General features: G+C 63.8%; 52 protein-coding genes and 1 tRNA gene (2 of these 53 only partly in view). 37 read left to right on the top strand and 16 right to left on the bottom strand.

The window, feature by feature from the left end; translation table 11 throughout:
- The 5 genes from L0V05_RS10565 to L0V05_RS10545 form a co-directional block, all read left to right on the top strand.
- Positions 1–428 carry the end of an NAD(P)/FAD-dependent oxidoreductase gene (locus tag L0V05_RS10565; protein ID WP_234870214.1) on the top strand. Its footprint begins 856 nt before the window's first position, so the window shows 428 of its 1284 coding nt (coding positions 857–1284); the start codon falls outside the window, past its left edge; its stop codon occupies positions 426–428.
- A 16-nt stretch (positions 429–444) separates the two neighbouring features.
- Entirely contained in the window at positions 445–645 is a 201-nt protein-coding gene (locus L0V05_RS10560) for a YgaP family membrane protein (protein ID WP_234870212.1), read from the top strand.
- A gap of 64 nt (positions 646–709) precedes the next feature.
- Positions 710–1690, top strand: coding sequence for an efflux RND transporter periplasmic adaptor subunit (locus L0V05_RS10555; protein WP_234870210.1), 981 nt, complete (start codon positions 710–712; stop codon positions 1688–1690).
- A complete protein-coding gene (locus tag L0V05_RS10550) occupies positions 1687–4917 on the top strand; it encodes an efflux RND transporter permease subunit (RefSeq protein ID WP_234870209.1) in 3231 nt (1076 codons plus the stop codon). Before L0V05_RS10555 ends, L0V05_RS10550 begins: the two co-directional genes overlap by 4 nt.
- Positions 4914–5240, top strand: coding sequence for an ArsR/SmtB family transcription factor (locus tag L0V05_RS10545; RefSeq protein WP_234870207.1), 327 nt, complete (start codon positions 4914–4916; stop codon positions 5238–5240). The genes L0V05_RS10550 and L0V05_RS10545 overlap by 4 nt, the downstream gene beginning before the upstream one ends.
- Before the next feature lie 6 nt (positions 5241–5246).
- Here the strand turns inward: L0V05_RS10545 and L0V05_RS10540 are convergent, their stop codons facing one another.
- From L0V05_RS10540 to L0V05_RS10530, 3 genes are read right to left on the bottom strand one after another with little or no spacing between them, the layout of a single operon-like run.
- Positions 5247–8531 (bottom strand): error-prone DNA polymerase, encoded by a 3285-nt coding sequence (locus tag L0V05_RS10540; protein WP_234870205.1) that lies wholly within the window; start codon positions 8529–8531, stop codon positions 5247–5249.
- The gene (locus L0V05_RS10535; protein WP_234870203.1) at positions 8531–10060 is read right to left on the bottom strand and encodes a Y-family DNA polymerase; all 1530 of its coding nucleotides are present in this window, start codon (positions 10058–10060) and stop codon (positions 8531–8533) included. The genes L0V05_RS10540 and L0V05_RS10535 overlap by 1 nt, the downstream gene beginning before the upstream one ends.
- A complete protein-coding gene (locus tag L0V05_RS10530; protein ID WP_234870201.1) occupies positions 9963–10649 on the bottom strand; it encodes an ImuA family protein in 687 nt (228 codons plus the stop codon). Before L0V05_RS10530 ends, L0V05_RS10535 begins: the two co-directional genes overlap by 98 nt.
- A gap of 239 nt (positions 10650–10888) precedes the next feature.
- Between L0V05_RS10530 and L0V05_RS10525 the strand changes: the two genes are divergently transcribed.
- Together L0V05_RS10525 and L0V05_RS10520 are read left to right on the top strand one after the other, a co-directional pair.
- Positions 10889–11155 (top strand): helix-turn-helix domain-containing protein, encoded by a 267-nt coding sequence (locus L0V05_RS10525; RefSeq protein ID WP_234870200.1) that lies wholly within the window; start codon positions 10889–10891, stop codon positions 11153–11155.
- Positions 11156–11189: 34 nt separating this feature from the next.
- Positions 11190–12890 carry a SulP family inorganic anion transporter gene (locus L0V05_RS10520; protein ID WP_234870198.1) on the top strand — a complete coding sequence of 567 codons (1701 nt, stop codon included), beginning with the start codon at positions 11190–11192 and terminating at the stop codon, positions 12888–12890.
- Here the strand turns inward: L0V05_RS10520 and L0V05_RS10515 are convergent.
- Together L0V05_RS10515 and L0V05_RS10510 are read right to left on the bottom strand one after the other, a co-directional pair.
- A complete protein-coding gene (locus L0V05_RS10515) occupies positions 12887–13513 on the bottom strand; it encodes a TetR/AcrR family transcriptional regulator (RefSeq protein ID WP_234870197.1) in 627 nt (208 codons plus the stop codon). The genes L0V05_RS10520 and L0V05_RS10515 overlap by 4 nt on opposite strands.
- Positions 13506–15521 carry a CocE/NonD family hydrolase gene (locus tag L0V05_RS10510; RefSeq protein ID WP_234870195.1) on the bottom strand — a complete coding sequence of 672 codons (2016 nt, stop codon included), beginning with the start codon at positions 15519–15521 and terminating at the stop codon, positions 13506–13508. Before L0V05_RS10510 ends, L0V05_RS10515 begins: the two co-directional genes overlap by 8 nt.
- Before the next feature lie 123 nt (positions 15522–15644).
- On the opposite strand from L0V05_RS10510, the gene L0V05_RS10505 reads away from it, so the two are divergent.
- The 20 genes from L0V05_RS10505 to urtE all read left to right on the top strand — a co-directional run bounded on the left by L0V05_RS10505 (position 15645) and on the right by urtE (position 39758).
- A complete protein-coding gene (locus L0V05_RS10505; protein ID WP_234870193.1) occupies positions 15645–17723 on the top strand; it encodes an oxidoreductase in 2079 nt (692 codons plus the stop codon).
- A complete protein-coding gene (locus tag L0V05_RS10500) occupies positions 17720–19243 on the top strand; it encodes a trimethylamine methyltransferase family protein (protein WP_234870191.1) in 1524 nt (507 codons plus the stop codon). Before L0V05_RS10505 ends, L0V05_RS10500 begins: the two co-directional genes overlap by 4 nt.
- 78 nt (positions 19244–19321) lie before the next feature.
- Positions 19322–19987, top strand: coding sequence for a TerC family protein (locus L0V05_RS10495; protein WP_234870189.1), 666 nt, complete (start codon positions 19322–19324; stop codon positions 19985–19987).
- Between the two features lie 47 nt (positions 19988–20034).
- On the top strand, positions 20035–20730 hold the full coding sequence (locus L0V05_RS10490; RefSeq protein ID WP_234870187.1) for an HAD family hydrolase: 696 nt from the start codon (positions 20035–20037) through the stop codon (positions 20728–20730).
- Positions 20730–21689 (top strand): sugar-binding transcriptional regulator, encoded by a 960-nt coding sequence (locus L0V05_RS10485; RefSeq protein ID WP_234870185.1) that lies wholly within the window; start codon positions 20730–20732, stop codon positions 21687–21689. Before L0V05_RS10490 ends, L0V05_RS10485 begins: the two co-directional genes overlap by 1 nt.
- A gap of 121 nt (positions 21690–21810) precedes the next feature.
- The gene (locus tag L0V05_RS10480; RefSeq protein ID WP_234870183.1) at positions 21811–23118 is read left to right on the top strand and encodes an ABC transporter substrate-binding protein; all 1308 of its coding nucleotides are present in this window, start codon (positions 21811–21813) and stop codon (positions 23116–23118) included.
- Between the two features lie 181 nt (positions 23119–23299).
- Complete coding sequence (locus L0V05_RS10475; RefSeq protein ID WP_234870182.1) at positions 23300–24172, top strand: carbohydrate ABC transporter permease; 873 nt, start codon at positions 23300–23302, stop codon at positions 24170–24172.
- Between the two features lie 14 nt (positions 24173–24186).
- On the top strand, positions 24187–25017 hold the full coding sequence (locus tag L0V05_RS10470; RefSeq protein WP_234870180.1) for a carbohydrate ABC transporter permease: 831 nt from the start codon (positions 24187–24189) through the stop codon (positions 25015–25017).
- Positions 25018–25027: 10 nt separating this feature from the next.
- Complete coding sequence (locus L0V05_RS10465; RefSeq protein WP_234870178.1) at positions 25028–26029, top strand: ABC transporter ATP-binding protein; 1002 nt, start codon at positions 25028–25030, stop codon at positions 26027–26029.
- Positions 26026–26796: an L-iditol 2-dehydrogenase gene (locus L0V05_RS10460; RefSeq protein ID WP_234870176.1), complete on the top strand. Its 771-nt coding sequence runs from the start codon at positions 26026–26028 to the stop codon at positions 26794–26796. Before L0V05_RS10465 ends, L0V05_RS10460 begins: the two co-directional genes overlap by 4 nt.
- 69 nt (positions 26797–26865) lie before the next feature.
- Entirely contained in the window at positions 26866–28302 is a 1437-nt protein-coding gene (locus tag L0V05_RS10455) for a mannitol dehydrogenase family protein (protein WP_234870174.1), read from the top strand.
- Positions 28303–28660: 358 nt separating this feature from the next.
- Positions 28661–30262 carry an OpgD/OpgG family glucan biosynthesis protein gene (locus L0V05_RS10450; RefSeq protein WP_234870172.1) on the top strand — a complete coding sequence of 534 codons (1602 nt, stop codon included), beginning with the start codon at positions 28661–28663 and terminating at the stop codon, positions 30260–30262.
- Positions 30262–30462 (top strand): hypothetical protein, encoded by a 201-nt coding sequence (locus tag L0V05_RS10445; RefSeq protein WP_234870170.1) that lies wholly within the window; start codon positions 30262–30264, stop codon positions 30460–30462. Before L0V05_RS10450 ends, L0V05_RS10445 begins: the two co-directional genes overlap by 1 nt.
- A 3-nt stretch (positions 30463–30465) precedes the next feature.
- The gene (mdoH, locus tag L0V05_RS10440) at positions 30466–32280 is read left to right on the top strand and encodes a glucans biosynthesis glucosyltransferase MdoH (RefSeq protein WP_234870168.1); all 1815 of its coding nucleotides are present in this window, start codon (positions 30466–30468) and stop codon (positions 32278–32280) included.
- A complete protein-coding gene (locus tag L0V05_RS10435) occupies positions 32273–33451 on the top strand; it encodes an OpgC family protein (protein ID WP_234870166.1) in 1179 nt (392 codons plus the stop codon). Before mdoH ends, L0V05_RS10435 begins: the two co-directional genes overlap by 8 nt.
- A gap of 322 nt (positions 33452–33773) precedes the next feature.
- Positions 33774–35060 (top strand): urea ABC transporter substrate-binding protein, encoded by a 1287-nt coding sequence (gene urtA / locus L0V05_RS10430; RefSeq protein ID WP_234870164.1) that lies wholly within the window; start codon positions 33774–33776, stop codon positions 35058–35060.
- A gap of 57 nt (positions 35061–35117) precedes the next feature.
- Positions 35118–37073, top strand: a complete 1956-nt coding sequence (gene urtB, locus L0V05_RS10425; RefSeq protein WP_234870162.1) for an urea ABC transporter permease subunit UrtB — start codon at positions 35118–35120, stop codon at positions 37071–37073.
- Position 37074: 1 nt separating this feature from the next.
- Complete coding sequence (gene urtC, locus L0V05_RS10420; protein ID WP_234870160.1) at positions 37075–38322, top strand: urea ABC transporter permease subunit UrtC; 1248 nt, start codon at positions 37075–37077, stop codon at positions 38320–38322.
- Positions 38319–39059 (top strand): urea ABC transporter ATP-binding protein UrtD, encoded by a 741-nt coding sequence (gene urtD, locus L0V05_RS10415; protein ID WP_234870158.1) that lies wholly within the window; start codon positions 38319–38321, stop codon positions 39057–39059. Before urtC ends, urtD begins: the two co-directional genes overlap by 4 nt.
- Positions 39060–39062: 3 nt before the next feature.
- Complete coding sequence (urtE, locus tag L0V05_RS10410) at positions 39063–39758, top strand: urea ABC transporter ATP-binding subunit UrtE (protein ID WP_234870156.1); 696 nt, start codon at positions 39063–39065, stop codon at positions 39756–39758.
- Between the two features lie 26 nt (positions 39759–39784).
- On the opposite strand, the gene L0V05_RS10405 is transcribed toward urtE, so the two are convergent.
- Entirely contained in the window at positions 39785–40909 is a 1125-nt protein-coding gene (locus tag L0V05_RS10405; protein ID WP_234870599.1) for an ROK family transcriptional regulator, read from the bottom strand.
- Positions 40910–41202: 293 nt separating this feature from the next.
- Here L0V05_RS10405 and L0V05_RS10400 point away from each other — a divergent pair, with 293 nt between their 5' ends.
- The 5 genes from L0V05_RS10400 (at position 41203) to L0V05_RS10380 (ending at position 45051) form a co-directional block, all read left to right on the top strand.
- On the top strand, positions 41203–42231 hold the full coding sequence (locus L0V05_RS10400; protein ID WP_234870154.1) for a sugar ABC transporter substrate-binding protein: 1029 nt from the start codon (positions 41203–41205) through the stop codon (positions 42229–42231).
- A gap of 137 nt (positions 42232–42368) precedes the next feature.
- Positions 42369–43430: an ABC transporter permease gene (locus L0V05_RS10395; protein WP_234870153.1), complete on the top strand. Its 1062-nt coding sequence runs from the start codon at positions 42369–42371 to the stop codon at positions 43428–43430.
- Between the two features lie 12 nt (positions 43431–43442).
- A complete protein-coding gene (locus L0V05_RS10390) occupies positions 43443–44222 on the top strand; it encodes an ATP-binding cassette domain-containing protein (protein ID WP_234870151.1) in 780 nt (259 codons plus the stop codon).
- Between the two features lie 94 nt (positions 44223–44316).
- The gene (locus tag L0V05_RS10385; RefSeq protein ID WP_234870149.1) at positions 44317–44493 is read left to right on the top strand and encodes a hypothetical protein; all 177 of its coding nucleotides are present in this window, start codon (positions 44317–44319) and stop codon (positions 44491–44493) included.
- A gap of 72 nt (positions 44494–44565) precedes the next feature.
- The gene (locus tag L0V05_RS10380; protein WP_234870147.1) at positions 44566–45051 is read left to right on the top strand and encodes a cytochrome b; all 486 of its coding nucleotides are present in this window, start codon (positions 44566–44568) and stop codon (positions 45049–45051) included.
- Here the strand turns inward: L0V05_RS10380 and L0V05_RS10375 are convergent, their stop codons facing one another.
- A complete protein-coding gene (locus tag L0V05_RS10375) occupies positions 45052–45822 on the bottom strand; it encodes an alpha/beta fold hydrolase (protein ID WP_234870145.1) in 771 nt (256 codons plus the stop codon). It lies immediately after the preceding gene.
- Positions 45823–45914: 92 nt separating this feature from the next.
- Here L0V05_RS10375 and L0V05_RS10370 point away from each other — a divergent pair, with 92 nt between their 5' ends.
- Positions 45915–46286 carry a hypothetical protein gene (locus tag L0V05_RS10370; RefSeq protein WP_234870143.1) on the top strand — a complete coding sequence of 124 codons (372 nt, stop codon included), beginning with the start codon at positions 45915–45917 and terminating at the stop codon, positions 46284–46286.
- Between the two features lie 21 nt (positions 46287–46307).
- Here the strand turns inward: L0V05_RS10370 and glyA are convergent, their stop codons facing one another.
- Complete coding sequence (gene glyA, locus L0V05_RS10365; RefSeq protein WP_234870141.1) at positions 46308–47603, bottom strand: serine hydroxymethyltransferase; 1296 nt, start codon at positions 47601–47603, stop codon at positions 46308–46310.
- A gap of 239 nt (positions 47604–47842) precedes the next feature.
- On the opposite strand from glyA, the gene L0V05_RS10360 reads away from it, so the two are divergent.
- The gene (locus L0V05_RS10360) at positions 47843–48601 is read left to right on the top strand and encodes an NAD kinase (RefSeq protein WP_234870597.1); all 759 of its coding nucleotides are present in this window, start codon (positions 47843–47845) and stop codon (positions 48599–48601) included.
- Here the strand turns inward: L0V05_RS10360 and L0V05_RS10355 are convergent, their stop codons facing one another.
- Positions 48602–49879, bottom strand: a complete 1278-nt coding sequence (locus tag L0V05_RS10355) for an AGE family epimerase/isomerase (protein WP_234870139.1) — start codon at positions 49877–49879, stop codon at positions 48602–48604. It lies immediately after the preceding gene.
- Positions 49880–50411: 532 nt separating this feature from the next.
- Here L0V05_RS10355 and L0V05_RS10350 point away from each other — a divergent pair.
- Positions 50412–50606, top strand: a complete 195-nt coding sequence (locus L0V05_RS10350) for a hypothetical protein (protein WP_234870137.1) — start codon at positions 50412–50414, stop codon at positions 50604–50606.
- 128 nt (positions 50607–50734) lie between these two features.
- Here the strand turns inward: L0V05_RS10350 and L0V05_RS10345 are convergent.
- A tRNA-Ala gene (locus L0V05_RS10345) sits at positions 50735–50810 on the bottom strand.
- Between the two features lie 94 nt (positions 50811–50904).
- Complete coding sequence (locus L0V05_RS10340) at positions 50905–51240, bottom strand: TIGR02300 family protein (protein WP_234870135.1); 336 nt, start codon at positions 51238–51240, stop codon at positions 50905–50907.
- A 168-nt stretch (positions 51241–51408) separates the two neighbouring features.
- Here L0V05_RS10340 and L0V05_RS10335 point away from each other — a divergent pair, with 168 nt between their 5' ends.
- Both L0V05_RS10335 and L0V05_RS10330 read left to right on the top strand, forming a co-directional pair.
- Positions 51409–52104 (top strand): M48 family metallopeptidase, encoded by a 696-nt coding sequence (locus tag L0V05_RS10335; RefSeq protein WP_234870133.1) that lies wholly within the window; start codon positions 51409–51411, stop codon positions 52102–52104.
- A 32-nt stretch (positions 52105–52136) separates the two neighbouring features.
- Complete coding sequence (locus L0V05_RS10330; RefSeq protein ID WP_234870131.1) at positions 52137–52787, top strand: GntR family transcriptional regulator; 651 nt, start codon at positions 52137–52139, stop codon at positions 52785–52787.
- Between the two features lie 108 nt (positions 52788–52895).
- Here L0V05_RS10330 and lpdA read toward each other — a convergent pair whose 3' ends face one another.
- From lpdA to odhB, 5 genes are all read right to left on the bottom strand, one after another.
- Entirely contained in the window at positions 52896–54302 is a 1407-nt protein-coding gene (gene lpdA / locus L0V05_RS10325; RefSeq protein ID WP_255683694.1) for a dihydrolipoyl dehydrogenase, read from the bottom strand.
- 90 nt (positions 54303–54392) lie between these two features.
- Complete coding sequence (locus L0V05_RS10320) at positions 54393–54791, bottom strand: MAPEG family protein (RefSeq protein WP_234870128.1); 399 nt, start codon at positions 54789–54791, stop codon at positions 54393–54395.
- Complete coding sequence (locus tag L0V05_RS10315; protein WP_234870126.1) at positions 54788–55027, bottom strand: hypothetical protein; 240 nt, start codon at positions 55025–55027, stop codon at positions 54788–54790. The genes L0V05_RS10320 and L0V05_RS10315 overlap by 4 nt, the downstream gene beginning before the upstream one ends.
- A gap of 61 nt (positions 55028–55088) precedes the next feature.
- Complete coding sequence (locus tag L0V05_RS10310) at positions 55089–55502, bottom strand: hypothetical protein (RefSeq protein ID WP_234870124.1); 414 nt, start codon at positions 55500–55502, stop codon at positions 55089–55091.
- 1 nt (position 55503) lies between these two features.
- Positions 55504–56127, bottom strand: partial view of a 2-oxoglutarate dehydrogenase complex dihydrolipoyllysine-residue succinyltransferase gene (odhB, locus tag L0V05_RS10305; RefSeq protein ID WP_234870122.1) — the final stretch only. The gene runs 897 nt beyond the window's last position; the window shows 624 of its 1521 coding nt (coding positions 898–1521); the start codon falls outside the window, past its right edge; the stop codon is at positions 55504–55506.

Raw genomic sequence — 56127 nt, 5'->3', positions numbered from 1 at the left:
ATCAGCGCAACCCGACGTTCCGGAATGTCTTTGCCGTGGGCGTGGGCGTTGCGATCCCACCGATGGGGCCGACGCCAGTGCCTGTGGGTGTGCCGAAGACCGGCTTCATGATCGAAAGCATGGTGACTGCGACCGCCCACAACATCGCGTCGCTGCTCAAGGGGCAGGAGCCGAACGAGGTCGGAAGCTGGAATGCCGTCTGTCTTGCCGACTTTGGCGACTCGGGCGTGGCCTTTGTGGCCCAGCCACAGATTCCGCCGCGCAACGTCAACTGGTCGGCCGAGGGCAAATGGGTGCACTACGCCAAGATCGGCTTCGAGAAGTACTTCCTGCGCAAGATCCGCATCGGCAAGTCCGAGCCCTTCTACGAGCGCCTCGCGCTTCAGGCGCTTGGCATCGACAAGTTGAAACAGACTCACATCGAATGATTGAAAGGAAAGAAAAATGAACGTCTCTAAAGCAGTTCAGGCTTTTGCAGGATTCATGGTCCTCCTCTCGCTTTTCCTCACCTGGGAAGTCTCGCCCTGGTTTATGCTTCTGACGGCCTTCGTCGGCTTGAACCTTCTTCAGTCCGCCTTCACTGGCTTCTGCCCGGCGGCCATGGTCTTTCGTCGCATGGGACTGCCGAGCGGTTCGACCTTCTGATCGCGGGAAATGACATTCCGGCCCGCTGTCTTGCCGTGGGCCGGCCAGCAAGGATTACCTCATCATGCCGATGCGCCTTCGCGCCGCCGCACTTGCGCTAGCGGTCCTCACGGTCACCCCTCTGGCTTCGATTGCGGCCGACCTCATGCTGAAACCGGTCGACGTTGTCGAAACCAAGGCGCTGTTCGGCAAGATCGAAAGTCGCTTCGTGGTGCCGTCGCGGTCACGTATTGGCGGCACGCTGGTGCAGCTTGACGTGAGCGAAGGAAGCTTGGTGACCGAGGGGCAGGCGATTGGCAAGATCACCGACGAGAAGCTGGAACTGCAGCTCGAGGCAGCCAGTGCGCGCATCCGTGCCGCACAGTCGCAATTGAACAATGCCCAGACGGAACTGACGCGGAATGAGGAACTCCTGTCGCGGGGGGCTACGACCTCGCAGCGCGTCGATCAGGCCCGCACAGCCGTCGAAGTGGCAAGGAACGCGGTGAGCGAACTGCAGTCTACGCAACAGGTCATCCAGCAGCAGATGGACGAAGGGGCGCTGATCGCGCCAACGACAGGGCGGGTCCTGTCCGTGCCGATCCGTCTGGGTGAGGTGGTAATGCCAGGCGAGCCGGTGGCAACCATTGCCGGAGGCAGCGTTTTCCTGCGGCTCGACGTGCCGGAGCGCCACGCCCTTGGCCTGGTAGAGGGGGCAGCTGTCGCCATCGCCGAGGGCGAAGGCGAGACGCAGGGCAAGATCGAGAAGATTTACCCGCTGATCGAAAACGGCCGGGTGACCGTCGATGTGGCCGTGGAAGGACTGTCCGACGCCTTCATCGGCAAGCGCGTTCTCGTGCGCGTCCCGGTTGGCACACGTCCGGCGATCGTGGTTCCAAAAGAGGCGATCCAGCGCAGCGCCGGTCTTGATCTGGTTTCGATCAAGGTCCCGGAAGGGGAGCGGTCTGTCACCGTCGTCCCCGGTCCGATGGTTGAGACGGATGACGGACAGATGCGCGAAATCCTGTCGGGGCTGCGTGCCGGTGACACGGTGATCCTGCCATGACCGCCAATTCCCCCGACAAGGTCCGGGCCGGTATCGCCGGATCGCTGACGCGCGCCTTCATTACCTCTCCGCTGACACCCTTGCTGCTTTTCGCTGCCATCGTTCTGGGCGTAGTCGCGCTCATCACCTTGCCGCGAGAGGAAGAGCCACAGATCTCGGTCCCGATGGTCGACATCCATGTCGAGGCCAACGGCCTGCGCGCCGAGGATGCCGTCAAGCTGGTGACCGAGCCGCTCGAGACGATCGTCAAGTCGATCCCCGGTGTCGAGCATGTGTATTCCCAGACCCGCGATGACGCGGTGATGGTCACGGCCCGGTTCGAGGTGGGCACCTCGTCGGATGCTGCGATCCTGCGCGTGCATGAGAAGGTCCGTGCCAATTTGGACCGGATTCCGAAGGGTATCCCGGAGCCGCTAATTGTCGGCCGCGGCATCGATGACGTGGCGATCATGGTCGTCACCCTGGCGCCTGAACCCGAGGTCGCCGACCGCTGGACCCCGGCCGACCTGACGCGTGTCGCCCGCGAGGTGCAGGTGGCAGTCGCGGCCCTGCCGGAGATCGGCCTCACCTATATCGTCGGTGAGACCCCCGAGGAAATCCGCATCCGCCCCGACCCCGAGAAGCTTGCCGCTGCCAGCCTGACCCTGCAATCGCTTGCCGGCAAGGTGCAGGGGGCGAACAGCGCCTTCTCGGTCGGCATGGTGCGCGAGGATGGTCAGCAGATCGGCCTCTCCGCCGGCAAGACGCTGGCCGACCTGTCCGAGATCGGCAACCTGCTGGTCACCACCCGCGACGGCCGCCCCGTCTATGTGCGCGACGTGGCCGATGTCACGCTGGAAACCGATACGACTGATGCGCGTGTCTTCAACCTGACGCGGTCAGACGCCGGATTCGACCGTGCACCGGCCGTGTCGCTTGCTATCGCCAAGCGCCCGGGCGCCAACGCAGTTGCCATTGGCGAGGAAATCCGCACCGCGATCGAAAAGCTGGAAGGCAAGGTGATCCCCGAAGATATCACCGTCTCGATCACCCGCGACTACGGCGAGACGGCGAACGAGAAGGCGAACGAGCTTCTGTTCCACCTGGGCCTCGCCACGCTGTCCATCGTCGCGCTGGTCTGGGTCGCCATCGGCTGGCGCGAGGCGGCGGTGGTGCTGATCGTGATCCCGGTCACGATCTTGCTCACGCTCTTCGCGGCGAAGGTCATGGGCTACACGCTGAACCGCGTCAGCCTGTTCGCGCTGATCTTCTCGATCGGGATCCTCGTCGACGATGCCATCGTGGTGATCGAGAACATCGCCCGCCACTGGGGTATGAATGATGGCCGGTCGCGGCGCGAGGCGGCGATCGATGCGGTAGGCGAGGTCGGCAACCCGACGATCGTCGCCACGCTGACGGTTGTGGCCGCGCTTCTGCCGATGCTCTTCGTCTCGGGAATGATGGGCCCCTACATGAGCCCGATCCCAGCAAATGCTTCGGCGGCGATGGTGTTTTCGTTCTTCGTCGCGGTGATCATCACGCCCTGGTTGATGCTGAAGTTCGGCAAGCCGCATGGCGACCATGGGGCGGCACACGAGGCATCCGATGGTGGGACGCTTGGCCGGATCTACCGGCGGGTCGCGGCGCCGATTCTGGTGTCGCGCGGTCGGGCAGGTTTGTTCCTGCTTCTTGTTCTTGTCGCGACCGGCACCTCGATGCTGTTCTTCACCACCAAGGCGGTGACGGTCAAACTCCTGCCTTTCGACAACAAGTCGGAGCTGTCGGTCCAGCTTGACCTGCCGAAAGGCAGCTCTGTCGAGGAGACCGACCGCATGCTGCAGACGATCGCCGCCGCGCTTTCGCCGGTGTCCGAGATCATCTCGATCCAGTCCCATGCCGGAACCGCGGCGCCCTTCAACTTCAACGGCCTCGTCCGCCACAGCTACCTTCGCGCCGAGCCACAGATGGGTGACTTGCAGGTCAACCTATCGCCCAAGGGCGACCGTGACCGCGAAAGCCACGAAATCGCACTGGACCTGCGCGAGCGGATCAAGGCACTCGATCTGCCCGCTGGCACGACGGTGAAGGTAGTTGAACCCCCACCCGGTCCGCCGGTGATGGCGACGCTTCTGGCCGAGATCTACGGCCCCGATCCCGAGACCCGCCGCGCCGTCGCCGCCAAGGTGCGCGAGACCTTCCAGACCGTGCCCTACATCGTCGACATCGACGACAGCTATGGTGTCCCGGCGGATCGCCTGCGGCTTACCCTGAACGATGCGGAACTCGACAACTTCAAGGTCGAGCCGGGCGATGTCTTCGAGACGATCGGCCTGCTCTACGGCGGCGAGACGGTGGGCTATTCGCACCGTTCCGAGGGGCGCCGGCCGATCCCGATCGTGCTGGCTCCGGCGAAGGCCGACCAGGTGGTGGACGAGCGCATGCTGGCGACGCCGGTTCCGGCCAACCTGATCCCCGGCGACCGCAACATCGTTGAACTTGGCGATGTGGTCGATGTGACGCGCGAGCGGGCGTCGTTCCCGATCTTCCGCCACAACGGCACCCCGGCCGAGATGGTGACGGCAGAGCTTGCCGGAGCCTTCGAGGCGCCGCTTTACGGCCAGATGGCCGTCGCCGCGGCCATTGCCGATGGCGATTGGGGCGACGTGCCGAAACCTGCGATCCGCCAGCATGGCCAGCCCGAGGATACCGGTCAGCCGGTCCTTCTGTGGGACGGCGAGTGGGACGTGACCTGGGTCACCTTCCGCGACATGGGCGCGGCCTTCGGCGTGGCGCTTGTCGGTATCTACATCCTCGTCGTCATGCAGTTCGGCTCGTTCAAGCTGCCGCTGGTGATCCTGACCCCGGTGCCGCTGACCCTGATCGGCATCCTGCTCGGTCATTGGCTGTTCAAGGCGCCGTTTTCTGCCACCTCGATGATCGGCTTCATCGCGCTGGCCGGGATCATCGTGAGGAACTCGATCCTGCTCGTGGATTTCATCCGCCACGCGCCGAAAGAGGGTCGCGAGTTGAAGGACATCCTGCTGGAAGCCGGGTCGATCCGCTTCAAGCCGATCCTGCTGACGGCGCTGGCTGCGATGATCGGGGCGGTGACGATCCTGACCGACCCGATCTTCCAGGGTCTGGCGATCTCTCTCCTGTTCGGGCTGGCCTCGTCCACGCTGCTGACGGTGCTGGTCATCCCGGCGATCTACGTCCTGCTACGCAGCGGAAAACGGAAGGCCGCATGATGGGGGCGCCCTCTGACAGCGCTTTTGGGCCGGGTTCGGCCAGATCGGGGGCGGCGCAAGATGCGACGCGCCTGATGAAGGCGCTGTCGCACGAGGCGCGGCTGGAAATCCTGTGTTCGCTGATCGATCGCGAGCAGAGCGTGGGCGAACTCGAAGACCTGCTGGGTCTGCCACAGGCGCAGGTATCGCAGCACTTGCGGCGGCTGCGGGCCGAGGGTCTCGTCCGGGCCCGGCGCGACGGGCGGCATGTGATGTACCGCCTCGACCGCGCCGAGATCAAAGAGGTGGTGACGGCGCTGCGCAACGCCTTCTGCCCGCACTGACCGCCGTCAGTGGAAATCGCGCGAGCGTGGAATGATCCGGGCATTGCGCGGATGGTGATGGCGCGGCGCGGGGATCGGTCGGGTCACCTCGTCGGCGCGCGACAGCGGCACGGCCATTTCCCGATCCGCCAGCCGCAGAAGGGCATCGCTGCGATCCTCCAGCGCCTCGACCACCACATGCACCACGCTTGACACCGGATCGCGCTGGATGCGCCCCGTTACATCCATCAGCCGCGCCGTCATGATCGTTTTGCGGAAGGCCGCCATCACCTTGGGCCAGACGACAAGGTTGGCCACGCCGGTCTCATCCTCGAGCGTGATGAAGCAGACCCCCTTGGCGCTGCCCGGTCGCTGGCGGATCAGCACCAGACCCGCCAGCCGCAGGCGCGTGCCGTTGCGCATCGTCGCCAGATCAGCCGCCCGGGCATAGCCCTGCCGGGTCATGCTGGTGCGCAGGAAGGCCATCGGATGCGCCTTAAGCGAGAGGCGCAGCGTCTGGTAGTCCGAGACGACATGCTCGCTGGCCGGCATCGCGGGCAGGGCGACCCGCGCCTCCGGCCCCTCGTCCCGTTCGGCCTGGAACAGCGGCAGGTCCGGCGCGTCGCGTGCGGCCTTCACCTCCCAAAGCGCGGCGCGGCGGTCGAGGCCCAGGGAGCGGAAGGCATCCGCCTCGGCCAGCTTGCGGATGGTGGCGATGTTCAGCCGGGCGCGGCTGCGCAGATCCTCGGGGTCGGTGAAGGGCGCGTTTCGCGCTTTGGTCAGCCGTTCGGCAGCCGCCACCGCCATCCCGTCGATCTGGCGCAGCCCAAGCCGCAGGGCCCAGCCGCTTTCGCCGACCTCGAGCGTGCTGTCCCAGGCGCTGAAATTCACGTCCGGTGCGCGCACCTCGACCCCATGCTCCTTTGCGTCGCGCACGATCTGGGCCGGGGCATAGAAGCCCATCGGCTGCGAATTGAGCAGCGCGCAGGCGAAGGCGGCGGGGTAGTGGTGCTTCAGCCAGCTTGAGACATAGACCAGCAGCGCGAAGCTTGCGGCATGGCTTTCGGGAAAGCCGTATTCGCCGAAGCCCTTGATCTGGTCGAAGCAGCGCCGGGCAAAGTCCGGGTCATAGCCGCGTCCGATCATGCGCCCGACCATCTTTTCCTCGAGCAGATGGATCGTGCCGCGCGACCGGAAGGTCGCCATCGCCTTGCGCAACTCGTTCGCCTCGGCCGAGGTGAAGCGCGCCGCCTCCATCGCGATCTTCATCGCCTGTTCCTGAAAGATCGGCACGCCAAGGGTGCGCTTCAGGATCGACTTCAACTCGTCCGGGTCATGCGGCGGCGCGGGCGAGGGGTAGACCTCGGGCTCCTGCCTGTTCCGCCGACGCAGATAGGGGTGCACCATGTCGCCCTGGATCGGGCCGGGGCGCACGATGGCGACCTCGATCACCAGATCGTAGAACACCCGCGGTTTCAGCCGCGGCAGCATGTTCATTTGCGCCCGGCTTTCGACCTGGAAGACCCCGACGCTGTCGCCCCGGCAGAGCATGTCATAGACCGCCTCGTCGCCCTGCGGGACCGAGGCAAGGTCGTGGTCCAGCCCGTAATGGTCGCGCAGCAGGGCAAAGCACTTGCGGATGCAGGTCAGCATGCCAAGCGCCAGAACGTCGACCTTGAGGATCTTCAGCTCGTCGATGTCGTCCTTGTCCCATTCGATGAAGCTGCGCTCGGGCATGGCGGCGTTGCCGATCGGCACGGTTTCGGTCAGCGGCCCCTCGGTCAGGATGAAACCGCCGACATGCTGCGACAGGTGGCGCGGCATCCCGATCATCTGCTCGGCCAGACGGATCGTGCGCAGCATGCGCGGGTCGGACAGGTCCACCCCCGCCTCGGTCGAATTCGCCTCGCCCATGCTGGTGCCCCAGCTGCCCCAGACGGTCTTGGCCAGCGCGGCGGTCACATCCTCGGACAGGCCCATCGCCTTGCCGACCTCACGGATGGCCGAGCGCGGGCGATAATGGATCACCGTGGCGCAAAGGCCGGCGCGATGGCGACCGTATTTCTCGTAGATGTGCTGGATCACCTCTTCCCGCCGCTCATGCTCGAAATCCACGTCGATGTCGGGCGGCTCGTCGCGGTCCATGCTGATGAAGCGCTCGAACAGCAGCTCATGCACCGCCGGATCGACCGAGGTGATGCCCAGCACATAGCAGACGGCCGAGTTGGCCGCCGATCCGCGCCCCTGGCACAGGATGCCCCGGCTGCGGGCGAAGACGACGATCTCGTGGATGGTCAGGAAGTATTGCGGGATCTTCTTGAGCGCGATCATCGCCAGTTCTTTCTCGATCGCGATGCGCACCTTGTCGGGGATGCCTGACGGATAGCGTTTGGCGGCACTTTCCCAGGTCAGTTCCTCCAGATGGTCCTGCGCCGTCCGGCCTTCGGGCACGGTCTCGTGCGGGTATTCGTAGCCGAGTTCCTCTAGGTCGAAGCGGCAGGCATCGGCCACCTCGCGCGTGGCGCGGATGGCATGGGGCCAGGGCGCGAAGAGGCGCTGCATCTCTTCGGGCGATTTCAGGTGGCGCTCGGCATTGGCGGCCAGCAGGAAGCCCGCCTTGTCGATCGTCGTCTTCTCGCGGATGCAGGTCATCACGTCCTGCAGCGGGCGGCGGTCGGGGGCATGGTAATGCACGTCGTTGGTGGCAAGAATGCCCAGCCCATGCGTCCGCGCCAGACGGTCGAGCCGGTTGATCCGGGCGCGGTCGTCGCCGCGATAGAGGTAGCTCACCGCGATATGCTGCAGCGTGGGTAGCCTGCGGACCAGCCCGGGCAGGCGGCGGTGGAGGCCCTCGTCAGGCAGGACGATCAGCTGCACCCCTTCGGCATGGTCGGCCAGATCGGCAAGGCTGATGTCGCACAGCCCCTTGGCCTGCCAGTTGCCCTGCGTGTCGTTCATCTTGCCCTTGGACAAGAGCCGGCAGAGGCGGCTGTAGGCCGCCCGGTCGCGCGGATAGGCAAGGAAAGTCTCGCCCGTGGTCAGTTGCAGGCGGCAACCGATGACCGGGCGCAGGCCCGCCTTCCTTGCCGCGCTGTGCAGGCGGACGACGCCGGCCATGGTGTTGAGGTCGGCCACCCCGAGCGCGTCATACCCAAGCGCATGGGCCGCCAGCACCAGATCGGTCGCGTCCGACGCGCCGCGCAGGAAGGAAAACGGGGTCGACACCCCAAGCTCGACGAAGGCCGCGCGGGGATTGGGCGGGAACTCTCCCAGCAGGGTCTTGCGGGGATGGCGGTTGTCGTTCTCGGGCATCAGGCGAACATCCCGTGCAGGAACCAGCGCGGGGCGCCGCCGCGCCCGTCGTCATGCAGACCCTCGCGGTACAGCCAGAAGCGGCGGCCGGTCTCATCCTCGATCCGGAAGTAGTCGCGCAGCCGCGTGCCGGGCATGTCGCGCCACCATTCCGGCGCGATGCGCTCGGGGCCTTGGTAGCGGGCGACGCGATGGGTCCGCCGCCGCCAGAGGAACTGCGCCGGCGGGCCTTCCGGCACGGCGTAGAGCACGCGGATCTCCTCGGCCGGGTCGAGCAGGCGCAGGGGCCGCTCGGCCTGCGGGGCGGGCTGTTCGGGCAGGGGGGTGAGTGGGGCGGCGCGGCGTTCCGCCCGTTCGGGGATATGGCTGGCGCGGGGCAGGGGCCGGGTGATCGCCGGGGCTCCGAAGCGGACGGTCAGCCGGTCGACCAGCCGCGACAGGTCCAGCACCTCGTCCCGTTCGCCCGCCAGCGTGGTCTGGGCCTTGCCCAGCCGTTCGGTCGTCGTGGCCTCGAGCGAGATCAGGTCGAAGCCGAAGCCGGGATCGATCCGCTCCAGCCGGTCGCGGAAGAGGAAGGCGAGGTGGTCGGCGTCACGGCTGGGCGCGGCGGTCGCGACCTCGATCCGGCTGACCTCGCCATCGGTGCGGTAGACGGTCAGCCGTACCCGCCGCGCGCCCTGATCCTGCGCGGCCAGTTGGGTGGAAAGGTCTTCGCACAGGCCCGGCAGGTGATGGGTGGGATCGAAGATCGGCTCGGCCAGGCGCGCATCGGCGCGGAAGGCCGGCGGCGCAAAGGCGGGCGAGACGGGTTCGGGCAGATGCCCCGTCACCTGATCCAGCCGCAGAAGCGGGTTGTCGGCAAGCTCGGCGCGCAGGAACCGCCGCGCCAGCGACAGGCGCGGCACGGCGGAAAGCGCGCCGATCGTCTTCAGCCCCAAACGGTTGAGCAGCAGCACCGTGTCGGCGCCAAGCCGAAGCGCTGCGACCGGCAGCCCGGCAAGGTCGCGCTCGTCGCGCCAGATCGCGCGGACCGGCCCGAACCGCGCCAGCGCCCAGGCCGCGCCCCAGGTCGGGGCCAGTGCCAGCCGCGCGGAAAAGCCCAAGCCCGACAGGCTTGCCTCGATGTCCGCCAGCATCGCCGCCTCGCCGCCCCAGAGGTGATCGGCCCCGGTCGTGTCGAGGATCAGCCCGTGCCCGTCTGCCGTGCGGTCGGCCACGGTCCAGGGGCACCAGCGCTGCGCCCAGAGGGCAAGCCTGTCCGTCGCCGCCTGATCGCCTGCCAGATCGGCGTAGTCCGTATGCAGCGACGGGCAGAGCGCGCGCATGTCCGTCACCCGTGCGCCGGGCGTGACCCCGGCCTGCTGCGCCGCGCGGTTCGTCGCATGGATGGTCGGCCCATGCGCCCCTTCGACCATCAGCGCCTGCGGCAGGTCATCCGGCAGCGAATTGCCCAGCCGGTCGTCCTGCCGCTGCTTCCGCTCCATCGGGAACTGCGGGAACCAGATCGAGACGATGCGCCGCCCGGTCATGATGGGCCATCCACAGGCCGGGTTGCCTGCTGCGCGAGCGGAACAGTTCTACCCGCCAGCGCGGGTCGCCGGGGGCGCCTGGGTCGTCCGCCAAGGGCAACGAGGGCAGCGAGGCGACGCGCCAGCGGTCGCGCGCGGCACTGAGATCGGCCGTGCCGCCATGCCGGATCAGCCAGCAGGGCAGGCCCGCCGCCTCGGCCCGGAAGGCAAGGCGCTTGGTCGCGGTGAAGTCGAGCGCGGGCGGATCGCCCATGATCTCGGCCACCACCGCCGAGAGCGCCTTGCAGCGCAGGCCTTCCTCGGCCGCGGCCAGCACATCCGCGGGGCGGGAGATTTCCATCAGCAGAAGCGGCCGCGACATCCCCAAGCCGGGCAGATAGGGCCGCCCGGTTTCCCGGCGCGACAGCCTGTCCTGGATCCAGAGCACGGGCGCCGTCCCGCCCGGCAGTTGCGACAGCACGAAACCCGCCGCCCCGGCATCCCCCACCGTTCCGGCAAAGACCTCCGACAGGGTGCAAACGGCCTTGCCCGCCGTTCCGGCAGGTTCGGCGCGGCGTTCGGTCTGAAGGAAGGCGGTTCGGCGTGACATGCAGCACAGAAGGCCCGACTCGTATGTTCATCTTTTGTTCTAATTTCATAGCGCGATCTGCCACCGCGGACAAGAAGCCGGACCGGGGGAGAGGGGCGAAGTATGAACTACTGCGCACCCGGCGCTTGTGATTTGGAAATCCATACTGATGTCTGAGACATCAATATGCACACTTAGAGATTGCATCATGATGTCTTCATGGGTAACCTGACGCCAATACCAATCCAAGGAACGATCCGATGATCTCATCGGGGCAGATCAGGGCGGCACGGGCACTTCTGGGAATCGACCAGAAGGAACTGGCGCGGCTATCCGGCCTTTCCCTGCCGACCATCCAGCGGATGGAGGCGAGCAAGGGGCAGGTGCGCGGTGTGGTCGACAGCCTTGTCAAGGTAGTCACCGCGCTCGAAGCAGCCGGGATCGACCTGATCGGCGAAGGCGCCGCCAGTGCCTCGGGCGGGCGGGGCGTCAGGCTGCGAACGGGCGAGGGACCGCCGCCGGGCTAAGCCCGGTCCGTCCCTTTCCATTCCGGAGCCCGTGATGACCCATTCTGCGACACCCAGCCTGCAAAAACCGAGTTTCCTTCAACTCTACACCCCCAAGCTCGTCACCGTCCTGCGCGAGGGCTACGGCCTGCGCGAGCTGAAATCCGATGCCGTGGCGGGGCTGACCGTCGCCATCGTGGCCCTGCCTTTGTCGATGGCCATCGCCATCGCCTCGGGCGCCAGCCCGGCGCAGGGACTCTTCACCTCGATCATCGGCGGCTTCCTCGTCTCGGCGCTTGGCGGATCGCGGTTCCAGATCGGCGGGCCGGCAGGGGCCTTCATCGTTCTGGTCGCGGCGACGGTGGCGCAGCACGGGATGGACGGGCTGATCCTGGCCACCTTCCTGTCCGGCATCCTGCTGGCACTGGTCGGCTGGCTGCGGCTTGGAACCTTCGTGAAGTTCATCCCCTTCCCGGTGACGGTGGGATTCACCGCCGGCATCGCGGTCATCATCTTTGCCAGCCAGATCAAGGAACTGTTCGGCCTGACGCTGGCGGGCGGAGAGCCGGGGCCGCTGATACAGAAGATCCCCGTCCTCTGGGCCGCGGGCGGCACGGTCTCTCCGGCCGCTATGCTCCTGTCGCTTGGCACGGTGGCGGTGATCGTCGGGCTGAAACGTTGGCGGCCGCATTGGCCGGGGATGCTGATCGCGGTCGCGATCGGCGCAGCAGCGACGGCGCTGCTGAACCTTCCCGTCTCGACCATCGGAACCAAGTTCGGGGGCATACCGTCCAGCCTGCCGATGCCGTCCCTTCCGGACTTCAGCCCGGCGAAGGTGATCGAGGTTCTGCCCGCCGCGCTGTCCTTCACCCTGCTGGGCGCCATCGAGTCGCTCCTGTCTGCTGTGGTCGCCGATGGCATGACCGGCCGCCGCCACCGCTCGAACGCGGAACTCGTGGCGCAGGGATTTGCCAACATGGGTTCGGCCCTGTTCACCGGCTTCTGCGTCACCGGCACGATTGCCCGCACTGCAACCAATGTGCGGGCAGGCGCCGTCGGGCCGGTTGCAGGAATGCTGCACGCGATCTTCCTGCTGCTGTTCATGGTCGTGGCGGCCCCGCTGGCCGCCTATATCCCGCTGGCGGCGCTGGCCGGGGTTCTGGCCGTCGTCAGCTGGAACATGATCGAGAAACCGGCCATCGCAACGCTGTTTCGGTCGGGCCGGGGCGATGCGGCGGTGTTCCTTGCGACCTTCCTGCTGACGATCTTCCGCGACCTGACCGAGGCAATTGTCGTCGGCTTCGCGCTCGGCTCGGTCCTGTTCATCCACCGCATGTCGCAGGCGACGGCGGTCGAACAGCACACTCCCTTCGTGGCCGAAGACGAGGCAGACCAGATCCATGGCTTCGATCCCAGCCAAACCGCGGACCCGGGCATCGTTGTCTACCGAATCTCGGGGGCGTTCTTCTTCGGTGCGGCGGCCTCGATCGGTTCGGTGCTCGACAACATCGCCGACAGCTACAAGGCCATGATCGTCGATTTCAGCGCCGTCCCGTTCCTAGACTCGACGGGGGCGAACGTCATCGAGGGGTTGGCGCGCAAGGCCGAAAAGCGCGGGGTGCGCCTTTACCTCGCCGGGGCGTCGCGGGCCAATCGCCATGCGATGGTCGCGCACGGGCTGAAGCCCCCGCATGTGATCTACGCCGCGACAGTTGATGCCGCACTTGCGCAGGAACGGGAGACTCGCCTCGCCTAAGGCCGGGCGATCGGACCGAGATGGGCCTCTAGCATCGCATAGAAGCTCGCGCGGGCGGCCTCGCGCGATAGCATGCTTTCGTCGATTCCATGCTCTAGCCAAAGGCCGTCGGACAAGGCAATGAAGGCAACTGCGATCGCCCCGGCATCCACCTGTCGGCCCCTTGCGGCAGCCTCGGCCGCGATGACCTTTGCCACGGTGTCGCGGAATTCGACATAGCGCTGGCGGTGCACGGCCCGCAGCTCGGCATTGTTGGCGATCTCACCCCAGAGCGCGAGCCAGATCTTCAGGCTGTCGGGATTGAAGATCTCCGGCGCGAGGTTGGCCTCGATGAGCGCGACGATATCCGGTGCCGCGGCATCGACCGGCGCCATGACTGCGATCAGCCGGTCGTACATCGTCGCGTAGACCGCTGCGAGCAATGCGTCTTTAGACCCGAAGTGATGCGCGATAAGGCCGCGCGATGCCTTGGCCTCTTGGCAGATGTTGTCCACGGTAAAGGCGGTGATCCCCCCCTTTGCCAGGCAGGTCAGGCCGGCTTCGATCAGCATGGCCGCGCGCGTCTCGCTCGGGTAGCGCCGGAACCGTGGGGCAGAGATGGGTTGGTCGATTGCCTCAGACATGATCTCGCGCAAACTTCTCGTCCCAATGGCGGGTGAATATGACATCGCCATTCTCGCGGATCGTCAGGTCCATCTCCACCCTGAAATGAGTCGCGTCGCAGGTCATCCGCCCCTCGCTTTCGTGGACGGCGGTGCAGTCCCGCCGCTGGATCTCGACACGGTAGCGGGTGATCACGGTGGCCGAAAGCGGGTCGCCATCGGTGATCTCCAGCCGGGCGAGGCCGCGGCTGTGCTGGATATGGCCGATGTCAGGCATCTCGACGCTCGACACCCAACGCGGGAAATCCACTGTCATCCGGCCGGACAGGAGGTCGCGCTCGATACGGCGCGACGGGCCATCGGGGACCGGGTGATACGTGTGAGGCGTCTGAGGGGCGGTTTCGGGCGGATCGAAGACTCGCAGGGCGGCGTCTTCTGCCCGCGGCGGCCGGACGGGAAGGGTCAGCGCGCTATCGCCAGTGCGGATGCAGAGCGTCGCGAGTTCGGGCGAGGGCCAGGCGACCGGCCAGTAGGTCGTGGACAAAGCGACGGCAATCCGGTGCCCGGCCTCGAAGACATAGGCGGTATCGTCCATCTCTACCGTCGCTTCGGTCCATTCGCCGGGAACCAGCGGCTCGGGGAATTCATGGCTCTTGCGATGCGTCAGGTTCAGCACACCAAGACCGACCCGTGTCGAGCGTCCGTCGGGATGAACGTCGTTCAACCGGGCCGCGATCAGCGCCTGGGGCTTGTCACTGGCAAAGCTCAGATGGACCAGTGGCGCACCGAGGATTTCGACCCTTTCGGTCAGCGGTTCGGACAGGAAGACAAGACTGCCGCCATCGTCCTCGCGCTGGTCTGTCGGCCAGTCGGCATCCGCGCCGTAGCGACCGATTTCGCCAGACGCCAACCCGACCCAGAGCGGCGAGCAAATTCGGGCCTCCCCGCGCGGCCCGGCGGTGCGGGACAGCGCGCCGCAGGTATTGAGATGGTGACGCTGCATGTCGATGTTGGGCGAGGGCCAGGATGGCTCGCCGACCCACCGGCCGCTGCGTTCGGTGTAGCAGGTCCGGGGCTCTATGCCGTCCTGCATCCAGGCACGATACATCGGCTCGTCCATGATTCCGTTATCGCGGCCCTTCATCCAATGGTCGCACCAGCGGACCACCTCTTGCAGCCAGCCGATCGCCGGTCCGACCGCCACGTCCATCGGATAGGAATGCGCCCATGGACCGACGAGGCCGAGCCGCGGGCCCGACAGGCCGGCAAGCAGGCGGGGAACGCTTTCTGAATAGTTGTCTGCCCAGCCAGACACTGCATAAACCGGGATTGTGACCTTCGAGAAATCCTCGCAGATCGAGCCCTGCTTCCAGTAGTCGTCACGCCGCTGATGCTGGAGCCATGTCAGGATCCATGGGGTATTGGCCTCGGCGCGCTGCATCCACATCTCGCGCCAGCGCTCGCCGACGATGGCAGGGTCGGGCGGCAGGTCGTTGCCGGCGAACATGGTCGAGGACCAGTCGAAATTGTCCTTCGACAGGCAACCGCCGATCCAGTGGATATCGGTCGCATAGCGGTCGTCGGTCGATCCGACCGTGATGATGGTCTTCAGGGCGGGCGGCTGAAGGGCAGCGATCTGCAACCCGTTGAACCCGCCCCAGCTGATGCCGATCATCGCGACCTGTCCATCGCACCAATCCTGCGCGGCAATCCAGGCGATCACGTCGCAACCGTCGGCCTGCTCTTGCGGGGTGTATTCGTCGGTAATGGTTCCATCGCTTTCGCCGCTCCCCCGAATATCCACGCGAAGGCAGGCATAGCCGTGGCCGGCGAGGTATTCATGCAGCCCATTGTCCCGGGTTCGCGTGCCGTCATGCTTGCGATAGGGCAGGTATTCCAGGATCGCGGGAACTTTGCCGGCCCCTTCCGGCAGCCATAGCTTCGCTGCCAGTCGCGTGCCGTCGGGCAGGGTTATGAACAGGTTCTCGGTAACCGCGACGGGGTGGGGAAACTCGGTTCGTATGGTCATGCCTGCCTCCTCTTGTTGAACGACCATGCAATAAGGCTGTGTGGAGTTTCAACTGGAATTCTCACGGCTTGACCGGACCGTACGAATGATCTTACTGTACACTTGTTCAACAAGGAGAGGGTCATGCCCAGGAACCCGCGCTATGATCCGCTTTTCGAGCCGGTCCGGATCGGGCCGAAGGTGGCGAAGAACCGCTTCTTCCAGGTGCCCCATGCCAGCGGCATGACCAACGCTGCCCCGCATGCAAGGGCTGCTTTCCGAGGGATGAAGGCCGAAGGTGGCTGGGCGGCGGTTTGTACGGGGATCTGCTCTGTCCATCCCTCGTCGGACGACAACCCTTTTCCCTATGCCACACTCTGGGACGACTGTGACATACCCGCCCATCAGCTGATGACGGATGCCGTCCACGCCCATGGCGCGCTGGCCGGCGTCGAGCTTTGGCATGGCGGCGCTGCCACCGCCAACCGCAGCACGCGCTGGCCCGCTCTTTCCCCGTCCGGGGTGCCATGGATGGCGACGCATACCGGCTTCATGACTTCGGCGCGGCCACGCGTCATGGATGCCGAGGACATCCGCAACGTCATCCGTTGGCATGCCGATGCCGCCGTTCGGGCCGAGCGCGCCGGGTTCGACCTTCTCTACATCTATGCCGGGATGGGCTATCTGCCCTATCAGTTCATGCTTGCGGACTACAACCGTCGCACCGACGCCTACGGAGGTTCGGTCAGGAACCGGGTGCGCTTCACCGAGGAACTGATCGATGCCGTGCGCGAGGCGACGGGCGGGCGCTGCGCGGTCGCCCTTCGGATGTCGATGCAGGAACTGCGCGCCCGACCGTCCGACGTCGCGGAGAGCGAGGGGCACGAGGTCATTGGCTATCTGAAGGACGCCCCGGACCTGTTCGACCTGAAGATGGATTATTCGCCGACCGATTGTGCCGTCTCGCGCTACACGCCCGAGGGCAGCCACGAGCCGGTGGTGGATTTCGTCAAGACGATCACCGACAAGCCGGTGGTGGGCGTGGGGCGCTTCACCTCGCCGGACACGATGGTGTCGATGATCCGCCGCGGGGTGCTGGACTTCATCGGCGGCGCGCGGCCTTCGATCGCCGATCCGTTCCTGCCGAACAAGATCGACGAGGGACGCGAGGCCGACATCCGCGAATGCATCGGCTGCAACATCTGCATCTCGAGCTGGCATGACGGTGTCTGGGTGCGCTGTACGCAAAATCCGACGGCTGGTGAGGAATGGCGACGCGGCTGGCATCCCGAGGTCGTCCGGCGTGACAGCGAGGGACAGGTGCTGGTCGTTGGGGGAGGGCCGGCAGGGCTCGAGGCCGCGCTCACCCTTGGCCGCCGTGGCTACAGCGTGGCGCTGGCAGAGGCCGAGCGCGATTTCGGGGGGCGGCTCCGCTTCGAATCCGCGCTGCCGGGTCTGAAGGCCTGGAACCGGGTCACCGAGTATCGTCTGGGGCAACTGCGCCAGATGGCGAATGTCTCGCTCTATCCGGAAAGCCCGCTCTCTGCCCGCGACGTGCTGGATTTTGGTGCCAGCCACGTGGTGATTGCCACAGGCGGCCGCTGGCTGCCGGCGCTTTACAGGGACAGCGAACTGCCGGGAGACCTTCTGGACGCGCCGCGTGTCTACACGCCGACCGATCTTGCCCGGGGAGCCGAGGTCGAGGGGCCGGTCGCCGTCTTCGACTATGACAACTACTACATGGGCTCTGCCGTTGCCGAGGCGATGGCGGCAAAGGGGCATGCTGTGACCTACATCACCCCGGCTGGCGCTGCAGCCGCTTGGGGCATCATGACCAACGAACAATCGCTGGTTCATGCCTCGTTCCTGAAGCGCGGCATTGGCTACCGGACGCTCGAGCGTGTGACCGGTTTCGACGGAGAAACGCTGGCGCTTGCCCAGATATTCACCGGCGAGGCACGTCAGATCCCGGCTCGGTCGCTCATCATCGTTGGTCAGCGCATCGGTGGTTCGGACCTTCATGCGGACCTTCAGGCGTCTGATCTTGCCGCGGCGGGGATTGCAACGCTGCACCTGACGGGGGACGCAAATGCCCCAGGCGCCATCGCGCATGCCGTCTATCAGGGCCATCGCACGGCACGGGAACTGGGCGTACCGGCGGCCGAGGTCCATGTCGGACGCGACATCCCCTGGCTTGGAAGCAACCTGAGGGCAGCGGAATGACCGGCGAAACCCGTCGCCGTCCGCGGGCCGCCCGCCAGACGGGTGCATTGCACCAGGCCAAGTTCGGACAAGTGCCAAGGTTGTACCCGCCAGTCGAGGTGCTGTCCGCGGATCACCTGGAAGCCATCCATCTTGCAGCGCTGAAGATTCTTTCGACAGTCGGGATGCGGGTATTGGAACCGGCTGCGCGCGACCGCTACCGCCGTGCCGGAGCCGACGTAAAGGGCGAAACCGTGCGCTTCGATCCCGCGATGGTGATCGAACGGCTTGCGACGGTCCCTTCGCAATTCACGCTGGCCGCCCGCAACCCCGCGCGGTCGCTGCGGCTGGGCGGAGCAGAGCATGTCTTCGCCTCTGTCGGCGGTCCCGCCTATGTGATGGACAACGATCGCGGCCGCCGCGACGGCACATTCGCCGAGATGTGCGACTTTCTGAAGTTGGTCCAGCAGATCAACGTCATCCACCAGGAGGGCGGCGGACCGTTCGAACCGCTCGACCTGCCGGCGAATACCCGGCATCTGGACATCTACCTCGCCCAGATCACGTTGCTGGACAAGAATTGGCAGACCCAGACCCTTGGCCGTCTAAGAACCATGGACGGGCTCGAGATGGGGGCTATGGCGCTCGGCCTTACGCTCGATGGCTTGGCGGAAACGCCCGCGCTTCTCGGCATCATCAATACCAACTCGCCTTTGCAGCTTGACGTGCCGATGGCAGAAGGGCTGATGACCTTGGCCGAACATGGCCAGGTCAATGTCATCACCCCCTTCACGCTTGCAGGCGCGATGAGCCCGGTCACGCTGGCGGGCGCGCTGGTCCAGCAACATGCCGAGGCGATGGCGGGCATCACCCTGACACAGATCGTGCGGCCCGGCGTGCCGGTGATGTACGGCGGGTTCACCTCGAATGTCGACATGCGGTCAGGAGCCCCCGCCTTCGGAACGCCCGAATACACCAAGGCTGCGCAGGCGAGCGGACAATTGGCGCGGCGGATCGGGGTTCCGTTCCGGTCGTCGAACGTCTGTGCCGCAAACGAGGTCGATGCCCAGGCGGCCTATGAATCGCAGATGGCCCTTTGGGGCGCGCTCATGGGGGGGGCGCATCTGGTTGAGCATGCTGCCGGATGGCTGCATGGCGGTCTGACGGCCAGCTTCGAAAAGCTGATTCTCGATGCCGACATGCTGCAGATGATGGAAGCCTACTTTCAGCCGATCGCCGTGACCCCTGAAACACTTGCGGTCGAAACCATCGCCGAAGTGGGTCCGGGCGGCCATTTCTTCGGCACCTCCCATACAATGGAACGGTACGAAACCGCGTTCTACGCACCGATCCTGTCGAACTGGGACAACCATCCGCAATGGCTGGAAAAGGGTGGGATGCAAGCGCGTGAGCGGGCTAACCTGGTCTGGAAACAGATGCTTGCCGAGTATGAGCAACCACCGCTCGACCCCGCCATTGGCGAAGCACTGGACGCCTTTGTTGCCCGGCGCAAGGCCGAAGGCGGTGCTCCGCTGAATTGAGGGCACCTGCCGACTGCCAGTTGAATTCTCTGATCTGGCCAAATAGGAGACTGTGACTTCGCGGAAGGAGCGGCGCGCATGGAAATCTTTACGGTCGAGGGCCTTTCTGCCCTGCTTCAGGTAATAGCCATCGACCTCGTCCTTGCCGGAGACAATGCCATCGTTATCGGCCTTGCCGCGGCCGGCCTTCCCAAAGAGCAGCGCAACAAGGCGATCCTGATCGGCATTCTGGCCGCAACCGTCCTGCGCATCCTTTTTGCGGTCGTCACGGTGCAGCTTCTGGCGATCACGGGTCTGCTTCTTGCTGGTGGCATCTTGCTCCTTTGGGTGTGCTGGAAGATGTGGCGCGAACTTCGCGCGGATCACGAGGCCGAAGCTCAGCGCGCGGAAGAAGCGCTGAGCGGGGAAGACCTGAACGCCGACGGAACCATCGCCGGCGGCGCTCCACGCAAGACCCTTGGCCAGGCGGCGTTGCAGATCGTCGTGGCCGATGTGTCGATGTCGCTCGACAACGTGCTGGCCGTTGCTGGGGCCGCACGTGAACATCCGAGCGTGCTGGTGATCGGCCTTGTCCTGTCGATTGCGCTGATGGGCCTTGCCGCATCCTTCATCGCGCGGCTGCTCAGCCGGTACCGCTGGATCGCCTATGTCGGCCTGCTCATCATCCTCTACGTGGCGCTCGACATGATCTGGCGTGGCTGGCACGAGGTTACTCCGGTAGTCGCGGCCTCGCTTTTCGGCTGACGCAGGCGAAGATGGACCTGAAGCCGGCGCGCCGATATGGTCGCGCCATGAAACGCTCGGAACTTGTCATTTTCGATTGCGATGGCGTGCTGATCGACAGCGAAGTGATCAGCGCACGGATGCTTATCGACACGCTGAAAGACTATGGCGTCGAGATGGACATGAAGTTCGTGACCCAGCATTTCCTCGGACGCTCCTATCCGGTCGTGCTGCAGGAAGTGCGCGAGCGTTGGGGGGTCGTTCTTCCAGACCGGTTCGAGGCAGAATACCGAGCCCGTCTGCTGGCAACATTCGAGCGCGAACTTCGCGTGATGCCGGGTGTGGTCGATGCGATCCTGGAACTCGACCGGCCCTATTGCCTGGCAACATCCTCGAGTCCCGAGCGGATGCGGCGCTCGCTCGAGATGACGGGGCTTGCTTCGCTGTTCGGGGACCGGTGTTTCACGGCCAGCGAGGTCTCGCGAGGAAAGCCGGCGCCGGACCTTTTCCTCTATGCGGCAGCACGGATGGCTGTCGAGCCCGGATCCTGTCTGGTGATCGAGGACAGCCTGAACGGGGTGAGGGCGGGTCTTGCGGCCGGCATGGAGGTGTGGCGGTTCACTGGCGGCACCCACCTTGCCGGGCTTGACCTCGACGTGCCAGAGGATGCCGTGCCCCATGCGGAGTTCGACAGTTTTCCGCAACTCTATGCCATGCGACCGGACCTGCGACGCCCGCGCCTGGCTGCGGCAGGAATTGCATGATGGCCCAGATCGGCGAACCAGAGACCTCTCAGAGCGATGACGCCGCCCGGGCGGGTTGGCTCTACTATGTGGGCGGCCTGACTCAGGATCAGATTGCGCGTGAGCTTGGAGTTTCGCGCCAGCGCGCGCAGCGTCTCGTCTCGCGCGCCATGGCCGAAGGACTCATCCACGTCCGGCTTGAGCATCGGATCGCAGCTTGCCTTGACCTGGAGGCGCGACTGACCCGGCGCTTTGACCTGACCCGTTGCCGGATAGCGCCTTCGCCTGGGCCGAGCGGCGATCCTATCGCCTCGATCGCACCGACTGCGGCTGCAGAACTCGAACGGTTCCTGCGAATGCCGGGGCCGCTGGTGATCGCGCTTGGCACAGGCCGTGCGCTGAGGGCCATGGTCGATGCCATGGAGGGGCTGGAGGCCGAACAGCACCGTCTGGTTTCGATGATCGGGAACATCGCGCCTGACGGATCCGCCTCGTTCTTCGACGTCATCATGCGCATTGCCGACAAGGTGAGGGCGCCCCACTATCCGATGCCGGTCCCCGTCGTTTCGGAAACGGCGGAAGAGCGCGCGGCCTTCCACGCGCTTGCCCCGGTCCGTCGGGTTGTTGATCTTGCGCGCGCCGCCGACGTGATCTTCGTCGGTGTCGGACAGATGGGACCGACCGCGCCGCTGGTTGCAGACGGCTTCGTCTCGCTGGCCGAGATGGCGGAGATGGAGTCGCGCGGCGCCGTGGGCGAGATCGCGGGCTGGATCTTCGATTCGCAGGGCCAATACCTGGATGTCGGCACAAACGAGCGGGTCGGCGGCGTGCGTGTTCCGCCCGAAAGGTCGAATCCAGTCATCGGCGTTGCTGCGGGACCTGCGAAAGTTGCTCCAATCACGGCCGCCCTTCGGTCGCGCATCCTGAATGGCCTCATCACAGATGAGGCTACCGCGCGGGCGGTTCTCGACGGGCTCTGAGCGAAAACAGTGCAAAATTTGAATTCCGCCGAAAGATCGGCGTTGACAGATTGCGCTAACGTGTGAGTAATTGCCCGCAAGGCGATGATTTGCTCAGTCGCCGATGAGGGAGGAGAATCCGATGACTTTGACAACCCGTGCCCTTCTGGGCGCGTCGGCCTTGGCTTGCCTTTCGTCCTGGGCGATGGCCGAAACCATCACTGTGGCCACCGTGAACAACGGCGACATGGTGCGCATGCAGGGCCTGATGGACGACTTCAAGGCCAAGCATCCCGACATCGACGTCCAGTGGGTGACGCTGGAAGAAAACGTCCTGCGCCAGAACGTGACCACCGACATCGCCACCGGCGGCGGACAGTATGATGTTCTGACCATCGGCACCTATGAGGTTCCGATCTGGGGCAAGCAGGGCTGGCTCGTATCGCTGAATGACCTGCCGGAGTCCTATGACGTGAACGACCTCCTGCCGGCCATCCGGGGCGGCCTGACGGTCGACGGCAACCTCTATGCCGCGCCCTTCTACGGCGAAAGCTCGATGGTCATGTACCGCAAGGACCTGATGGAGGCCGCGGGCCTGACCATGCCCGAGGCGCCGACCTGGGCCGACATCGAGAAGGCCGCAGCGGCCATGACCGACAAGTCGAAGGAACAGTATGGTATCTGCCTGCGTGGCAAGGCCGGCTGGGGCGAGAACATGGCCTTCCTGACAGCCATGTCTAACTCATACGGCGCGCGCTGGTTCGACGAGAACTGGAACCCGCAGTTCGATCAGCCCGAATGGAAGGCCACGCTCGAGTCCTACCTGAACCTGATGAACAACTACGGCCCGCCAGGCGCGTCCAACAACGGCTTCAACGAAAACCTGACGCTGTTCCAACAGGGCAAGTGCGGCATGTGGATCGACGCCACGGTCGCCGCGTCCTTCGTGACCGGCAAGGATTCGACGGTGGCTGACAAGGTCGGCTTCGCTCTGGCGCCCGACAACGGCCTTGGCAAGCGCGGCAACTGGCTCTGGGCATGGTCGCTGGCGATCCCGACGTCCAGCCAGAAGCAGGAAGCGGCAAAGGCCTTCATCGACTGGGCGACCAACAAGGACTACCTCGCCCTCGTCGCGTCGAAGGAAGGCTGGGCGAACGTGCCTCCGGGTACCCGGACCTCGCTCTATGAGAACCCGGAATACGCCAAGGTTCCGTTCGCGAAGATGACGCTCGACTCGATCAACTCGGCTGATCCGACCAAACCCACGGTCAAGCCGGTTCCCTATGTCGGTGTCCAGTTCGTGGCGATCCCGGAGTTCCAGGGGCTCGGCACGACTGTCGGCGAACTGTTCTCGGCGGCACTTGCCGGACAGAAATCGGCCGATGACGCGCTGGCGGAAGCCCAGGCTGCGGTCGCCGATGAGATGAAGGCAGCCGGTTACATCAAGTGATCCGCGTTCGGGGCTGGCCTTAGGTCTAGCCCCGCCTCCCGCGAAGGGCGGAACGTTCCGCCTGTTTCGCCCTTCGCCTCCGGTCGCCGCGCGCGGCCCCACTCAGATAGCAACGGTACGTCCACGGCCGCTTCTGGCCGTCTGGCGCGCCACTTCCCGGTCCCAGCCCCCGGAGACTGCCATGTCGACGCAATCCACCCGTCTTGCCGCGCGCCTGATGGTGGCGCCCTCGGTCATCCTGCTTTTCATCTGGATGATCGTCCCGCTGGCAATGACGCTCTACTTCTCGTTCCGGCTGTATCGGCTCCTATCGCCCGAACGGACGGGCTGGGTCGGGTTCAACAACTACATCTGGTTCCTGAACTCGCCGGACTTCTGGCTGGCGATCTGGAACACTCTGGCCCTGGTCGGCGGCGTTCTTGTCATCACCGTCGTGCTGGGGACGCTTGTCGCACTGCTGATCGACCAGCCGGTAAAGGGGCAGGGCGTCCTCCGCATTCTGGTGATCGCGCCCTTCTTCGTGATGCCGCCGGTTGCCGCCTCGATCTGGGAAAACCTGTTCATGCATCCCCAGAATGGGCTGTTCGCCGCCATTTCTCGCGGATTCGGCGCGCAACCGATCCTCTTTCTCGAGCAGCACCCGATGCCGTCGGTCATTGCCATCGTCGCCTGGGAATGGCTACCCTTCGCCACGCTGATCCTGCTGACTGCCCTGCAATCGCTGTCCTCGGAACAGATCGAGGCGGCCGAGATGGATGGCGCAAGCGCCTTCAGCCGCTTCCGCTACATCATCCTGCCGCACCTGACCCGGGCAATCACGGCGGTAATCCTGATCCAGACGATCTTCCTGCTCGGGATCTTCGGCGAGATCTACACGACCACTCAAGGCGGGCCCGGCTCGGCCTCGACCACGCTGCCCTACATGATCTTCAAGCAGGCAATCGTGGCCAAGGATATCGGTCGCGCGGCTGCGGGCGGGATCATCGCGGTCATCCTCGCAAACATCGTCGCGGTCTTCCTGATGCGCGGCCTTGGCAAGAACCTTGACGCCTGAGCGGAGGAAAACACATGGCCCGCGCCCTTTCGCCCCGACGCCGCCTGCTGACCACAATCGCCGCCTGGTTCGTCGCCCTGCTGATATTCTTTCCGGTCCTCTGGATGCTGATCACCAGCTTCAAGACCGAGGCTTCCGCCGTCGCCTCGCCGCCTGAACTGTTCTCCGCCGACTGGACATTCGAGAATTACACCGAAGTCTGGGCACGATCCGACTATCCTCGGTTCTTCTGGAACTCGGTCGTCATCTCGATCGGCTCGACCCTGCTTGGTCTGGCCATAGCGATCCCTGCGGCCTGGTCGATGGCCTTTGTGCCGACCAAGCGCACCAAGGACCTGCTGATGTGGATGCTGTCCACCAAGATGATGCCGGCCGTCGCTGTCATGATCCCGCTCTACCTCGTGTTTCAGCGGGTCGGGTTGTTTGACACCAAGATCGGTCTCGTTCTGGCGCTGATGCTGATGAACCTGCCGATCATCGTCTGGATGCTTTACACCTACTTCCGCGAAATCCCGGGCGAAATCCTGGAAGCCGCGCGGATGGACGGCGCGAGTTTGTGGAACGAGATCGTCTACGTCCTGACGCCGATGGCCGTTCCCGGCATCGCGTCGACGTTGCTCCTCAACGTGATCCTCGCCTGGAACGAGGCGTTCTGGACCATCACGCTGACCACCACCAAGGCGGCGCCGCTTTCGGCCTTCATTGCCAGCTTCTCGGCGCCGCAGGGCCTGTTCTACGCGAAACTCAGCGCGGCCAGCACCATGGCCATCGCGCCGATCCTGATCCTCGGCTGGTTCAGCCAGAAGCAACTCGTCCGCGGCCTGACCTTCGGCGCCGTGAAGTAAGGGGAAAGACATGGGCAAGATCACCCTTAGGAATGTCGCCAAGCGCTTCGGTGAAGTTGCGGTCATTCCCGACATCAACCTCGACATCGAGGATGGCGAGTTTGTCGTCTTCGTCGGCCCGTCGGGTTGTGGCAAGTCTACGCTTCTGCGCCTGATTGCGGGGCTCGAGGATGTCTCGGACGGCACGATCGAGATCGATGGCGTCAACGCGACCGATTTGCCGCCAGCGAAGCGCGGACTGGCGATGGTGTTCCAGAGCTACGCACTCTATCCGCACATGACGGTGCGCAAGAACATCGCCTTTCCGCTGAAGATGGCGGGTCTGGACCCTGCCGAGATCGAGCGGAAGGTCGATGGCGCGGCGAAGGTGCTGAACCTTTCCAACTACCTCGAACGGCGACCGGGCCAGCTTTCGGGCGGCCAGCGCCAGCGGGTTGCCATCGGTCGCGCCATCGTGCGGGAACCGAAGGCCTTCCTGTTCGACGAGCCGTTGTCGAACCTCGACGCCGCACTGCGGGTCAACATGCGCATCGAGATCAGTGAACTGCACCAGACGCTGAAGACCACGATGATCTACGTGACCCATGACCAGGTCGAGGCCATGACCATGGCCGACAAGATCGTGGTTCTGAACGCCGGCCGGATCGAGCAGGTGGGCAGCCCGCTGGAGCTGTATCGCCGGCCGGCCAACCTGTTTGTCGCGGGTTTCATCGGCAGTCCGAAAATGAACTTCATCGAGGGATCCGAAGCGAAGCTGCACAACGCTGCGACCATCGGCATCCGCCCTGAACATATCGACCTGTCCACCAGCGCCGGGACATGGAAGGGCACAGTCGGCATGTCCGAGCATCTTGGGTCGGACACCTTCATGCGCGTGACGGTCGAGGGCCTGGGGATGCTGACAGTGCGCGCCAGCGGGGAAGTCAGTGTCCAGCAGGGGGACACTGTCTGGCTCACCCCGCAGGATGGCAAACTTCATCACTTTGATGCGAATGGAAAGTCGCTGGCATGAAACTGGAAGGCAAATGTGCGCTGATAACCGGCGCCGCACGGGGCATCGGCCTTGAATTTGCGCGCGCCTATCTGCGCGAAGGGGCGCGGGTCGCGATCGCAGACATCAACTTTGCCGCTGCTGACCTGGCAGCGAGCCAACTGGGCGAAGGCGCCATTCCGATCCGCATGGATGTAAGCGAGCAGGCAAGCATCGACGCCGCAGTTGCAGAGGCCATCGAGCGGATGGGCCGGATTGATATACTGGTCAACAATGCCGCCTTGTTCGACCTTGCCCCGATCGTCGAGATCACGCGCGCAAGCTACGACCGACTGTTCTCCATCAACGTCGCTGGCACTCTCTTTACGATGCAGGCGGTTGCCCGGCACATGATCGCGCGCGGCGGCGGTGGCAAGATCATCAACATGGCCAGTCAGGCCGGGCGTCGGGGCGAGGCCCTGGTGGCGGTCTACTGCGCTACAAAGGCTGCCGTCATCAGCCTGACCCAAAGCGCAGGCCTGGATCTCATCAAGCACGGCATCAACGTCAATGCCATCGCGCCCGGCGTAGTCGACGGCGACCACTGGGACGGGGTCGATGCGCTATTTGCCAAGTATGAGGGTCTTCCCAAGGGCGAGAAGAAACGCCGGGTTGGCCTCGAGGTGCCGTTCGGCCGCATGGGCACCGCGCAGGACCTGACCGGCATGGCGATCTTCCTCGCCTCCGCAGACTCTGACTACGTCGTTTCGCAGACCTACAACGTTGATGGCGGGAACTGGATGAGCTGAACGGCACAGCCGCCACGGCCAAGTGCCGCCATCCGCAATCTCACGACCGCCCAATCCCGAGGCCAAGCCATGCCGCGTTCCATTTCCCTTCCCGCCTATGACCGCAGCCGCCTGAGCCGCGGCATCGTCCATATCGGCCTTGGCAACTTCCACCGTGCGCACCAGGCCGTCTATCTGGACGACCTTTTCGCCAAGGGGCACGATCACGACTGGGCCATTGTCGGCGCCGGGGTTCGGGACGGCGACGCGCGCATGCGCGAACAGCTTCGAGCGCAGGACTACCTTTCGACAGTCATCGAGCTCGATCCGGCGGGGCATAAGGCGCGCCGCATCGGTGCAATGATCGACTTTGCCGAAGTTGCGCCCGACAATGCCCCGCTGATCGCCGCCATGTCCGATCCCGCCGTCCGTATCGTTTCGCTGACTGTGACCGAGGGGGGATACTTCGTCGATCCGGCGACCGGTCGCTTCGACCCCGCGGCCGCCGACATCTTGGCGGACTCCCGTCAGCCCGGTCGGCCGGTAACCGCGTTCGGCGCGATCCTGGCTGCGCTCAAGGCGAGATGGTTGGCCGGTGTGCAACCCTTTACCGTCATGTCCTGCGACAACCTGCCGGGCAATGGTCATGTCACCCGCGATGCGGTCACGGGCCTCGCGGAGCTTTCCGATACCGCGTTTGCTGAATGGGTGCGGGGCAATGTGGCTTTCCCCAATGGCATGGTCGACCGCATCACCCCGGCGACAGGCCCACGCGAGCGCGCACTGGCAGCCGAGTTCGGCCTAGACGACCCCGTCCCGGTGACTTGCGAACCTTTCCGCCAATGGGTGCTCGAAGATCATTTCACCGCCGGTCGCCCGGCGCTTGAAGAGGTTGGCGTGACCTTCACCGATCACGTCCATGCCTATGAGGCGATGAAGATCCGCATCCTGAACGGCGGGCACGCCATCATCGCCTATCCCGGCGGCCTTTTGGACATCGAACTGGTGCACGAGGCGATGGCGGATCCGCAGATCGCGGCTTTCCTTTCGAAGGTCGAACGCGATGATATCGTCCCGTTTGTGGCGCCCGTGCCAAACACTGACCTTGGCAGTTATCTCCGGTTGATCGAAAGCCGCTTCGCCAATCCCGAAATCGCCGACACGGTCCGCCGGCTTTGCCTGGATGGTTCGAACCGGCAGCCGAAGTTCATCCTTCCGTCCCTGCGTGACAATCTGGCGTCAGGTCGGGTGCCCGAGGGTCTCATCCTCGAATGTGCGCTCTGGTGCCGCTATTGCGCGGGCACGACCGACAGCGGCGCTGTCACTGCGCCAAACGATCCCAACTGGGACCGGCTGACGATTGTTGCGCAATCGGCGAAAGACGACCCGTCTCGCTGGCTGGCAATGGATGATATCTATGGCGAGATCGGGCGCGATCCCCGGGTTCGGTCGAGCTTCACCAAATGGCTGAACGCTCTCTGGTCGCGAGGTACACGGTCCGTGCTGGAGGACTACCTGCGCAGGTGACCGCCCGGTGACGCGGAAGTGCATAATGCAGCGCCTCTGATTCGTTTTTCTGCCCGTTTTCGCGTCTATTGCCCGGCAATGCCCCCTCTCTTGGGCAGGAACCTGCCCAATTTTAAGGCAGAGCGGTCCGGCAGCTTTTCCGGATGGAAGCAGAATGTTACTGCTCCTCTAGGCTGCACTTGCAGAATGTTGCTATCGCACGCTGCAATTGTGATGTGGCGATGTTCGTGGCACGCATTTGCAAGGAGATTGCATTGGATGCATGGCAGCAATGCGCCAAACACAAGGGTCTTTTGCTGGATAGCTTGACCCGGAAATGTCATTTACCCGCCCGAAGCTGCTGAAAACAACAGAGACCATGCCTCCTGCTTTCCAATTTTCGCCGCACGTCCGTCGTCGTGACGTTCTGGCTGCCGTCTCGATGACGGCAGTGGCGCTGGCAGGCATGGGCTGGCCCCTCCGGGCAGGGGCGCAAGAGGCCTCGGCGAATGCCGCGGCGCAGAAATTCAGCTTTGACCAGTTGACGGAGGAGATGCGGGCGCTCGCATCTCAGGCCTATGCCGCGCCCGAGCGCAAGGAAACGGCATTCGACGAGCTGAGCTACGACGACTACCGCTTGATCAGCTTTCGTCCCGAGCGGGCGCGGTGGCAGGAAGACGGCAGCTTCTTCCGCCTGCATGCGCTGCCGATGGGTTGGCTGTTCAAGGACCCGGTCCAGCTTTACGAGGTCACCGGCGATCAGGCGACACCCATTGTCGTCGCAACCGATGATTTCCAATTCCTGAACGATCTTGCCACCCGCCTGCCGCCGAACCCGCAGTTGCCGGGAGTGGCCGGGTTTCGCCTGCACACGCCGCTGAACCGGCCCGACGTATGGGACGAGGTCGTGGCATTTCTCGGTGCCAGCTATTTCCGCGCGCTTGGCCGCGGCAATGCCTACGGTATCTCCGCGCGTGGACTGGCGATCAATTCCGGCCTCGACACCGCTGAGGAGTTCCCGCGCTTCTCACGTTTCTACATCGAAAAGCCCGTCGACTCGCGGCAGACGATCACGATCTACGCTGCGCTTGAAAGCCCGAGCGTGACCGGTGCCTATCGTTTTGTCGTTGCCCCTGGCGCCGAAACGGTGATGGACGTCACGGCGCGGCTGTTCTTCCGGCAGGACGTGCAGCAGTTGGGCGTGGCACCGCTGACCTCGATGTTCCTGTTCTCGGAAAAGAACCGGCATCAGTTCGACGACTTCCGCCCGAACGTCCATGACAGCGACGGATTGCGGATCGTCGGGTCAGACGGCGACACGATCTGGCGGCCGCTCAATAATCCGCCGCGTCTGTCGGGGTCCTATTTCCAGGAAACCAATCCGCGCGCCTTCGGCCTTTTCCAGCGCGACCGCAACTTCGAAAACTATCAGGATCCAGGAACTGCTTATCACCGGCGCCCGTCTCTTAACGTCGAGCCGGTGGGCGACTGGGGGTCGGGTTTCGTGCGATTGTTCGAAATTCCGACAGAATCCGAGGCTAACGATAACATCGTTGCGTTTTGGGTGCCGGATGGCCATATCAAGGCCGGGGATTCGCGGGAGTATGCCTACCGGCTGCGGTGGGGTGACCTGCCGCATGATAGCAACGAGACTCTGGCCTACGTATACGAAACTCGGGCCGGCAAGGGTGGGGTCGCGGGAAGCGACGCCAGCGACGGCACGAGAAAGTTCGTGGTCGATTTCAAGGGTGGCTTGCTTGGCAATCTGCCGGGCGATGCTGCTGTAGAGCCTGTGGTCACGATCACGGGAGGCGAGATTGTGCAGCAGACTTTGCAGCATATCTCGGGTCGCGAAGATATCTGGAGGCTCGTGGTCGATGTGTCGGCCCAGCCTGGAGCAACGGTGGAACTCTCGGCGCATGTCGCGGGTTTCGGGCGGAAACTGACTGAACTCTGGCTTTATCAATGGGTGGTGGCGTGATGCAATCGTCCGAGGGCATGATGGATCGTGAATTCGTGGAACTGGCGGGCCGCATCGGCGCTCTGCCCCAAGCTCCTCTGGCCATGCCCAAGCAGATGCTGGAGGCTCCCTCGCGAAAGCTGGGGCTTGCGATGACGCGACTTATGCTAGGATCGGGTCGCGCCGAAACGACAAGCGGCGCGCAACGGGGTGAGCGCTGATAGATGCAACCAGACGGGCGAAGTGACGGTGCCCACAACGGGGCAGCCGTTCTAACCGCGCGCCTGTCGGTCTTTGCGCTTAGCCTTGCCGCCGCTGCGACCGGCTTCATGCTGTTCCTGCAGTTCGGACAGGCCGACGGTCTTGATGGTTGGGATATCGTCCGGTCCGTACTTATCGGTCTTTCCACCTTCTGGCTGGCCTGGGGGGCCGCACAGGGCCTGCTGGGCCTGACGACCCGACCGGAAGCGCCGGATGTCCCGCATAAGCCGATCAACGGACGTACGGCGATCCTCGTTCCTGTCTACAACGAGGATCCGGTCATCACCTTTGCGCGTGTGGCCGCAATGGACCAGTCGATTGCCGCGACGGGAACCGATGCGACCGTTCATTTCGCCATCCTCTCCGACACCCGCAACGAAGAAATTGCAGCGCGCGAGGCGCTCTGGTTCCTGCGGCTTGTGCGCGATCGCGATGGCCAAGGGCGGATCTTCTATCGGCGCCGCGAGAAGAATACCGGGCGCAAGGCTGGCAATATCGAGGATTTCTTCACGTGGTCGGGCGGAGCTTACGACTATGCGGTGATCCTTGATGCCGATAGCCTGATGGAAGGCGAGACCATCCTCGAGATGATCCGGAGGATGGAGGCGGCACCCGATCTCGGGCTGTTGCAGACGCTGCCGCGGGTCATTCGCGCCAGGTCGCGGTTCGGCCGGGCCATGCAGTTCTCGGCGAGTTTCTTTTCTCCGATCTTCGCCCGTGGCCTTGCGATGATGCAGGGCCGCACGGGCCCCTTCTGGGGGCACAATGCCATTGTCCGTGTGCGTGCTTTCGCCGCGAGCTGCGGTCTGCCCGAATTGAAGGGCAAGCCCCCCTTCGGCGGCCACATCCTGAGCCATGACTATGTTGAAGCGGCACTGCTCGCCCGGGCGGGATGGACCGTGCGGCTTGACGACGATCTGGACGGCTCTTTCGAGGAAGGGCCCGAGAACATCGTCGATCACGCAAAGCGCGACCGCCGCTGGTGCCAGGGCAACCTCCAGCACAGCCGCCTGATTGCCGCGCCCGGCCTGAAATTCTGGAGCCGGTGGGTCTTTGTGCAGGGTGTGCTGGCCTACATCGCGCCACTCTTCTGGCTAGCCTTCATCCTGGCAAGCGTCCTCGCCCAGGAATTCGCGCCTCCGCCGAACTACTTCCCCGAGGCAGGTTGGCCTTTCCCTGTCTTCCCCGTTTCGGAATCTGCCAAGGCCATCGGCCTGGCCGTCGGCATCTTCGGCCTTCTCCTGCTGCCGAAGCTTCTGATCGCGCTCGATGCCATGGCCACGGGACGCGCACGCAGTTTTGGCGGAGGCCTGCGGGCCTTGGTCTCGACCATAGTTGAACTGCTTCTGTCCTCGATCATTGCGCCGGTGTTGCTGATGTATCAGACGCGGTCTGTGTTTCAGGTCATCTTCGGACGTGATGGCGGATGGCCGACCAACAATCGTGGCGATGGCAGGCTGACGGTGGGCGAGGCATGGGCTGCATCCCGCTGGATATCCCTGAACGGTCTGGTTGGACTTTCGGTAGTCTATTTCCTTGCGCCCGGTCTTGTCCTATGGCTGCTGCCGGTAACCCTGCCGATGATCCTGGCACCTCTGGTGATTTCTTGGTCGTCGCAGGACAGCCGGTCCGGGCTCATGACCGTGCCGTCCGAGATTGCGCCTTCGCCAGTCATCGGACTGCACGACACCTGTGTGCGGGCCTGGCTCGGGGAGGACGAGACAATGACCGAGACTGCAACACGCCCGGACGGAGCCACGCCGACCGTTCATGCCTGATCAGCCGCTGCCTCGGGCCGCGCGGTCAGAGCGGGACCCACGCCTCGACGTGTTTCGCGGCCTTGCGCTGGTGATGATCTTCATCAACCACGTGCCCGGAACCATTTACGAGAACTTCACCAGCCGAAACTTCGGGTTTTCCGACGCGGCCGAAGGCTTTGTCCTGATGTCCGGTGTATCGGCCGGCCTGGCCTACGGCATGTCTTTCCGCGCGCCGCCTTATTGGCCGGGCCTCTCACGCGTTTGGGGGCGTGTCTGGACCCTCTATCTTGTCCATCTGATGATCTCGGTCTGGGCGCTGGCGATTGCCGCGACAGCAGCCTTGCACTTCGGAGCGGTCAACCGGCTCTTCCTCAATGAGATCAACTTCCTGTTCGAGTCGCCTCTGGCCTTTCTGATCGGCTTGCCGCTGATGACTCTGCAGTTGGGATACATCAATATCCTGCCGCTCTATGCGGTCCTGATGTTCTGCGCGCCCCTCATGCTCTGGGTCGCATTGCGGAAACCTTGGGCGCTCTTGGCCTTCTCGATCCTGTTGTGGGTCGTCGCCGGTTTCAGTGGTTGGAACTTTCCCTCGTATCCCAAGCCCGGCGGTTGGTTCTTCAATCCGCTGACCTGGCAGATCGTCTTCATCTTTGGCATCGTCACGGGCGTCGAACTGAAGCAGGGACGGCGCCTTGTGCCGATCCGCCGCGACCTGCAGTGGATTTCCGGGATATACCTTCTGATCAGTGCTCTCCTGGCGCAGATTCACCTGTTGGGCGATGCCTTCAACACCTGGCTTTGGCAGGCGTTGCAGGATGGCTGGCCGAGATTCATCACCACCATCGACAAGATGCACGAAACCTGGCCCCGGCTACTTCATATCCTGGCTCTCGGCTATCTGCTTTCTACACTCGGCTGGGTCCGCACGGCAGCAGCATCGCGTTTCGCCGCTCCGCTTGCCCTTCTGGGCCGCCATTCGCTGCCGGTTTTTGCCTGTGGCAGCCTTCTTGCGCTGACAGGACAGTCAATCAAGGAGGTGGTAAACGGCGGCTTCGCGCTGGATTCGGCGATCATTTTTGCCGGATTGCTGATCCAGCTTGCGCTCGCCTGGGCACGCGAAAGGCACCGCCAGTCCACCAGAAAAGCGGCGCATCGGAATCAGATTCCGACGGTGACGGCCAGATGAAGGTTACGAATTAGGCGTTACCGACCTTGTTGGCCTGCATTTTGTGCAGTTAGCCTGACCTGATCCGGCTGCTTATGCCGCAGCTCCAGAATTCTTTCCCCCACGGCTCGGAATTCGCTCAATTGGCCGGGCGGCCCGGTCTCACCGGTTCGTGACAAGGGTGTGCGGCGGCGATCGTACTTGGCGGTCCGTCACCGCCGCACGGGGTGCAACAACATGCTGCGGGGCCAAGATAGGCGTTGGGCGTCGGGTTTTCCAGCCGCCTTCAAGCCGATGCGCGCCATGCCGCAGCCCAAGAAGGGTTTCCCTGAAGATGAGCTACATGACGAGACTGATCACCGGAGCGACGGTGGCGGCGTCACTGATGTCGAGCGTCGCAATGGCGGAGGAGGATACGATCAAGATCGGCGTCCTGCACTCGCTCTCTGGCACGATGGCCATCTCCGAGACCACGCTGAAGGACACCGTCCTGATGCTGGTCGAAGAGCAGAACAAGAAGGGCGGGCTTCTGGGCAAGAAGCTCGAGGCAGTCGTGGTCGACCCGGCCTCCGACTGGCCACTCTTCGCCGAGAAGGCGCGCGAACTCATCACCGTGGATGATGTCGATGTGATCTTCGGCTGCTGGACTTCGGTTTCGCGAAAGTCGGTCCTGCCGGTCATCGAGGAACTGAACGGCCTGCTGTTCTATCCCGTGCAGTATGAGGGCGAGGAATCGTCGAAGAACGTCTTCTACACTGGCGCCGCGCCGAACCAGCAGGCGATCCCTGCGGTGGATTACTTCCTGAACGAGCTTGGCGTGCAGAAATTCGCGCTGCTCGGCACTGACTACGTCTATCCGCGCACGACGAACAACATCCTCACCGCCTACCTGAAGTCCAAGGGCATCCCGGAGAGCGATATCTTCGTGAACTACACGCCCTTCGGGCAGTCGGACTGGGCCAAGATCGTGTCCGATGTGAAGGCGCTCGGCGCCGACGGTAAGAAGGTCGGCGTGATCTCGACCATCAATGGCGACGCGAACATCGGCTTCTACAAGGAACTCGCAGCGTCCGGCATTACCGCTGAGCAGATCCCGGTCGTCGCCTTCTCCGTGGGCGAAGAAGAATTGTCCGGCCTTGGCGCAGGCGATCTGAAGAACCTCGTCGGCCAACTCGCCGCCTGGAACTACTTCCAAAGCGCCGACACTCCGGAAAACAAGGCGTTCATCGAACAGTGGCACGCCTTCACCGGCAATCCGAAGCGCACGACCAACGACCCGATGGAAGCTACCTATATCGGCTTCAACATGTGGGTGAACGCGGTCGAGAAGGCCGGCACCACCGACGTGGACAAGGTCTCGGAAGCGATGATCGGGCAGGAATTCCCGAACCTGACCGGCACTACCGCCAAGATGCTGCCGAACCATCACCTGACCAAGCCGGTCCTGATCGGCGAGATCAAGGAAGATGGCCAGTTCGACATCATCAGCCAGACCGAACCGGTGCCTGGCGATGCCTGGACCGACTTCCTGCCGGAATCGGCGGTGCTCGAGTCCGACTGGGTCTCGCTAAACTGCGGCATGTACAACACGCAGACCAAGACCTGCGTGCAGCTCAAGTCGAACTACTGATCGCAGCCTGGGCGGGGGTCTGACCCCCGCCCGCATTCCCCATCCAAGGCGGACATGATGCGTTCCCTCCTTGCGGCACTCGCGGCCGTTCTGACGCTGGCCACCATGGCCCTCGCGCAGGACGCTCCTGGCCCCCTGCAGACCATTCTCCAGACCTATCGTGAGCCAATCCAGAAGAGCTCCCGCACGACGGTCGGCCCGGCCATTGCCGCGCTGGCTGGTAGCGGCCTTCCTGGGGCGGAAACCGTGCTGCAGGCCTGGTCGGATCGGTCCCTCTGGGTCCGCAAGACCGACGGCTTCTTCGCCATCGCCGAGACCTCCGGCAACGATCTTGCGCTGACCGACGTCGACAGCGGCCAGCCCATCGGCACCGCACCCAAGGCCGATTTCGATCAGCTGCGGCCCAATTCCGGCATCAAGTCGGTCATCGCTTCGGCCATGGTGCAGTTCCAGTTGAGCTCACCCGACCGGGCGACGCGGGAAAAGGCGCTGGCCTCGATTGCGCGCGATCCTTCGACCGATCAACTGGCGCCGTTGCGTGCCTCCATCGCGGGCGAGGCCGATCCGGTTCTCAAGGCGCAGAAGGAGCGTCTCGAGCGGCTGCTGACGCTGCGCTTCGATCCCGACGAGGCCGCTCGGGTTTCCGCCATCAAGAGCTTTTCGGGTGATATCGGCGTCGATCTGCGCGCCGCCCTGAACCCAATCGTCGCCACCACCCGGGCCGCCGGTCCGGCCGTGCCGCAAGGGGCGAACGTCGCGCAGATGCTCACCCCCGGCTCTTCCGCCTTGTCGGAAGACGAGGCGAAGGCGCTTCTCGTCAGCGCGGGCATCCTTCCGCCGGTCATAACCCCCGCCGAACGCGCCAAGGCTCTGGTTGCCAACATCGTTGATGGCCAGGTCGGAGGCGTTGCCGTTGCCGATCTTGACTCCGAGGCCAACCGCAGTGCCGCATACGAGGCGCTCGAAGTGGCTGGGGCCGTCCCGCCCGCTGCATCCGATGCCGATGTCGCTGCGGCCATGTCTTCGGCGGTCTTTTACGAGACATATGCCGAGCCGTCGCCTGCGGTGACGGATGCCGCACTTGTCACCCTGCGTTCGGTGGAACTGAGGCTGGCACTGAACCAGTTCATCGACCTCGCACTCGACGCGCTGTCGCTCGCCTCGATCTATTTCCTGGCCGCTATCGGCCTTGCCATCACCTTCGGGGTCATGCGGGTCATCAACATGGCCCATGGCGAGTTCATCATGATGGGCGCCTATACGGGCTATGTCGTCCAGCAATACATCGCGGACTATACGATATCGATCCTCGTGGCACTTCCGGCAGCCTTCGTCGTAGGCGCCCTTGCGGGCATCGCGATGGAGCGGTTGGTGATCCGTCGCCTCTATCACCGGCCGCTGGAAACCTTGCTCGCCACCTTCGGCGTGTCAATCGCGCTGCAGCAGCTCGCCAAGAACATCTTCGGCACCCAGGCGCGGCCGCTGACCTCGCCCGACTGGCTGGGGGGCGCGCTGACGTTCAACGACATCGTCTCGATCAGCTACATCCGCATCGCGATCTTCGTGCTCGCACTGATCTTCCTGGGCGTCTTCCTGTTCATCATGAAGCGCACGCGCCTTGGCCTCGAGGTACGAGCCGTCACCCAGAACCCGAAGATGGCCGCCAGCATGGGCATCAACCCCGAACGCATCAACATGATGACCTTTGCGCTCGGCTCCGGCATTGCCGGGATTGCCGGCGTCGCGATCGGACTTTTCGCCAAGGTCACGTCCGAGCTTGGCCAGGACTATATCGTGCAAAGCTTCATGACGGTGGTTGTCGGCGGTGTGGGCAATATCTGGGGCACGCTGCTTGGAGCGATGCTGATCGGCTTCCTGCAAAAGGGGATCGAATGGCTGAACCCGTCGAACACGCTGGCGGCCCAGACCTACATGATCATCTTCATCATCATCTTCATCCAGTTCCGGCCGCGGGGCATCATCGCCCTCAAGGGCCGCGCGGCGGGAGATTGACATGGCTGCCGCATCGACCCGCATGCCGCTTCTACGCAAGCATCCCTCGCTCCTGATCTTCCTCGGGGTGCTGGCGCTGTTCACCCTTGCCGTTACCCTGATGTCCGAGGCCTATGGCCCCGGTATCATCTCGGCCTCCTTCGTCAAGACGCTTGGCAAGACGCTGTGCCTATGCCTGATCGCGCTCGCGATGGATCTGGTCTGGGGCTACACTGGCATTCTGAGCCTTGGCCATTTCGCCTTCTTCGGGCTCGGTGGCTACATGATCGGCATGTGGCTGATGTATGCGCGGACCCGCGACATCGTCGTGGCCTCTCTCGCCAATGGCGCGCTGCCCCCGACGCCCGAGGAAATCCGCGATGCGGTCGCAGTGCAGATCTTCGGCGTGGTCGGCGGCAATACCTTTCCGACGATCTGGTATTTCGCTTCGAGCTTCTGGGCGCAGCTCGCGCTTGTGGTCCTTGTGCCCGGCCTTCTGGCACTGGTCTTCGGCTGGCTTGCCTTCCGCAGCCGAGTGACGGGGGTTTACCTGTCGATCCTGACGCAGGCGATGACGCTGGCTCTGGCACTTTGGCTGTTCCAGAACGACAGCGGGTTGCGCGGCAACAACGGCCTCTCGGGCCTGCAGAACCTGCCGGGCGCCGATGCCATCCCGCAAAGCTACGTCTCGATCTGGTTCTTCTGGGCGTCAGCAGCGGCGCTTGGCCTGGCCTACCTGCTCTGCTTCTGGATCGTCTCGGGCAAGTTCGGCTCTGTCCTGCGCGGCATCCGGGATGACGAGGCTCGGGTGCGGTTCCTTGGTTACCCGGTCGAGGGGTTTAAGCTCTTTGTCTTCACCCTGACGGCGGTGCTCGCCGGTCTGGCCGGGGCGCTCTACTATCCTCAGGCCGGCATCATAAACCCGGCCGAGATGGCGCCGATTGCCTCGGTCTATCTCGCAGTCTGGGTGGCGATCGGGGGCAGGGGGCGGCTTTACGGCGCGGTGATCGGCGCCGCCTTCGTCAGTCTTGTCTCCAGCGTCTTTACCGGCGGGCGCGTGCCGGACGTCAACCTTGGCTTCTACACCATCCAGTGGGTCGACTGGTGGCAGGTGATGCTCGGGATTGCCTTCGTCATCGTGACGATCGTGGCGCCCAAGGGAATCGGCGGCCTCTTCGACTGGTTCGAAGGGGTGAAAAGCCCAGACCGCAAGGGCGAACCGCTCGGCCCCGATGATGGTGCGCTGCGCGAGAAGGAGGCGGTGGAATGAACTCGCTTCTCGAGGTTTCAGGCGTCTCTGTCACCTTCGATGGCTTCCGCGCCATCAACAACCTGTCCTTCACGATCGGACCGCAGGAGATGCGGGCGATCATCGGGCCGAACGGTGCGGGAAAAACCACCTTCATGGACATCGTCACCGGCAAAACCAAACCGGATACCGGACGGGTCGTCTGGGGAGAGCGGGCGATTTCCCTGCTGAAGCTGTCCGAAAGCCAGATTGCCCAGGTTGGCATTGGACGCAAGTTCCAGCGCCCGACCGTCTTCGAGGACCAGTTGGTGCGTGAGAACCTGATGATGGCAGTCAAGCGCCCGCGCGGCCCGGTGCCAGTGCTGTTCTTCCGCCCGTCGGCGGCAGACCGTGAGCGGGTCGAGGAACTGGCCGGTGAAATCGGCCTCGCCGATCAGCTCGACCGCAAGTCGGGGGAGTTGAGCCACGGTCAGAAGCAATGGCTGGAAATCGGGATGCTCCTGGCGCAGGAGCCGAAGCTGCTGCTGGTCGACGAACCGGCGGCGGGCATGACGCTCGCCGAGCGCGAGCATACGACGACGCTCTTGCGCGAGGCGGCCAAGACCCGGGCGGTGGTGGTGGTCGAGCACGACATGGAATTCGTCCGCCGCCTCGATTGCCGTGTGACGGTCCTGCATGAGGGGGCGGTGCTGGCCGAAGGCTCGCTTGATTTCGTGACGCAGAATCCCGAGGTCATCGAAGTTTATCTGGGGCGCTGAAAGATGCTGAAGGTCGAGAATCTCACCCTCCACTACGGCGGCTCGCAGATCCTGAACGGGATCAGCATGGAGGCACTGCAGGGACAGGTGACTTGCCTTGTCGGCACCAACGGGGTCGGCAAGACGAGCCTGCTCAAGGCAATCTCGGGAACGCATCCTCGGTCGGGCGGGATGCTGGAACTGGACGGCGAACAGGTGGGCCGGGTGCCGCCGCAGGCAATGGCGCGGCGTGGCGTGGGCTATGTCCCGCAGGGTCGCATGATCTTTCCGCTTCTGACGGTGAAGGAAAACCTGGAAACCGGCTTTGCCGTGCTTCCGAAATCCGAGCACCGCATCCCGGACGAGATCTACGAGCTGTTCCCGGTCCTCAAGGACATGACGAACCGTCGCGGCGGCGACCTGTCAGGTGGCCAGCAGCAGCAGCTTGCCATCGGGCGCGCGATGATCATGCGTCCCAAACTGCTGTTGCTGGACGAGCCGACCGAGGGGATTCAGCCCAACATCATCCAGCAGATCGGCCGGGTGATCGACTATCTCCGTTCGAAGGGGGACATGGCGATCATCCTCGTCGAGCAATACTTCGACTTCGCCTATGGTCTGGCCGACCGGTTCTACGTGCTGAAGCGCGGCGCCGTCTCGATGCAGGGCACAAAGTCGGAGCTCTCTGAAGCTGACTTGCGGGCTGCTGTCTCGGTTTGACCGGCTCGGCACCTGGGCAGGGCGGACTAGTCAACCAGGAAGCGCTGCGAAAGCGGAATCGCGGCACCGCCAAGCTCACGCGCCCGGGGGCCGACCGTGCCGGCGCGGATCACCGGCAACGTAACACCTGCCAGATCTAGCCCGAGGAAAGCGGCATTTGTCGCTTCGACAAGCCGATCACGGATGTCGGATGGCATCCATCCATCGATCATCACCGTATCGATCTCGATCAGAGTCGCAGCGCTTAGCGTGGCGCTGGCCAGGCCCTCAGCCGCGCCCGCGATCCAGCGGTCGAGCACGTAGGCAGGTATGGTCCAAGGCCCCGGCATTTCCCAGAGTTGGTCCGGGTTGACGCCGGCCTCCTGAAGCCCGTCCGCCAACGTTGACAATGAGGCAATCGTCATCAAGCGACGCATCCTGCCGTCCGGTCCCGGAACGGGAAGGGGCCCCACGGCTGCGGCGTTTCCGGTGCGTCCGGGGAACAGCTTTCCGTTGAGCACAAGCCCGCCGCCGATGAAAAACCCGATATAGAAATAGAGAAAGTCCTGCGGTCGGTCGCCCGTTCCGAAAACAAGCTCGGCCCCGCAGGCGGCAGTGGCATCGTTCTGCACATAGACCGGCATCTCGCACAACGCCGACAGCTCCGTGGCGATGTCGAAATCCTGCCAGAGATCGAGGGCGCCGGGCGGCGAGTCGATATGCTGCGCCCAACTCCATAGCTGAAACGGCATCGCGACACCCAGCCCTCCAATACGCTGCCTTTGTTCGGCGGACAGCGTTTCAGTCAGGGCCGGCAGGTTCTTTGAGACGAATTCGACCACCGCATCAGGCGACGGATAGCGATAGGTTTGGCGGCGCAACGCGACTGGCTCACCAAGGAGGTCGATCAGAACGAGATCGACGGAACGCCGTCCGATCTTGAGGCCAAAGAAATAGGCGCCATCAGCCGCAAGCGACATGGGCACCGATGGCTGCCCGATCTTGCCGCGAACCGGCTCGCCGCGGGCGAGCAGGCCATCTGCCTCAAGCGAGCGCATGATAACCGAGACGGTCTGCGCTGACAGCCCGGTCATACGTGCGATGTCGGATTTCGAGAGGGCGCCGTCTCGGCGCACAAGGGACAGCACGAGCCGCTCGTTATACGCGCGCATCCCGCTTTGGTTCGATCCTCGCAGGAGCGGCGGATCGGGAATGCCCCGGTCCGCTGCCAAGTCCTGGATGGTGGTCACGACGTCCTCCTCGCCCCGGTGCTGCACCGGGCCCCCAGACTGAATTTGGCGATGTTGCAGTCGATCTGTCAATAATAATTCAGAGTGATTTAATTATCTTGACGTCGAGGCGGAATCGGGTTCATGTAAGGCCGCACGGCAGGGGTTACGGAGCTGCCGCGCGACGGACCGCCGAGAAGGGTGGCCGTGACATTCATTCGGGAGGATATACCGTGATGCACAAAAGCACCCTTGGCGGACTCATTCTCGGCGCTGCGACTGCGGCTCTGATGACCGCCACTTCGGCCTCGGCCGCCGACGTGACGGCTTGCCTTATCACCAAGACCGACACCAACCCCTTCTTCGTGAAGATGAAGGAAGGCGCAGAAAAGAAAGCCGCCGAACTGGGCGTGACCCTCAAGACCTTTGCCGGCAAGGTTGACGGCGACCATGACAGCCAGGTGGCTGCGATCGAGGCCTGCATCGCCGATGGCGCCAAAGGTATCCTGATCGCCGCTTCGGACACCAAGGCAATCGTCGATGCCGTGAAGAAAGCGCAGGCGGCCGGTATGGTCGTGATCGCGCTCGACACGCCCCTCGACCCGGCTGACGCCGCTGACGCGACCTTTGCGACCGACAACCTTGAAGCCGGCAAGCTGATCGGCGCTTGGGCCGCCGCGACCATGGGCGAAGGCGCAAAGACCGCCAAGATCGGCTTCCTCGACCTGACCCCGTCGCAGCCGACCGTGGACGTGCTGCGCGACCAGGGCTTCATGATCGGCTTCGGGATCGACCCGAAGGACGCCAACAAGATCGGCGACGAGGATGATCCCCGGATCGTCGGCCACGACGTGACCAACGGCAACGAAGAAGGCGGCCGCAAGGCGATGGAGAACCTTCTGCAGAAAGACCCGGACATCAACGTGATCCACACGATCAACGAGCCGGCCGCCGTCGGCGCCTATCAGGCGCTGAAGGCCGTCGGCAAGGAGAACGACGTGCTGATCGTGTCGGTCGACGGCGGCTGCCCGGGCGTTGCGGCGGTGAAGGAAGGCGTCATCGGCGCGACCTCGCAGCAGTACCCGCTGCAGATGGCTGCTCTGGGCGTCGAAGCGATCAAGAAGTGGGCCGACACCGGCGAGAAGCCGCAGCCGACCCCCGGCAAATCGTTCTTCGATACCGGCGTGAACCTAGTGACCGACAAGCCGGCCGCTGGCGTGCCCTCGATCGACACCACCAAGGGCACCGAGCTCTGCTGGGGCTGATCCACTAGCTCAATCATTGCGCTGGGGCTTTCCCCCCGGCATGATCCCCGCAAGGGGAGAAAGCAGGGCGGCTTTCGGGCCGCCCTGATTCAAGATGCGCACCGCGTTCGGTGCTGCATGGGGACAGGGGAGGCACCATGAGTCAGCCACAGGAATTCGAGAAGGTCCTATCGGGAAGTGCGACCAACGTCGCGCATTTCGAAGAGAAGCGGTCTTTCCTGCACCGCCTCCAGCATTTCCTGCATTCCAACCCGGCGATGGTTCCGCTGATCGTTCTGGTCGCGCTTATCGTCTTCTTTGGCCTGGCGCGGGGAGAGCGGTTCTTTTCCGCATACACGCTGACCCTAATCATGCAGCAGGTCGCGGTCGTCGGCATCCTTGCGGCGGCACAGACCCTGGTCGTGCTGACAGCTGGAATCGATCTGTCGATCGGCGTCATCATGGTCTTTGCCTTCGTCATCATGGGCAATGCCGTCGTGAGCTACGGCCTTTGGGCCATAATCGCGCTTGCACTCGGCTTCATCGTGGCAGGCGCATGCGGTTTGCTGAACGGCTTCCTGGTCGCGCGGGTCAAGCTGCCGCCGTTCATCGTGACGCTCGGCACCTGGAACATCATCATGGCAATCGTGCTGATCTATTCAGCAAACGAGACCATGCGCGAGGCCGACCTGACCGCTGCAACGCCTTGGCTGCACATCTTCGGCATGTCGTTCAAACTGGGCGGTGCCGTCGTGACCCTGGGCGTCGTGGCGATGATCGCCCTCTATTTCGTCCTGTGGTACATGCTGAACTACACCGCGTTCGGGCGCCACATCTACGCCGTGGGCGACGATCCCGATGCCGCGCAGCTGGCCGGCATCCAGACCTCCAAGGTCCTGATCGCGACCTATACCCTGGCAGGCCTGATTGCGGGTCTTGCCGCATGGGTCTCGATCGGCCGCAACGGCTCAATCTCTCCTTCGACGGTCGTCACCGACTTCAACCTGCAGGCCATCACCGCGGCCGTGATTGGGGGGATTTCGCTCTTTGGCGGACGCGGCTCGATCCTTGGCACGCTGTTCGGGGCGCTTATCGTGGGCGTCATGAGCATGGGTCTGAACATGATGAACGCCGATCCGCAATGGAAAGTGCTGCTGACGGGTGTGCTGATCATCGCCGCCGTGTCGGTCGACCAGTGGATCCGCAAGGTTTCGGGCTAAGAGGAGGCTCAAATGACGCAACCCGTTCTGACTGCCCGTGGCCTCGTCAAGCGCTATGGCCGGGTAACTGCCCTCGACAATGCCGATTTCGATCTGATGCCGGGCGAGATCCTCGCCGTCATCGGTGACAACGGCGCCGGGAAATCCACGCTCATCAAGGCGCTTTGCGGCGCCGTCACTCCGGATGAGGGCGAAATCCGGCTGGATGGCCAAGTGATGCAGTTTTCCAATCCGATGGAAGCGCGCAATGCCGGGATCGAGACCGTCTACCAGAACCTCGCCTTGTCTCCGGCGCTATCCATCTCGGACAACATGTTCCTGGGGCGCGAGATCCGCAAACCAGGGCCGCTTGGCCAGTGGTTCAGAATGCTTGACCGCAACGCAATGGAAAAGAGGGCCCGCGAGAAGCTGACCGAGCTTGGCCTGATGACCATCCAGAACATCGGCCAGGCTGTGGAAACCCTTTCCGGCGGCCAGCGCCAAGGTGTGGCCGTGGCACGGGCTGCCGCTTTCGGCTCCAAGGTCGTCATCATGGACGAACCGACGGCGGCTCTTGGGGTGAAGGAGAGCCGGCGCGTGCTGGAACTGATCCTTGACGTGAAGCGGCGCGGGCTGCCGATCGTGCTCATCAGCCACAACATGCCGCATGTGTTCGAAGTGGCGGACCGCATCCATGTGCATCGGCTTGGCCGGCGGCTGTGCGTCATCAATCCCAAGGACTACACGATGTCCGATGCCGTGGCCTTCATGACCGGCGCCAAGGAACCGCCGCGCGAAGCCGTCGCAGCCTAAAAACCGCACATCCAGTTGATCCGGATCAAGGAGTGGCCCCCTTTGTGGAGCCATTTTCACATTCGAACAATTTGATCTGTAGGAGGGTCGGGCAATGACGCGGCTGATGATGGTGATCTATTCGATGGCGGGCGTAAGTCTGGCCGGCATGGCGATCGTGGCGGTGTTGTCCATGGGCTATTTCACGGCCAAGGCAATCATTGCGGCCGCAGTCCTGGGGGCCGTGGTCGCAATTCCGGTCAGTGCGATAATTGCAAGGCGGCTTGCGTGATTTCGCTCTGGTGCAAGGGATAGGGTAGGTTAGGCTGCGTCCCTATCAGATCGCCGAACTGAGGAGGCGCATATGCCGACGCCCAAGGGCTATTCGAGAACCCAGATCTCTCTTCACTGGATCGTCGCGATTCTGCTGGTGCCGCAGCTCTTTCTGGAAGACGGGATAAAGGGCGCGTGGCGGGCCGTCGAGCGAGGGGAGCCGTCACAGACGGGTACCTTGGCATGGTTGCACATCGGTCTTGGCATCGTGATCCTGCTCTTGGTGCTGTGGCGGCTTGGCCTGCGCTTCACCCGCGGCGCGCCTGAGGCGTTGGGGGCGGGGCTGCAACAGAAGGCAGCCGGCCTTGTGCATTGGCTGCTCTATGCTCTGCTGATCGTCACCCCAATGACCGGGCTTGCGGCCTGGTTCGGCGGGATCGCCTCGGCAGCGGAAGTCCACGAGGCGATGAAGCCCGCGATCCTGATCCTGGCGGTTCTCCACATCGCGGCGGCGCTTTGGCACCAGTTCGGGCTGAAGGACAATCTCTTGAACCGGATGCGGCAGCCCGAGGCCTGATCACGCCTCGAGAAAGACGCGCACGGTTTCCTCGAACTCACGCGGCTTTTCTGCATGCAGCCAGTGGCCTGCCCCGGGAAGCTTCGCAAAGCGCGCGCGCGGAAACAGGGAAAGGATCCGGGCGCGATCCTCGGGCTTGACGTAGTGGGAGTCCGCACCGGTCAGGAAAAGTGCCGCTCCTTCGAAGTGGCCGGGCGGATCGGGCCAGCCGACGATCTTTGGCATTTCGGCTTCCAGTGTATCCAAGTTCAGCCGCCAGCGCGGCGGATCGCTCCGCAAGTCGAGCGATTGCAGGAAGAAGGCGCGCAGAGAGTCATCAGGAACCAGCGCAGCAAACCGACGATCGGCTTCGCTGCGCCCCTTGAGGCCGGTCAGGTCGAGCGCCCGCATTGCGTCGATGTGGCGCGACTGATCGTGCTCATAGGCTACAGGCGCGATGTCGGCCACGACGAGCCGGCGGATCAGGTCGCCTTGGGTCAGGGCAAGCGTCATGGATGCCTTTCCCCCCATCGAGTGGCCAAGAAGGTCTGCCTTCCCGCCAATCGATCCGATAACTTCGGCCAGATCCGCCGCAAGATCGAAGTAGCTGTGGGTCGGGGTCCAGGCGCTGTCGCCATGGTTGCGCATGTCGACCGCGTACACGTCGCGCCTGTCCGAGAGGCGGCGGGCGATGACGCCCCAGTTCCTGCCACAGCCGAACAGACCGTGGGCGATTACCAGGGGCAGTGCATCGGTGGCGGTCTGGGCGGGATGGCTAATGAGGGTCAGCATGGCAATCTCATAGCGGTCAAGTCACTGTCCTGCCAGATGTTGATGCCGCGCCCCTGCCGCCATAGTCTGATCCGGCAGGTCAGGAGCAGGGAATGGGTGCAGTAACTATTCAGCAGATGGCAGACCGGGTCGCGGCGCTGATGGAAGAGCGGCTGGGCCTGCGTGGGCGTTCGCTGGCCGACAAATTGCGCCGCTCCGGTCGCGTGCTGCCCGCCGCGATCCGCTCCGAGATCGGCGTGATCGAGGAAGCGGCGCGCCATGCCCAGAATCCGAAGCTGAAGCTGCGCATTGACGAGGCTCGCGTGGCGAGGGCCTTCGATCTGAGCGTCCGGCATCTCAGCCGCATCGATGCCTCGGCGCGGCGGCGAAACACCTGGATCGGGGTCGCGAACTCGATTGCAATCAGCCTGTTCGCGGTGCTCGTGCTGACGCTTGGCGTCTTGCACTGGCGCGGCTACTTCTGAAGCCGCGCCAGAGACGAGAGATCAGAGCGACGGGTAGATCGGGAACCGGGCGCAGAGCGCCTCGACTTCTGCCTTCACCTTCGCCTCGACGGCAGCATTGCCCTCTTCGCCATGCGCGGCAAGGCCGTCAACGACCTCGACGATCCAGTCGGCAATCTGGCGGAACTCGGCCTCACCAAAGCCGCGGGTCGTGCCCGCGGGCGCGCCGAGGCGGATGCCGCTGGTCACAAAGGGCTTCTCGGGGTCGAAGGGCACGCCGTTCTTGTTGCAGGTGATGTGGGCACGGCCAAGGGCAGCCTCGGCGGCCTTGCCGGTCACCTTCTTCGGGCGCAGGTCAGCCAGACACAGGTGGTTGTCGGTGCCGCCGGAAACGATGTCGATCCCGCCCTTCATCAGCTGGTCGGCCATGGCGGCGGCGTTCTTCTTCACCTGCGCCGCATAGGCCTTGAACTCGGGCCGCAGCGCTTCGCCAAAGGCCACCGCCTTGGCGGCGATCACATGCATCAGCGGACCGCCCTGCAGGCCGGGGAACACCGCCGAATTCATCTTCTTGGCGATGTCCTCGTCGTTGCACAGGATCAGGCCGCCGCGCGGACCGCGAAGGGATTTGTGCGTGGTCGAGGTTACAACATGCGCATGCGGGATTGGCGAGGCATGGACGCCGCCCGCCACCAGACCGGCGATATGGGCCATGTCGACATGCAGGTAAGCCCCGATTTCGTCGGCGATGGCACGGAAGGCAGCCCAGTCCCATTCGCGGCTATAGGCTGTGCCGCCGGCAAGGATCAGCTTCGGACGATGCTCCAGCGCCTTGGCGCGCACCTCGTCCATGTCCAGCCGCTGGTCTTGCTGACGCACGCCGTAGGAGACGACGTTGAACCACTTGCCCGACATGTTGACCGGCGAGCCGTGCGTCAGGTGGCCACCCGAGTTCAGGTCGAGGCCCATGAAGGTGTCGCCGGGCTTCAGCAGCGCCAGGAATACCGCCTGGTTCATCTGGCTGCCGGAGTTCGGTTGCACGTTGGCGTAGTTACAACCGAAGAGCTGCTTCGCCCGCTCGATCGCCAGCGTCTCGGCCACGTCCACGAACTGGCAGCCGCCGTAGTAGCGCTTGCCGGGATAGCCTTCGGCATATTTGTTGGTCAGCACCGACCCCTGCGCCTGCAGCACGGCGAGCGAGACGATGTTCTCCGACGCGATCAGTTCGATCTCGTCGCGTTGGCGGCCAAGCTCGTTGGTCACGGCGCCAAAAATCTCAGGATCACGACTAGACAGGCTTTCGGTGAAGAAACCGGCGTCGCGGTGCGGGGCGTTCATAGGCGGCTCCTCTCGGGGGCTGAAATCGCGCTTCATTTAGTGCATGCCCACGGGTCGGGAAAGGCTGGAAAACGACCTGAACCGTGTCGCAGGCGAAATTGGCGCAGCAGATCGGAAACCTTGGCGCTGAAGCGAAATCGCCAAGTCCCCTCCGGCAAGGGTTGAGTTTGCTGCATCGGGGCGACAAGACTGAATGGCAACGGGCGGGATCGGGTGGGCGCGAAGTGAACGGACAGGTCATGCGGCGGATCACCTTCAGGGCAAGTGCGGCCCCGGAAGCGCAAAAGGCGCTTCAGGTGCTGACAGCGGAATACGGTCAGCACGACCTCGCCTCGGCGGATGTCGTCGTTGCGCTTGGCGGTGACGGGTTCATGCTACAGACCCTGCACGAAATCGAGCGGCTGGACACTCCGGTCTATGGAATGAATTGCGGCACCATCGGCTTCCTGATGAATGCCTATGACAGCGAGGGTCTATTGAGGCGCCTTGATGTGGCCGAGGAAGAGGTGATCAACCCCTTGGCCATGCGGGCTACGACCCGGAGCGGCTTGGTCGAGGAAGGTCTGGCCATCAACGAGGTGTCCTTGCTGCGCGCCGGCCCTCAGGCCGCCAAGCTGAAGATCACCATCGACGGACGGACCCGGCTGGACGAACTGGTCTGCGACGGCGCGCTCGTCTGCACGCCTGCAGGGTCCACGGCCTACAATTATTCTGCCTATGGTCCGATCCTTCCGGTCGGATCTGATGTGCTTGCCCTGACGGCGATCGCCCCGTTCCGGCCTCGGCGCTGGCGCGGCGCCCTCTTGCCCAAATCGGCCGTCGTGCGCTTTGACGTGATGGAGCCGGATAAGCGGCCGGTCATGGCCGATGCCGACAGCCGCTCGGTCCGCGATGTCATCACGGTCGAGATACGGTCCGAGCCAAGCATCCGCCATCGGATCCTGTTCGACCCTGGTCATGGCCTGGACGAGCGCTTGCTGCGAGAGCAGTTCCTTTGATCAGCCAGTAACGATCACAGCCCCGGCTTTGCTGGCCAGACCGCGAGTCGCACTGCCTGAAGAGGGCAGGAGGGGAATCAGGCAGGCCTGCACCGCGTGATAGAGGTCGGGCTTCCCCGTGAAGACCCGGGAGACCGGCTTCAGGTCATCATCGATCTCGGGCCACCAGCTGCCGCCCTGGTGGTCGATGACATGGGTCGCGACGAAGCTCCAGATCCGCCGATACCAGAGTTCGAAGCGCGGATCGTCGCTGACCTGCCGCAGAACCGAGGCCGCCGCGATACCTTCGGCGCAGGGCCACCAATAGCGATCAGAGCGATCGGGCCGGTCCTGCCAGTCAAGCGTGTAGTAGAATCCTCCCTGCGCGCGATCCCAGCCAATGGCACAGGTCTTGAGGAACAGCGCCTGCGCCGCCTCGTGCATCCACGCATGCTGGCGGCCGCCAAGTTCCCACAGTTGCACCAGCAGCCGCGACCATTCGAGCGCATGACCGGGCGTGGTCCCGGCCGGGCGGAACATCGGGTCGCCCGCATAGTCGCGGTCCACTGTCCAATCGGCGTGGAAATGCTCGGCCACACGCCAGCCCTCGGCCCGGGCATGGCAGTTGATGATGAGGCTCGCGATCCGTTCGGCCATGACGAGATAGCTGCGATCGCCCGTTGCCTCGAAGGCAGCCATCAGCGCTTCGGTCAGGTGCATGTTCGAATTCTGACCGCGATACGACCCTAGCGGCTGCCAGTCGGCAGCATATTCCTCGGTCGTCGCGCCCGCAGCATTGTCCCAGAAGTGGTGGAGCAGGATTTCGGTCACGTCAGAGATCATTTGGTCTGCATCAGGGTGCCCCACCACTTTCGCCGAGGAACCGGCGAGCAAGACGAAAGCATGGCCATAGGCCTGCTTCGTGGGATTCACGGGTCCGCTGTCATCGATGCCCCAGAAATAGCCACCGTTCTTCTGGTCGCGGTGCCGGGTCCAGATGAAGTCCATTCCGTGATCGATCATCCGATCTGCACCAGGCAGCCCGAGTTGATGTGCCATCGCGTAGCAATGCACCATGCGGGTCGCCTCGTGCAGGTGACGCGCCGCGCCGTTGGGGCCGGGCGCGGCAAACGGGCGTCCGGCATCGTCAAGTGGATGGAATCCCCCCTTGGGGTTCAATGCCGCGGGATGGAAGAAGGCGAAGAGCGACTTGGCCTGATCCAAGAGCCACTGCCTGTGAATAGGTCGGGAAAGAAAATCTGGTCCGGTTGCGCCCGGCCAGTCATAACGATCCTGCATTTTCGGCTCCTCCCGTTCCTGCTCCGTCTTGATACGTCCTGCTGCTGGCGGGGCACAAGATTGACGCGCGCAAGTTTCTTGCAGAGGAACATCTGGTAAATTTGACGATCGAGACTTGCCCGTAGTCACCCAATACGACGCCTTCGGCACTTCCCGGGAAGTCCAAACCGGTATCAGTCGCGCAATTTCCAGACTGGCAACGCATATTCCCGAAAATGGAAACAACCAAACATCAGTGCTTTGCACGCGCAGAAGTTAACCGATTGTCCAAAGGATTGCGACTTCCGTCCCGGATGCTTGTCTCTTTGGACAGGTTGGCATGTGGAAGAATGCGTCGCTGTTCTCGATCCAAGAACGTTAGCCGGCTCAATCATGGCAAGAAGTGGATATTGGGCCGCGACGCGCCAAAGTTGTGCCACATTGGCTGAAAGGTTATTCTCTAATTGCAGTTGTGACATCGCTGTCGGCAATGACCGCACTGCTAGCTCGCCTTCTGGGCGTGTCTAATCGTTCGGTAGTTCACGAGGGTTTCATGCAGTTTTTCCGCCGCAACAGCCGGTTCTCGTCTGTTGACTTTCAGTTTGATCCGCCGCCCTCTCCCTGGCACAGGGACATGGCGGCAAATGCCTCGATTGTCGACCGCCTGCTGAATTGCCCGCAGGCCCTGCCGATGTCCGAGATGGTGGTTCTTCTTGGCATGGTTCTGCTGGCGGTTGGCGCCCGCTGAACCTTCGGTCATTGTCCTCGGTGAAACGCGCCCTTCGGGGCGCGTTTCGCATTCCGGCGGAGTGAGCCAGCGCAATGCGCAAAAGAAAAGGGCCGCCCCGAGGCGGCCTTTCATCTACCTTCCGGATTTGGTGGAGCCGAGGGGAATCGAACCCCTGACCTCTTGAATGCCATTCAAGCGCTCTCCCAACTGAGCTACGACCCCGATCCGTCTTGGGAAGCGGCCCTTGCGGACCGCTGCGGTTCTTTACGGAAGGGCGCGGAGGCGTGCAAGCCCCAATTTGCGCCCTTCCCGGAAATCAGACTTCCTCTTCGTCGCCGGCGACGTCTGTCAGATCGTCGAGCGAAACGGTGTCATCCGCGTCATCCTCGAGCAGCTCGTCATCCAGATCGTCATCGGCCGCGACACCGCCTTCGATCAGGTCGTCATCGGCTTCCAGATCTTCGACGAGCAGATCGTCGTCCTTCTCGGGCACGGCGCGCGAGATCACGGCCGAGGCGGCCTTGCGGCGTGCACTTTCGATGTCGACGACCTCGCCCGTGTAGGGGCTGATGATCGGCGTCCGGTTCAGGTCGTAGAAGCGCTTGCCGGTGGTCGGGCAAACACGCTTCGTGCCCCATTCTTCCTTGGGCATGGTCGTCCCCTTGAAATGCTGGCAGGTCCAGAGTCGCAGTCGCTTGCCACAAGGCCGGGCGGCTGTCAAAGCCTTTCCTCGTGGCATCTGCCCCCTGCGGATGCCCGGCATATGGGGGTTTCGCCCAGCCTCCGCAAGGTTATTCTTTCGAGGTGATAAGGGACCGTCATGCCGCATCTGCCCGGACATCCGCCAATCGAGATCACGCTGCGCCGTTCGGCCCGGGCGCGGCGGTTTTCGCTGCGTGTCTCGCGGCTTGACGGCACCGTGACCCTCAGCCTGCCACCCCGCGCGCGGGAAGCCGAGGCGCTTGCCTTCGCCCGGGCACAGGAGGACTGGATTCGATCAGCCCTGGCACGGATGCCGAAACTTGACCTTGTCGGCCATGGCAGCACGATTCCGGTCGAGGGGCGGATGCTGCGGATCGAGCCCGCCACCGGACGGCTGGTACGGGTTTACGGCGAATCGCTCCTTGTGCCGGGCGAAGCGGCGCAGGCGGGTACACGAACCGCCGCCTTTCTGCGCACCCTGGCCAGGGACCGGCTGACCGAGGCGAGCGACCGGCACGCCGCAGCACTCGGGCGACCTTTCCGGCGCATTACGCTGCGCGACACGCGGTCGCGGTGGGGGTCATGCACGGTGGATGGATCGTTGATGTATTCGTGGCGGCTGATCATGGCTCCGCCCGAGGTGCTGGACTATGTCGCGGCCCATGAGGTGGCGCATCTGGCCGAAATGAACCATTCGGATGCATTTTGGGCGGTCGTGGCGCGGCTGATGCCCGGCTATGCGCAGCGGCGGGCGTGGCTCAAGCGGCAGGGACAGGCGCTCCATGCATACCGTTTTGACGCCGGCGGGGATTGACCCGGCAACGGGGCGGTGTTTCGCTTTGGCACATGTTGACCCAGGCCCGCCCTACAGATCCGACGATCGCTGCGCATGACCGGCTGTACCGGGCGTTGCGCACGCAGGTGATGCATGGCGAACTGGCGCCGGGCCAGGCCCTCACGCTGCGCGGCTTGGCGCGGACCTTCGGCGTGTCCATGACCCCGGCGCGGGAGGCGGTGCAGCGGTTGGCAGCGGAAGGGGCACTGACGTTGTCCCTGTCGGGGCGGATTTCGACGCCTGAACTCTCGGCCGAGCGGATCGAGGAACTGGCGGCGATCCGCGCGCTTCTTGAACCGGAACTCGCCTCCCGGGCCCTGCCGAGGATCCATCTGGCATTGGTCGAGCGGCTGAAGACGATCAATGCGGCCAATACCGAGGCAGTCGCGAAGCAGGACGCGATCGCCTACATACGGACCAATCTCGAGTTCCACCGCACGATTTACCTGCGCGCCCAAGCCCCGGCGATGCTGGCCATGACCGAGACGGTCTGGCTGCAGCTTGGGCCGACCATGCGGGCGCTTTATGCGCGGCTTCGGCGCAACGAACCGCCCCAGCATCACCGTACGATTATCGCGGCGTTGAAGGCCGGGGACGAGCCGGGGCTGCGGCTTGCGATCCGCACCGACGTGACGCAGGGGCTGCGGCACTTGGCCAGCTAAGTGCGCGATCTCTATGTGATAGTCTGTCCGAGCCACATGCTCCATAACAGGTAGCCTGCGGGAATTTCCCGCAGGCCACTGATTTTACGCGGAAAAATCGAAGTCGAGTCAGACGTGGATTGCGCCGTCGCCGCAAGCCAGAGCGGCCTCGCGCACCGCTTCCGAATAGGTCGGGTGGGCGTGGCAGGTCAGGGCAATATCCTGGGCAGAGGCGCCGAACTCCATCGCCACGCAAACCTCGTGGATCAGGTCGCCGGCGCCGGGGCCGATGATGTGGCAGCCAAGCACACGGTCGGTCGCGGCATCGGCCAGCATCTTGACGAAGCCTTCCCCCTGGAACACCGCCTTTGCACGGGCATTGCCCATGAACGGGAACTTGCCGACCTTGTAGGCGTGCCCTTCCGCCTTCAGTTGTTCCTCGGTCTGGCCCACCGAGGAAACCTCGGGCGTGGTGTAGATCACGCCGGGGATGACCGCGTAGTTCACATGGCCGGCCTTTCCTGCGAGGATCTCGGCCACCGCCATACCCTCGTCCTCGGCCTTGTGGGCCAGCATCGGGCCGGTGATCGCGTCGCCGATGGCGTAGATGCCCTTGATATTGGTGGCAAAATGACCGTCGGTCTTGATCTGGCCGCGCGGTTCAATCTCGACTCCTAGCGCCTCGAGCCCCAGGCCAGAAGTGTAGGGGCGGCGGCCGGTGGCGACGAGCACCACATCGGCCTTCAGACTTGCCTCGCTGTCGTCCTTCCGCAGCTTGTAGCGGACGGTTGCGCCAGATTTGGCGGCGTCGACCCCCTGCACTGCGGCGCCGAGGATGAACTTCAGCCCCTGCTTCGCCAGGATTCTCTGGAAGGCCTTGGCTACCTCGCCGTCCATGCCGGGGGTGATCCCATCGAGGTATTCCACCACCGTCACCTCGGTGCCGAGTCGGGCATAGACCGAGCCGAGTTCAAGGCCGATTACGCCGGCGCCGATCACGACCATCGACTTCGGGATCTTCGGCAGCGCGAGCGCGCCGGTCGAGGTGACGACGGTCTGCTCGTCCACGATGACGCCGGGCAGCGAGGACGGCTCGGACCCCGTGGCGATCACGATGTTCTTCGCGCTGTGAACCTCGTCACCGACCTTGACCTGGCCCGGGGCGGGGATCGAGCCCCAGCCTTTCAGCCAGGTGATCTTGTTCTTCTTGAACAGGAATTCGATGCCCTTGGTGTTCTGGCCGACGACATCGGCCTTGTAGCCCTGCATCTTGGTCCAATCGACCTTGGGTTTGCCGCCCATCAGGCCCATTTTCTCAAAGTTCTCATGGGTTTCATGCAGAAGGTGGCTGGCATGCAGCAGCGCCTTGGAGGGGATGCATCCCACGTTGAGACATGTGCCGCCGAGTGTTTCGCGCGCCTCGACCACGGCCGTCTTGAGGCCAAGCTGCGCGCAGCGGATCGCGCTGACATAACCGCCGGGGCCGGCACCGATGATGATGACGTCAAACTCTGCCATTTGGGTCTCCTTGGCCATTCCGGCCCGTCTGGAACGCGTCTGGTTTCCCTACGGCTTCCCTATGCTTATGGAGACCGTCGGAAAGGGGATGGGGTCTGGCGAGATGTGTCATAGGAGTGCCGCCAGAAGCATGAGAAGGGTGGCGAGCCAGCCGACCCCGAAGATGGCCGACCGCCAGGGCACCAGCCCGAAATAGTAAGCGGGAACATAGGCGATGCGGGCGGCCAGATAGGCCCAGGCACAGATCGCAGTGAAGAGACTGGCCTTGCCCGAGAGGGTCACGACGACCACGGCGAGGGTGAAGAGGATCAGCGCCTCGAAATGGTTGTCCATCGCCCGGACCAGCCGCCCGGTGCGGGGCGACAGATCGCGGCGCAGGTCATCGCCATCGCGGGGGCCTGCTGTTCGCTCTGGCCCGATCTCGCGGTTGACGGCAACGGACATCAGTGAGAACTGCAGGAACTGCAGCAGGCCGGCCAGAGTGAGGACGGTCAGTTCCGGGGTCATACCGTCTCCACGAAGGTCGCTCGGGCGGCGCCCGCGAAGGCACGCTCGCGGGCAAGCCAGCCTTCGGCATTCTTGCGGTTGTGGACCTCGAACAGCACGAGCGTCTTCGGCTCGTCCGCGGCGCGCCAGATCTGCAACGTCGAGAGACCGGCGTTGTCGATGGACTCAAACTGGGCGTCGAAGGACGCTTTCCACACGACGTAGTCCGGTGCGGCGAATTCTAGGATCAGTTGCACGGCTCTTCCCAATCGCTCTCGGGAGGCTTCTTTTCGAAGCGCCCTTTGCTTGATGACTGCATCAGTTGTTTGCCGTTGAGACCGACAGTTTTCCGGACCTCACCTGCTCGAGAATCCGATGACAGTCGCAACATAACCAAGTTGGCGCACCATCCGGGTGTTCGATCAACAGACTTCCATCCAGAAATGCCTTTGAGTTCACCGAAACCTTTTGGCCCTTTTTGATGCCCATCCCGACTGTCGCCCACCCGAAGGCAAGTCCCTCAGGGACACCGGCTTCCATGAGCTTCGTATTGCATCCAGCACAATGGTCGTGATTCCAGTTGGCGCTAGGTGCTTTGTAAGCTCGATATTCGAACTGTGGAATCGCACTTCGTTCAGGTTCGAGAAATGTCCAAGTGCGATCCATGTTTTCGATGCGCCAAGCGACGTTCTCGCCGAGTTCGGTATCGAAAACAGGACGCAGGCGATCCATTTTACAAATCCATCAAGAGCCGGCGCGGATCCTCGAGCGCTTCCTTGACGCGCACGAGGAAGGTCACGGCGCCCTTGCCGTCGACGATGCGGTGATCGTAGCTGAGCGCGAGATACATCATCGGACGAATGACGATCTGGCCGCCGACCACGACCGGGCGGTCCTGGATCTTGTGCATGCCGAGGATGCCCGACTGCGGCGGGTTCAGGATCGGCGAGGACATCAGCGAGCCATAGACGCCGCCGTTCGAGATGGTGAAGGAGCCGCCCTGCATCTCTGCCATCGAGAGCTTGCCGTCGCGGGCGCGGATGCCCAATTCGGCGATCTTCTTCTCGATATCGGCAAAGCTCATGCGGTCCGCGTCGCGCACCACCGGCACGACAAGCCCGGTCGGCGTGCCGACGGCCACGCCCATATGCACGAAGTTCTTGTAGATGATGTCGGTGCCGTCGATTTCGGCATTGACCTCGGGCACTTCCTTCAGCGCATGGCAGCAGGCCTTCACGAAGAAGGACATGAAGCCGAGCTTCACCTTGTGCTTCTTCTCGAACAGGTCCTTGTACTCGTTGCGCAGGTCCATGATGCCCTTCATGTCGACCTCGTTGTAGGTCGTGAGCATCGCGGC

Source organism: Alitabrizicola rongguiensis, assembly GCF_021491355.1.
Taxonomy (GTDB): domain Bacteria; phylum Pseudomonadota; class Alphaproteobacteria; order Rhodobacterales; family Rhodobacteraceae; genus Aliitabrizicola; species Aliitabrizicola rongguiensis.
The sequence above is the reverse complement of the archived record's forward strand: the minus strand, read 5'-3'. Positions and strand labels throughout refer to the sequence as shown.

What these genes read in the sequence shown, in the direction of transcription:
- L0V05_RS10560 (WP_234870212.1), top strand. Translation starts at nt 445, where the DNA reads ATGAACGTCTCTAAAGCAGTTCAGGCTTTTGCAGGATTCATGGTCCTC.
- L0V05_RS10555 (WP_234870210.1), top strand. Translation starts at nt 710, where the DNA reads ATGCCGATGCGCCTTCGCGCCGCCGCACTTGCGCTAGCGGTCCTCACG.
- L0V05_RS10550 (WP_234870209.1), top strand. Translation starts at nt 1,687, where the DNA reads ATGACCGCCAATTCCCCCGACAAGGTCCGGGCCGGTATCGCCGGATCG.
- L0V05_RS10545 (WP_234870207.1), top strand. Translation starts at nt 4,914, where the DNA reads ATGATGGGGGCGCCCTCTGACAGCGCTTTTGGGCCGGGTTCGGCCAGA.
- L0V05_RS10540 (WP_234870205.1), bottom strand. Translation starts at nt 8,531, where the DNA reads ATGCCCGAGAACGACAACCGCCATCCCCGCAAGACCCTGCTGGGAGAG.
- L0V05_RS10535 (WP_234870203.1), bottom strand. Translation starts at nt 10,060, where the DNA reads ATGACCGGGCGGCGCATCGTCTCGATCTGGTTCCCGCAGTTCCCGATG.
- L0V05_RS10530 (WP_234870201.1), bottom strand. Translation starts at nt 10,649, where the DNA reads ATGTCACGCCGAACCGCCTTCCTTCAGACCGAACGCCGCGCCGAACCT.
- L0V05_RS10525 (WP_234870200.1), top strand. Translation starts at nt 10,889, where the DNA reads ATGATCTCATCGGGGCAGATCAGGGCGGCACGGGCACTTCTGGGAATC.
- L0V05_RS10520 (WP_234870198.1), top strand. Translation starts at nt 11,190, where the DNA reads ATGACCCATTCTGCGACACCCAGCCTGCAAAAACCGAGTTTCCTTCAA.
- L0V05_RS10515 (WP_234870197.1), bottom strand. Translation starts at nt 13,513, where the DNA reads ATGTCTGAGGCAATCGACCAACCCATCTCTGCCCCACGGTTCCGGCGC.
- L0V05_RS10510 (WP_234870195.1), bottom strand. Translation starts at nt 15,521, where the DNA reads ATGACCATACGAACCGAGTTTCCCCACCCCGTCGCGGTTACCGAGAAC.
- L0V05_RS10505 (WP_234870193.1), top strand. Translation starts at nt 15,645, where the DNA reads ATGCCCAGGAACCCGCGCTATGATCCGCTTTTCGAGCCGGTCCGGATC.
- L0V05_RS10500 (WP_234870191.1), top strand. Translation starts at nt 17,720, where the DNA reads ATGACCGGCGAAACCCGTCGCCGTCCGCGGGCCGCCCGCCAGACGGGT.
- L0V05_RS10495 (WP_234870189.1), top strand. Translation starts at nt 19,322, where the DNA reads ATGGAAATCTTTACGGTCGAGGGCCTTTCTGCCCTGCTTCAGGTAATA.
- L0V05_RS10490 (WP_234870187.1), top strand. Translation starts at nt 20,035, where the DNA reads ATGAAACGCTCGGAACTTGTCATTTTCGATTGCGATGGCGTGCTGATC.
- L0V05_RS10485 (WP_234870185.1), top strand. Translation starts at nt 20,730, where the DNA reads ATGGCCCAGATCGGCGAACCAGAGACCTCTCAGAGCGATGACGCCGCC.
- L0V05_RS10480 (WP_234870183.1), top strand. Translation starts at nt 21,811, where the DNA reads ATGACTTTGACAACCCGTGCCCTTCTGGGCGCGTCGGCCTTGGCTTGC.
- L0V05_RS10475 (WP_234870182.1), top strand. Translation starts at nt 23,300, where the DNA reads ATGTCGACGCAATCCACCCGTCTTGCCGCGCGCCTGATGGTGGCGCCC.
- L0V05_RS10470 (WP_234870180.1), top strand. Translation starts at nt 24,187, where the DNA reads ATGGCCCGCGCCCTTTCGCCCCGACGCCGCCTGCTGACCACAATCGCC.
- L0V05_RS10465 (WP_234870178.1), top strand. Translation starts at nt 25,028, where the DNA reads ATGGGCAAGATCACCCTTAGGAATGTCGCCAAGCGCTTCGGTGAAGTT.
- L0V05_RS10460 (WP_234870176.1), top strand. Translation starts at nt 26,026, where the DNA reads ATGAAACTGGAAGGCAAATGTGCGCTGATAACCGGCGCCGCACGGGGC.
- L0V05_RS10455 (WP_234870174.1), top strand. Translation starts at nt 26,866, where the DNA reads ATGCCGCGTTCCATTTCCCTTCCCGCCTATGACCGCAGCCGCCTGAGC.
- L0V05_RS10450 (WP_234870172.1), top strand. Translation starts at nt 28,661, where the DNA reads ATGCCTCCTGCTTTCCAATTTTCGCCGCACGTCCGTCGTCGTGACGTT.
- L0V05_RS10445 (WP_234870170.1), top strand. Translation starts at nt 30,262, where the DNA reads ATGCAATCGTCCGAGGGCATGATGGATCGTGAATTCGTGGAACTGGCG.
- mdoH (WP_234870168.1), top strand. Translation starts at nt 30,466, where the DNA reads ATGCAACCAGACGGGCGAAGTGACGGTGCCCACAACGGGGCAGCCGTT.
- L0V05_RS10435 (WP_234870166.1), top strand. Translation starts at nt 32,273, where the DNA reads ATGCCTGATCAGCCGCTGCCTCGGGCCGCGCGGTCAGAGCGGGACCCA.
- urtA (WP_234870164.1), top strand. Translation starts at nt 33,774, where the DNA reads ATGACGAGACTGATCACCGGAGCGACGGTGGCGGCGTCACTGATGTCG.
- urtB (WP_234870162.1), top strand. Translation starts at nt 35,118, where the DNA reads ATGCGTTCCCTCCTTGCGGCACTCGCGGCCGTTCTGACGCTGGCCACC.
- urtC (WP_234870160.1), top strand. Translation starts at nt 37,075, where the DNA reads ATGGCTGCCGCATCGACCCGCATGCCGCTTCTACGCAAGCATCCCTCG.
- urtD (WP_234870158.1), top strand. Translation starts at nt 38,319, where the DNA reads ATGAACTCGCTTCTCGAGGTTTCAGGCGTCTCTGTCACCTTCGATGGC.
- urtE (WP_234870156.1), top strand. Translation starts at nt 39,063, where the DNA reads ATGCTGAAGGTCGAGAATCTCACCCTCCACTACGGCGGCTCGCAGATC.
- L0V05_RS10405 (WP_234870599.1), bottom strand. Translation starts at nt 40,909, where the DNA reads ATGCGCGCGTATAACGAGCGGCTCGTGCTGTCCCTTGTGCGCCGAGAC.
- L0V05_RS10400 (WP_234870154.1), top strand. Translation starts at nt 41,203, where the DNA reads ATGCACAAAAGCACCCTTGGCGGACTCATTCTCGGCGCTGCGACTGCG.
- L0V05_RS10395 (WP_234870153.1), top strand. Translation starts at nt 42,369, where the DNA reads ATGAGTCAGCCACAGGAATTCGAGAAGGTCCTATCGGGAAGTGCGACC.
- L0V05_RS10390 (WP_234870151.1), top strand. Translation starts at nt 43,443, where the DNA reads ATGACGCAACCCGTTCTGACTGCCCGTGGCCTCGTCAAGCGCTATGGC.
- L0V05_RS10385 (WP_234870149.1), top strand. Translation starts at nt 44,317, where the DNA reads ATGACGCGGCTGATGATGGTGATCTATTCGATGGCGGGCGTAAGTCTG.
- L0V05_RS10380 (WP_234870147.1), top strand. Translation starts at nt 44,566, where the DNA reads ATGCCGACGCCCAAGGGCTATTCGAGAACCCAGATCTCTCTTCACTGG.
- L0V05_RS10375 (WP_234870145.1), bottom strand. Translation starts at nt 45,822, where the DNA reads ATGCTGACCCTCATTAGCCATCCCGCCCAGACCGCCACCGATGCACTG.
- L0V05_RS10370 (WP_234870143.1), top strand. Translation starts at nt 45,915, where the DNA reads ATGGGTGCAGTAACTATTCAGCAGATGGCAGACCGGGTCGCGGCGCTG.
- glyA (WP_234870141.1), bottom strand. Translation starts at nt 47,603, where the DNA reads ATGAACGCCCCGCACCGCGACGCCGGTTTCTTCACCGAAAGCCTGTCT.
- L0V05_RS10360 (WP_234870597.1), top strand. Translation starts at nt 47,843, where the DNA reads ATGCGGCGGATCACCTTCAGGGCAAGTGCGGCCCCGGAAGCGCAAAAG.
- L0V05_RS10355 (WP_234870139.1), bottom strand. Translation starts at nt 49,879, where the DNA reads ATGCAGGATCGTTATGACTGGCCGGGCGCAACCGGACCAGATTTTCTT.
- L0V05_RS10350 (WP_234870137.1), top strand. Translation starts at nt 50,412, where the DNA reads ATGCAGTTTTTCCGCCGCAACAGCCGGTTCTCGTCTGTTGACTTTCAG.
- L0V05_RS10340 (WP_234870135.1), bottom strand. Translation starts at nt 51,240, where the DNA reads ATGCCCAAGGAAGAATGGGGCACGAAGCGTGTTTGCCCGACCACCGGC.
- L0V05_RS10335 (WP_234870133.1), top strand. Translation starts at nt 51,409, where the DNA reads ATGCCGCATCTGCCCGGACATCCGCCAATCGAGATCACGCTGCGCCGT.
- L0V05_RS10330 (WP_234870131.1), top strand. Translation starts at nt 52,137, where the DNA reads ATGTTGACCCAGGCCCGCCCTACAGATCCGACGATCGCTGCGCATGAC.
- lpdA (WP_255683694.1), bottom strand. Translation starts at nt 54,302, where the DNA reads ATGGCCAAGGAGACCCAAATGGCAGAGTTTGACGTCATCATCATCGGT.
- L0V05_RS10320 (WP_234870128.1), bottom strand. Translation starts at nt 54,791, where the DNA reads ATGACCCCGGAACTGACCGTCCTCACTCTGGCCGGCCTGCTGCAGTTC.
- L0V05_RS10310 (WP_234870124.1), bottom strand. Translation starts at nt 55,502, where the DNA reads ATGGATCGCCTGCGTCCTGTTTTCGATACCGAACTCGGCGAGAACGTC.